Annotated in this window: 48 protein-coding genes, 2 tRNA genes and 1 other annotated feature (2 of these 51 only partly in view); of the genes, 5 read left to right on the top strand and 45 right to left on the bottom strand. The window is 61.5% G+C overall.

Annotated features, from left to right (window positions below; genetic code table 11):
- From addA to fusA, 3 genes are all read right to left on the bottom strand, one after another.
- Positions 1–2,905, bottom strand: partial view of a helicase-exonuclease AddAB subunit AddA gene (gene addA / locus TAMC210_RS09935; RefSeq protein WP_173298637.1) — the 5' portion only. The gene continues 803 nt to the left of window position 1, outside the view; 2,905 of the gene's 3,708 nt are visible here — the first part of the coding sequence; the start codon lies at positions 2,903–2,905; the stop codon falls past the left edge of the window.
- 352 nt (positions 2,906–3,257) lie between these two features.
- Positions 3,258–6,713 carry a helicase-exonuclease AddAB subunit AddB gene (addB, locus tag TAMC210_RS09930; RefSeq protein WP_173298636.1) on the bottom strand — a complete coding sequence of 1,152 codons (3,456 nt, stop codon included), beginning with the start codon at positions 6,711–6,713 and terminating at the stop codon, positions 3,258–3,260.
- A gap of 387 nt (positions 6,714–7,100) precedes the next feature.
- On the bottom strand, positions 7,101–9,149 hold the full coding sequence (fusA, locus tag TAMC210_RS09925; protein ID WP_173298635.1) for an elongation factor G: 2,049 nt from the start codon (positions 9,147–9,149) through the stop codon (positions 7,101–7,103).
- Positions 9,150–9,331: 182 nt separating this feature from the next.
- Here fusA and TAMC210_RS09920 point away from each other — a divergent pair, with 182 nt between their 5' ends.
- Positions 9,332–10,855 (top strand): putative polysaccharide biosynthesis protein, encoded by a 1,524-nt coding sequence (locus TAMC210_RS09920; RefSeq protein ID WP_173298634.1) that lies wholly within the window; start codon positions 9,332–9,334, stop codon positions 10,853–10,855.
- Here the strand turns inward: TAMC210_RS09920 and surE are convergent.
- From surE to TAMC210_RS09895, 5 genes are all read right to left on the bottom strand, one after another.
- Positions 10,828–11,619 carry a 5'/3'-nucleotidase SurE gene (surE, locus tag TAMC210_RS09915; protein ID WP_173298633.1) on the bottom strand — a complete coding sequence of 264 codons (792 nt, stop codon included), beginning with the start codon at positions 11,617–11,619 and terminating at the stop codon, positions 10,828–10,830. The two genes, TAMC210_RS09920 and surE, sit on opposite strands and share 28 nt — an antisense overlap.
- A 4-nt stretch (positions 11,620–11,623) precedes the next feature.
- Complete coding sequence (locus TAMC210_RS09910) at positions 11,624–11,782, bottom strand: YpmA family protein (protein WP_173298632.1); 159 nt, start codon at positions 11,780–11,782, stop codon at positions 11,624–11,626.
- 16 nt (positions 11,783–11,798) lie between these two features.
- A complete protein-coding gene (locus tag TAMC210_RS09905; RefSeq protein WP_173298631.1) occupies positions 11,799–12,680 on the bottom strand; it encodes a tetratricopeptide repeat protein in 882 nt (293 codons plus the stop codon).
- Between the two features lie 114 nt (positions 12,681–12,794).
- A complete protein-coding gene (locus TAMC210_RS09900) occupies positions 12,795–13,247 on the bottom strand; it encodes a Fur family transcriptional regulator (protein ID WP_173298630.1) in 453 nt (150 codons plus the stop codon).
- Between the two features lie 8 nt (positions 13,248–13,255).
- Complete coding sequence (locus tag TAMC210_RS09895; protein ID WP_173298629.1) at positions 13,256–14,233, bottom strand: hypothetical protein; 978 nt, start codon at positions 14,231–14,233, stop codon at positions 13,256–13,258.
- 153 nt (positions 14,234–14,386) lie between these two features.
- On the opposite strand from TAMC210_RS09895, the gene TAMC210_RS09890 reads away from it, so the two are divergent.
- Positions 14,387–14,734 carry a TIGR04086 family membrane protein gene (locus TAMC210_RS09890; protein WP_173298628.1) on the top strand — a complete coding sequence of 116 codons (348 nt, stop codon included), beginning with the start codon at positions 14,387–14,389 and terminating at the stop codon, positions 14,732–14,734.
- Between the two features lie 9 nt (positions 14,735–14,743).
- On the opposite strand, the gene TAMC210_RS09885 is transcribed toward TAMC210_RS09890, so the two are convergent.
- From TAMC210_RS09885 to TAMC210_RS13665, 7 genes are all read right to left on the bottom strand, one after another.
- The gene (locus TAMC210_RS09885) at positions 14,744–15,565 is read right to left on the bottom strand and encodes a hypothetical protein (protein WP_173298627.1); all 822 of its coding nucleotides are present in this window, start codon (positions 15,563–15,565) and stop codon (positions 14,744–14,746) included.
- Positions 15,566–15,791: 226 nt separating this feature from the next.
- Complete coding sequence (locus TAMC210_RS09880) at positions 15,792–18,560, bottom strand: helicase C-terminal domain-containing protein (protein ID WP_173298626.1); 2,769 nt, start codon at positions 18,558–18,560, stop codon at positions 15,792–15,794.
- An 88-nt stretch (positions 18,561–18,648) separates the two neighbouring features.
- Positions 18,649–19,725 carry a thiamine-phosphate kinase gene (gene thiL, locus TAMC210_RS09875; protein ID WP_173298625.1) on the bottom strand — a complete coding sequence of 359 codons (1,077 nt, stop codon included), beginning with the start codon at positions 19,723–19,725 and terminating at the stop codon, positions 18,649–18,651.
- A 19-nt stretch (positions 19,726–19,744) separates the two neighbouring features.
- Positions 19,745–20,020 (bottom strand): tetratricopeptide repeat protein, encoded by a 276-nt coding sequence (locus TAMC210_RS09870; protein WP_173298624.1) that lies wholly within the window; start codon positions 20,018–20,020, stop codon positions 19,745–19,747.
- A 60-nt stretch (positions 20,021–20,080) separates the two neighbouring features.
- Positions 20,081–20,962: a quinate 5-dehydrogenase gene (locus TAMC210_RS09865; protein WP_173298623.1), complete on the bottom strand. Its 882-nt coding sequence runs from the start codon at positions 20,960–20,962 to the stop codon at positions 20,081–20,083.
- Position 20,963: 1 nt separating this feature from the next.
- Positions 20,964–21,578, bottom strand: coding sequence for a DUF3786 domain-containing protein (locus TAMC210_RS09860; protein WP_173298622.1), 615 nt, complete (start codon positions 21,576–21,578; stop codon positions 20,964–20,966).
- 68 nt (positions 21,579–21,646) lie between these two features.
- Positions 21,647–21,772 (bottom strand): hypothetical protein, encoded by a 126-nt coding sequence (locus TAMC210_RS13665; RefSeq protein WP_256366487.1) that lies wholly within the window; start codon positions 21,770–21,772, stop codon positions 21,647–21,649.
- A 119-nt stretch (positions 21,773–21,891) separates the two neighbouring features.
- On the opposite strand from TAMC210_RS13665, the gene TAMC210_RS09855 reads away from it, so the two are divergent.
- Together TAMC210_RS09855 and TAMC210_RS09850 are read left to right on the top strand one after the other, a co-directional pair.
- Positions 21,892–21,968 (top strand) — tRNA-Arg (locus TAMC210_RS09855).
- Positions 21,969–21,977: 9 nt separating this feature from the next.
- Positions 21,978–22,053: transfer RNA gene (locus TAMC210_RS09850), tRNA-Lys, on the top strand.
- Positions 22,054–22,330: 277 nt separating this feature from the next.
- Here the strand turns inward: TAMC210_RS09850 and TAMC210_RS09845 are convergent.
- From TAMC210_RS09845 to TAMC210_RS09765, 17 genes are all read right to left on the bottom strand, one after another.
- Positions 22,331–22,540, bottom strand: a complete 210-nt coding sequence (locus TAMC210_RS09845) for a type II toxin-antitoxin system HicA family toxin (protein WP_173298621.1) — start codon at positions 22,538–22,540, stop codon at positions 22,331–22,333.
- A gap of 16 nt (positions 22,541–22,556) precedes the next feature.
- Positions 22,557–22,763, bottom strand: coding sequence for a type II toxin-antitoxin system HicB family antitoxin (locus TAMC210_RS09840; protein ID WP_173298620.1), 207 nt, complete (start codon positions 22,761–22,763; stop codon positions 22,557–22,559).
- Positions 22,764–23,062: 299 nt separating this feature from the next.
- Positions 23,063–24,304 (bottom strand): GTPase HflX, encoded by a 1,242-nt coding sequence (gene hflX, locus TAMC210_RS09835; protein WP_173298619.1) that lies wholly within the window; start codon positions 24,302–24,304, stop codon positions 23,063–23,065.
- Between the two features lie 268 nt (positions 24,305–24,572).
- A complete protein-coding gene (nrfD, locus tag TAMC210_RS09830) occupies positions 24,573–25,829 on the bottom strand; it encodes an NrfD/PsrC family molybdoenzyme membrane anchor subunit (protein WP_173298618.1) in 1,257 nt (418 codons plus the stop codon).
- Between the two features lie 12 nt (positions 25,830–25,841).
- Positions 25,842–26,528, bottom strand: coding sequence for a 4Fe-4S dicluster domain-containing protein (locus tag TAMC210_RS09825; protein WP_173298617.1), 687 nt, complete (start codon positions 26,526–26,528; stop codon positions 25,842–25,844).
- Positions 26,528–29,083 (bottom strand): molybdopterin-dependent oxidoreductase, encoded by a 2,556-nt coding sequence (locus TAMC210_RS09820; RefSeq protein WP_173298616.1) that lies wholly within the window; start codon positions 29,081–29,083, stop codon positions 26,528–26,530. Before TAMC210_RS09820 ends, TAMC210_RS09825 begins: the two co-directional genes overlap by 1 nt.
- A 212-nt stretch (positions 29,084–29,295) precedes the next feature.
- Entirely contained in the window at positions 29,296–31,491 is a 2,196-nt protein-coding gene (locus TAMC210_RS09815; protein ID WP_173298615.1) for a molybdopterin oxidoreductase family protein, read from the bottom strand.
- Between the two features lie 44 nt (positions 31,492–31,535).
- Positions 31,536–33,242, bottom strand: coding sequence for a sigma 54-interacting transcriptional regulator (locus TAMC210_RS09810; RefSeq protein WP_254388634.1), 1,707 nt, complete (start codon positions 33,240–33,242; stop codon positions 31,536–31,538).
- Positions 33,243–33,314: 72 nt separating this feature from the next.
- Positions 33,315–34,127, bottom strand: coding sequence for an IclR family transcriptional regulator (locus TAMC210_RS09805; RefSeq protein WP_254388617.1), 813 nt, complete (start codon positions 34,125–34,127; stop codon positions 33,315–33,317).
- 106 nt (positions 34,128–34,233) lie between these two features.
- Entirely contained in the window at positions 34,234–35,490 is a 1,257-nt protein-coding gene (locus TAMC210_RS09800; RefSeq protein ID WP_173298614.1) for a Glu/Leu/Phe/Val family dehydrogenase, read from the bottom strand.
- 299 nt (positions 35,491–35,789) lie between these two features.
- Positions 35,790–35,987: a hypothetical protein gene (locus TAMC210_RS09795; RefSeq protein ID WP_173298613.1), complete on the bottom strand. Its 198-nt coding sequence runs from the start codon at positions 35,985–35,987 to the stop codon at positions 35,790–35,792.
- 144 nt (positions 35,988–36,131) lie between these two features.
- Positions 36,132–36,764, bottom strand: a complete 633-nt coding sequence (locus tag TAMC210_RS09790; protein WP_173298612.1) for a phosphate propanoyltransferase — start codon at positions 36,762–36,764, stop codon at positions 36,132–36,134.
- A 164-nt stretch (positions 36,765–36,928) separates the two neighbouring features.
- Complete coding sequence (locus tag TAMC210_RS09785; RefSeq protein ID WP_173298611.1) at positions 36,929–37,078, bottom strand: hypothetical protein; 150 nt, start codon at positions 37,076–37,078, stop codon at positions 36,929–36,931.
- A 13-nt stretch (positions 37,079–37,091) separates the two neighbouring features.
- Positions 37,092–38,933, bottom strand: a complete 1,842-nt coding sequence (gene feoB, locus TAMC210_RS09780) for a ferrous iron transport protein B (RefSeq protein ID WP_173298610.1) — start codon at positions 38,931–38,933, stop codon at positions 37,092–37,094.
- A gap of 18 nt (positions 38,934–38,951) precedes the next feature.
- The gene (locus TAMC210_RS09775) at positions 38,952–39,191 is read right to left on the bottom strand and encodes a FeoA family protein (RefSeq protein ID WP_173298609.1); all 240 of its coding nucleotides are present in this window, start codon (positions 39,189–39,191) and stop codon (positions 38,952–38,954) included.
- Between the two features lie 110 nt (positions 39,192–39,301).
- Positions 39,302–40,123, bottom strand: coding sequence for an ATP-binding protein (locus TAMC210_RS09770; protein WP_254388616.1), 822 nt, complete (start codon positions 40,121–40,123; stop codon positions 39,302–39,304).
- A gap of 18 nt (positions 40,124–40,141) precedes the next feature.
- Positions 40,142–40,909, bottom strand: a complete 768-nt coding sequence (locus tag TAMC210_RS09765) for a DnaD domain-containing protein (protein ID WP_173298608.1) — start codon at positions 40,907–40,909, stop codon at positions 40,142–40,144.
- 309 nt (positions 40,910–41,218) lie between these two features.
- On the opposite strand from TAMC210_RS09765, the gene TAMC210_RS09760 reads away from it, so the two are divergent.
- The gene (locus tag TAMC210_RS09760) at positions 41,219–42,037 is read left to right on the top strand and encodes an Asp23/Gls24 family envelope stress response protein (protein ID WP_173298607.1); all 819 of its coding nucleotides are present in this window, start codon (positions 41,219–41,221) and stop codon (positions 42,035–42,037) included.
- Between the two features lie 6 nt (positions 42,038–42,043).
- On the opposite strand, the gene TAMC210_RS09755 is transcribed toward TAMC210_RS09760, so the two are convergent.
- The 13 genes from TAMC210_RS09755 to TAMC210_RS09695 form a co-directional block, all read right to left on the bottom strand.
- On the bottom strand, positions 42,044–43,255 hold the full coding sequence (locus tag TAMC210_RS09755; protein WP_173298606.1) for an aminotransferase class I/II-fold pyridoxal phosphate-dependent enzyme: 1,212 nt from the start codon (positions 43,253–43,255) through the stop codon (positions 42,044–42,046).
- On the bottom strand, positions 43,252–43,734 hold the full coding sequence (locus TAMC210_RS09750) for an Lrp/AsnC family transcriptional regulator (protein ID WP_173298605.1): 483 nt from the start codon (positions 43,732–43,734) through the stop codon (positions 43,252–43,254). The genes TAMC210_RS09755 and TAMC210_RS09750 overlap by 4 nt, the downstream gene beginning before the upstream one ends.
- A gap of 53 nt (positions 43,735–43,787) precedes the next feature.
- Positions 43,788–44,037, bottom strand: a binding site (T-box leader).
- A 709-nt stretch (positions 44,038–44,746) separates the two neighbouring features.
- The gene (locus TAMC210_RS09745; protein WP_173298604.1) at positions 44,747–45,568 is read right to left on the bottom strand and encodes a hypothetical protein; all 822 of its coding nucleotides are present in this window, start codon (positions 45,566–45,568) and stop codon (positions 44,747–44,749) included.
- A gap of 104 nt (positions 45,569–45,672) precedes the next feature.
- A complete protein-coding gene (locus TAMC210_RS09740) occupies positions 45,673–46,602 on the bottom strand; it encodes a methylenetetrahydrofolate reductase (protein WP_173298603.1) in 930 nt (309 codons plus the stop codon).
- Positions 46,602–47,270, bottom strand: a complete 669-nt coding sequence (locus tag TAMC210_RS09735) for a methylenetetrahydrofolate reductase C-terminal domain-containing protein (RefSeq protein ID WP_173298602.1) — start codon at positions 47,268–47,270, stop codon at positions 46,602–46,604. The genes TAMC210_RS09740 and TAMC210_RS09735 overlap by 1 nt, the downstream gene beginning before the upstream one ends.
- Positions 47,267–47,719, bottom strand: a complete 453-nt coding sequence (locus tag TAMC210_RS09730; RefSeq protein ID WP_173298601.1) for a hydrogenase iron-sulfur subunit — start codon at positions 47,717–47,719, stop codon at positions 47,267–47,269. Before TAMC210_RS09730 ends, TAMC210_RS09735 begins: the two co-directional genes overlap by 4 nt.
- 2 nt (positions 47,720–47,721) lie before the next feature.
- Positions 47,722–52,203, bottom strand: coding sequence for an FAD-dependent oxidoreductase (locus tag TAMC210_RS09725; RefSeq protein ID WP_254388615.1), 4,482 nt, complete (start codon positions 52,201–52,203; stop codon positions 47,722–47,724).
- Between the two features lie 22 nt (positions 52,204–52,225).
- On the bottom strand, positions 52,226–53,101 hold the full coding sequence (locus TAMC210_RS09720; RefSeq protein ID WP_173298600.1) for a CoB--CoM heterodisulfide reductase iron-sulfur subunit B family protein: 876 nt from the start codon (positions 53,099–53,101) through the stop codon (positions 52,226–52,228).
- Positions 53,098–53,643: a 4Fe-4S dicluster domain-containing protein gene (locus tag TAMC210_RS09715; RefSeq protein ID WP_217267341.1), complete on the bottom strand. Its 546-nt coding sequence runs from the start codon at positions 53,641–53,643 to the stop codon at positions 53,098–53,100. Before TAMC210_RS09715 ends, TAMC210_RS09720 begins: the two co-directional genes overlap by 4 nt.
- Positions 53,644–53,683: 40 nt before the next feature.
- Positions 53,684–54,472 (bottom strand): methyltetrahydrofolate cobalamin methyltransferase, encoded by a 789-nt coding sequence (locus TAMC210_RS09710; protein ID WP_173298599.1) that lies wholly within the window; start codon positions 54,470–54,472, stop codon positions 53,684–53,686.
- A gap of 13 nt (positions 54,473–54,485) precedes the next feature.
- On the bottom strand, positions 54,486–55,457 hold the full coding sequence (gene cdhD, locus TAMC210_RS09705; protein ID WP_173298598.1) for a CO dehydrogenase/acetyl-CoA synthase subunit delta: 972 nt from the start codon (positions 55,455–55,457) through the stop codon (positions 54,486–54,488).
- A gap of 53 nt (positions 55,458–55,510) precedes the next feature.
- Positions 55,511–56,260, bottom strand: a complete 750-nt coding sequence (locus TAMC210_RS09700) for an AAA family ATPase (protein WP_173298597.1) — start codon at positions 56,258–56,260, stop codon at positions 55,511–55,513.
- Positions 56,245–57,671 carry the 3' portion of an ASKHA domain-containing protein gene (locus TAMC210_RS09695; RefSeq protein WP_173298596.1) on the bottom strand. 508 nt of this gene lie beyond the right edge of the window, so 1,427 of the gene's 1,935 nt are visible here — the last part of the coding sequence; its start codon lies off the right edge, out of view — the gene reads right to left on this strand; the stop codon is at positions 56,245–56,247. The genes TAMC210_RS09700 and TAMC210_RS09695 overlap by 16 nt, the downstream gene beginning before the upstream one ends.

Raw genomic sequence — 57,671 nt, 5'->3', positions numbered from 1 at the left:
GGTCCCGCAGGGTGAAGAAGCGTATTTCCCAGGAGGAGGGGTCCTGGAGGAGCCGTGGCGGAGCCTGGGACGAGCCCGCCCGGCGGCGGATTTCCTCCCCGTCGGGGTGGCGGGCCAGGGCGGGCAGGAGCCAGTCGAGAAAGGAGCGGGCCCGGGCCAGGGAGGATGCCGGCAGCTTAGCACTGGCCGCAGCCGCCGCAGGGTTGAGGCCCGGCAGGCCCTTCTCCCCTCCCCTGAAGCTGCCCACCAGGATGAGCTTTTCCCGGGCGCGGGTGAGGGCCACGTAGAGGATGCGCATTTCCTCGGCCAGGGTCTCCTTTTTCAGGCGGTCCCGCACGGCGAGGTGCAGGAGGGTGGGATAGGCGAGCCTCCTTTCGGGGTCCACCCACTCCAGGCCGAGGCCGAGTTCCCGGTGGATGAGACTGTTCCGGTAGAGGTCCTGGAAGTTGAACCGGGTGCCCAGGCCGGCCACGATAACTACGGGGAACTCGAGGCCCTTGCTCTTGTGGACGCTTATGACCCTCACCACGTCTTCCTTCTCCCCCAGGGGCTGGGCCTCGGCCAGGTCTTCTCCCCTCTCCATGAGCCGGTCGATGAAGCGCAGGAAACCGAAAAGGCCGCGCAAGGAGGTTTGTTCGTACTGGCGGGCCCGGTCGATGAGGGCCCGCAGGTTGGCCTGGCGGTAGCGGCCGCCTGGCAGTCCCCCGGCCCAGTCGTAGTAGCCGGTTTCGCGGAAGATGGTCCAGATGAGGTCCGAGGGCTTACCCCGGCGGGCCAGGGTGCGCCAGGATTCGAGTTTTTGCCAGAAGGCGGCCAGCCGGGCGGCCAGGGGACCCCGCCCGGACCGGGCCTCCGCCAGGACGGCGGCGGCGAATTCCTCCCCGGGGTGGGCGGCGCGGATCCGGGCCAGGTCGGCGGCCTTGAGGCCCACCAGGGGCGAGCGGAGGACGGCGGCCAGGGGGATGTCCTGGTAGGGGTTGTCGATGACCTGGAGGAGGGACACCACCGTGGCCACCTCAGGGGAGGCGAAGTAGCCCTCCCCGGTGTCGGCGTAGGCCGGAATCCCCGCCCGGGCCAACTCTTCTAGGAAAATCCCGGCCCTTCCCCGGGTGGAGCGCAGGAGCACGGCTATGTCGCGGTAGGCCAGGGGCCGGCAGGAGCCGGTGGCCGGGTCCCATACGCGGGTGTCCTCCAGGAGCTCCCGGATGCGGCGGGCCACCAGGCGGGCCTCGGCCTGGACGGCCTCCGGCTCTTCTTCGTCAGGTTCCTCGCCTTCGGGCCCGGCGGGCGGGGCGGGCTCGTCCCGGCCGGCCAGCTCCAGGAGGTGCACCTCCACCTGGCCGCCCCCTTCCCCCGCCGGGTAGGAGGCGCCGGGGCGCAGCTCGGCGGCTTCGTCGTAGTCCAGTTCCCCCACCTCCGGGGTCATGATCTGGCGGAAGATGAAGTTCACGGCGTGGAGGATCTCGGGGCGGCTGCGGAAGTTGACGGTGAGGTCCACGCGGCGCCGCCGGCTGCCGGGACTCCGGCCGTAGGTGAGGTATTTTTCCAGGAAGAGGCCCGGCTCGGCCCAGCGGAAGCGGTAGATGCTCTGCTTCACGTCCCCTATGAGGACCAGGTTGGGCCCCTCCCCCTCCGGCCGGGAGACGAGGTGGAGGATGAGTTCCTGGAGGGCGTTTATGTCCTGGTATTCGTCCACCAGGACCTCTACAAAGTGTTCCCGGAGCTCCCGGGCGAGGTCTGACGGGCGGGGGTCCCCGGGGGTGGCCTCGGGGTCTAGGAGGAGGCGCAGGCAGTAGTGCTCGAGGTCGCTGAAGTCCACCAGGCCCTGCTGTTCCTTGGCCTCCTGGTAGGCCCGACCGAAGTCCAGCACTGCCTGGACCAGCTCTTCCACCAGGGGCGCCAGGTCCCGCAGGGCGGAGAGGACGGCGGCGGAGGTGTGGGTGAAGTAGGTCTGCTGCCAGGAGCGCAGGCGGTCTTTATAGTCCTGCCGCAGGGCCTGGACCCGGTCTTTGAGTTCGGGGTCCACCCCGGCGGGACAGCGCCTTAAGGCGGGGAACTCCATGTTCCGGGCGGCGCGGCAGAGGTCGTCCCAGGACCTGCGGGCCGCTTGGTAAAGGTCTTCCATCTGGGCCAGGTCGGCCCTGAGGGCGTCGGCATAGGGCGCCGGGCCTCCGGGGCTCTGGGCCAGGGCCAGGGCCTCCCTGGCCTTGGCCACGAGATCCTTTATTTCCCGGGCGAGGCCCTCCCTCAAGGCTCGCACCCAGGGGAGGTCGTCCGGGGAGGCCGCGGCATCGTTCCGGTAGGCCTCCGGGAGCCTTTCCAGCCACCAGCGGGGCCAGGGATGGGTGCGGGAGAAGGTGTAGAGGCGGAGGATGAGGTCCTGGAGGAGGCGGTCGTCCCTCTGGCCGCCGAAGGAGTCCACCAGGCGGCCGAAGGGGGACGCGGCCTCCAGGGCCCGGGCGTAGCGGTCCTCCAGCACTTCTTCCAGGATTTCCTGGCGGAGGAGGGAGGATTCTGTCTCCCCCATGACCCGGAAGGAGGGCGGGAGCTGGAGGAGGTAGAAGTACCGGCGCATGAGGTCCAGGCAGAAGGAGTGGAGGGTGGTGATGCTGGCCTGCTCCAGGAGGAGGAGCTGACGCCGAAGGTGGGCCGCATGGGGCTCCCGGGCCAGGGCCTGGGCCAGGGCCAGCCCGATGCGCTCGCGCATTTCGGCGGCCGCCGCCTGGGTGAAGGTGACCACCAGGAGGCGGTCGATGTCCGCGGGGCACCTGGGATCGGTGAGGCGCTCGATTACCCGCTGCACGAGGACGGCGGTCTTCCCCGCCCCGGCGGAGGCCGAGATGAGGAGGTGGGCGTCCCTCGTTTCGATGGCTTCCCTCTGTTCGGGCGTCCAGGTTGTCGGCATCCGGTTTCTCCCTCTCCCCTACTCTGCCTTATTCTACCTTAAAATATTCTCCTCCCGCGCCGGGCTTGGCCTTGCGTTATCCCCACTTTCGAGCCTAGGCCTGCCTGGCTTTCGCTCGCTCCGGAAACCCTCGCGGGCCAAACTAGCACAAAGGCCTCAAGCTTCGGCGGACTTCCCGGCAAATTCGACATCCTGTCTCAGTTGCCGGCCTCGGCCATCCATGGCCTCGGGTCCGCCTCCGGCCTCGATTTCGCTAAGTTTGGTGTTCCGCTCGGCTCAAGTCGCTCGCTTGCGAGCTAAATCACCCTCATCAAGACGGGCGGTACACGAGGGCCTGCCCGGGTGGCGCCGGTCACTCTTGTAGCAGCCGCTTCCAGATCTCCCGGGCGTCCGGGTCGGGCAGGAAGCGGTAGCCGCCGCCAGGCAGCAGCGGATCGAAGCCGCAGACGGGCCGGTAGGGGCAGTAACGGCACGGCGAGGTTCCCCGCCGGCGGTAGGGGGCGATGTCCACCTCGCCCCGGGCGATGCGCTCGCCTATTTCCTGCAGGAGGCGGCGGAGGTGCCGCCTGAGGGACTGGATCTGGTCCGCCGTGAGGGCGGCGGACCGGGCGTCCAGGGTGCCGTCCCTCCTGACGCTTACGGGCAGGAAGGGCGACGGCTCCGGCAGGTGGTCGTCCATGAGCTTCAGGGCCGGCAGGTGGGCCACCACGAAGCCCTTCATCCGGAATTTTTTCAGGAGCTCCTCTTCGGGCGCCCCGGCGGCCGGGCCCGGGGTCCTGACCAGGGGGTTGACGACCGGGAAGTACAGGACCCCTGCCGGGAGGCACGGCCGGCCGAAGAGGCCGGGACCGAAGGTGAGGAGCACTTCCAAGTAGGTGAAGAGCTGGAGCTTCAGGCCCCAGTAGAGATCCGGGAGCTTGAGGTCGGCGGGGCCGGATTTGTAGTCCACCACCCGCACCCAGAGCCCTTCGGGGCCGGGGGCCACGTCCACCCGGTCGATGCGTCCGGAGATCTCCAGCACCCTTCCCCCGGCCAGGGGGATTTCCAGGGGCGGCAGGCTTTCCCCCCGGCCGAAGGCCAGCTCCAACCCGGCGGGCCGGAAGGCGCTGTGCCGGGCCTGCTCGGTGAGGACGCCGGCGGCCTGCTCCACCGTCTGCCGGAGTTTGCGGGTGAGGTAGCGGTAGCGGGCCGTGCTGAGGAGGATCTCGTTTTGGAGCTGGGGGGCCAGTTCCTCGGCGATGCGGCGGCCGAGGTCCCGGCAGTAATCGGGGTCCAGAGTCCCCCAGTCCACCTCCCCTTCCATTACCGCGGCGGCCAGTTTTTTGAGGGCGGCGTGGAAAAACCGGCCCAGGTCCGGCGCCACGAGTTTATAGCGGCGCCGCTCCTTGAGCTTCAGACCGTGGCCCAGGAAGTGGGAAAAGGGACAGGCCTGGAAGCTCTCCAGGCGGGAGACGCTGCTCTTTACGGTGTCGCCGTACAGGGCCCGGCTTATCTCCGGGCTCAGGGGCTCTTCCCGGTTGGTGTAGAACAGGCCGTCAAGGATTTTGGCCAGCCGGGGGCGGTACTCCGGGTGCTCCCGGGCCCAATTATACACGTCAAACCACGCCGGGTCTATTTCTTCACCGTCCTTGAAGCGGCGGAGCTGGCCGGCGAGGAAGGACAGGACGGGGCCGGGGCGGGCTATGTAGGAGAGGGAATCCCCGGCCGGGGACGGCTCCGGGCCCAGGGTTGTCTCCTCCACGCCAGGCAGCAAGGCCTTTAGGCGGTTTATAACCTGGGAGGGCCGCAGAGCCCTGCCCTCTTCGTCGGCCTGGGCATAGCTCAGGGTGAGGAGTTCCCGGGAGCGCGTGAGGGCCAGGTAGATGAGGTGCTGCTCCTCCAGCAGCAGCCTTTCGCCGTAGGGGGCGAGGTCGATGCCCTTCTCTTTGAGGCGCTCCCTCTCGGCGTCCTTGAGGAAGCCGCCGGCGGGGGGCCGGGCGGGGAAGACGCCCTCGTTGACCCCTACGAGGAAGGCGGCCCGCACTTCCGGGTGGCGGGAGCGGTCCAGGGAGGCTATGAGGACCTGGTCCAGCCCCTGGGGCACCAGGCTCAGGCGCCAGCCCTCCAGGCCCGCGGCGAGGATCTGGGCGTACTCCCTCAAGGTGAGGGTTTCATCTCCCAGGATCTCCACCAGCTGCTCCAGGACCTCCACCACGGCCTCCCAGATCTGGGCGTGCTCCTGGGCCTCGTCCAGGCGGCCTTCTTCCATGGCCCGGGTGCGCCAGGCCTCGAGGCGGCCGGGGACGTCCAGCCGGAGGAGGAGGTTGTAGAGGGCCAGGGTGGTTTCCCGCACGTTCCGGGAGCTGCGGAGGGCCCGGTGGAAGGGGCCGAGGAAGGCCACCACCCGTTCCCTGAGATGGTTAATGCGCTCCAGGTCTTCTTCGTCGCCGGGGCCGGGCTCCCAGTCTTCGTCCAGGGTGTAGCGGAGGCGGTAGGTCCACGGACGGCCGTCGATCCAGCGCTCGCCGCGGATGCCGTGGGCCAGGACGTAGTTTTCCAGGACGTCCACTTCCTCCCGGCTTAAAGGCGCGAGGTCGGTTTTTAGGAGCCGGAAAAGGGGCTCGTAGGCCCAGTCCCGGTCCACGGTTTCCACCGCGGCCCGCAGGAGCTCTACCGCGGGATGATGCAAAAGGGGCCGCTTGGCGTCCAGGAAGAAGGGGATGCCGTAGTCGGTGAAGACATTGACCAGGAGGTCCCGGTAGAGGTCCAGGTCGCGCACCATTACGGCTACGTCCCGCCAGCGGTAGCCCCGGGTGCGGCAGAGGTGGACGATCTCCCGGGCCACTCCCTCCACCTCAGCCCTACGGTCGGAGGCGGCGAGGAGGCGGACGGAGGCCGTTTCCCCGGCGAAGGCCGGGGCGCCGGGCCGGAAGAAGTTGCGTTCTATGTAGGCCAGGGCCGGGGCCGCGGAGAAGCGAGGGGGAGGCTCCCCGTCCAGCACTGTGGGCGGCTCTACGGTCATACCCAACCGGCGGGCAAGGTCTTTAAGTTTGTCCCGGGTTTCCCGGGCGGGATAAAAGGGGTCGACTCCCGGGGAGGCGGGCGCCGGGCCCGGGCGGTCCAGGCACAGGGTGACGTGGACGCGGCGGCCGATCTTGAGGAGGCCCTCCAGCACGGCGTATTCCTGGGGGGTGAAGCCGGTGAAGCCGTCCACCCAGATCTCGGCTTCTCGGAGTTCCCTGCTCCGCAGGAGGTTGGCGGCCAGGTGCTCCAGGGTGTCCTCGGGGTCCTGGAATTTGGGGGCCAGGGCCTTCTCCATTTCCTCCCACAGGAGGGCCAGGTCCCGGAGCTTGGCCGCCAGGGTGCCGGAAGGATCGGAGGAGGCAACCTGGGCGGCGGCCTGGCGCACTAGTCCGGGGGTGAGGCGGTAGTGCTTGAACTCCCGCAGGGTGGAGGCCACTTCGGCCAGGAAGCCGGGCTGCCGCCAGGCGGCGCGGCCGAGGATCTGGAGTTGCCCGGCGTGGTGTTCCAGGAGGCGCCGCAGGAGCATGTGCCTGGCCAGGTCTCCGATGTAGGGGCGAACGGCACCTCCTACTTCCTGGGCAACCCGCCAGGCCAGCCGGCGGAAACTCAGGACCTGGGCGCGGATGGAGCCCTTGAGGCCCGGGGCGGTGACCAGGGCCTTTTCCATCTGGAAGGTGGCCTGTTCGGGAACCAACAGGATGAGGGCCGGGCCGTCTGGGGCGGCCAGGAGTTCCCGGCGGATGGCTTCGAGGCAGTAGCGGGTTTTTCCGGTGCCGGCGCGGCCGAGGATGAAGTGAAGGCTCATGCAGGTCTCTCCAAGGTGGGAGCGGCGGCCGGGCCCTCGCGTGGGGAGGCAGGAAGGGCCTAAGAAGGCGGGCCTGCCTTGGCTCCAAAGCGAGCGACTTGAACTGAGCGGCTAGCTAAACTTGCGCTCCGGCGGAGGGCGGAGGCCGGCCCGAGGCCATGGATGGCCGAGGCCGGCAACTGAGACAGGATGGCGAATTTGCCGGGAAGCCTGCCGGAGCCCTCAGCCGGGGGCTAGTTTGGCCCGCGAAGTTCACCGGAGCGAGCGTGAGCCAAGGCAGGCCCGCTAACATGCCGACACCCTGCTCCATAAGAAGCCTGCCATAGGTTGCCCGGCTCCCGGCCCGGGTGGCACGGGCCTTCGCCGCTCCCCTTAACAGGTCTTTCCTTATTCTTCCTTCTCCCGGGCCGCCCTGGCCGCCTGGATGACCTTGTCGGCAATGCCGGCCGGCACTTCCTCGTAGTGGTCGAACTCCATGTGGAAGCGGCCCCGGCCCTGGGTGAGGGACTTCAGGTCGATGGCGTAGCGGTACATCTCGGCCAGGGGCACCTGGGCGCGGATGACCTGGTACTTGCCTCGGGGCTCCATGCCGAAGACGCGGCCGCGGCGGCCGTTGAGGTCGCCGATGATGTCGCCCATGAACTGCTCGGGCACGGTGATCTCCACGTTCATGATGGGCTCCAGCAGGACCGGCTTGGCCTGCTCCATGGCTTTCTTGAAGGCCATGCTCGCCGCGATCTTGAAGGCCATCTCCGAAGAGTCCACGGGGTGGTAGGAACCGTCCGCCAGGTTTATCTTGATGTTGGTCACCGGGTAGCCTGCCAGGATGCCTTCCTGCATGGCCTCCCTCACGCCCTTTTCCACGGCGGGGATGTACTGGCGCGGCACCACCCCGCCGAAGATGGTTTCCGTAAACTCGAATTCCTGGTCCGGCAGGGGCGACATGTCGAGGAAGACGTGGCCGTACTGGCCGCGGCCGCCCGTCTGCTTCTTGTACTTACCCTCGATGCGGGTAACAGAGCCTTTGATGGTTTCGCGGTAGGGCACTTTGGGGGTGGACATTTCCACGGCCACGCCGAATTTGGACTGGAGGCGCTCCACGGTGATGTCCAGGTGGAGCTCGCCCATGCCGGTGAGGATAGTTTCGCGGGTTTCGTTGTTCTTCTCGATGCGCAGGGTGGGATCCTCTTCCAGGAGGCGGGCCAGGCCGTTGCTGAGCTTATCTTCATCTCCCTTGCTCTTGGGCCGGATGGCCACGGGGAGGGTGGGTTCGGGGAACTCTATGCCCTCCAGGCGCGCGGGATGGGCCTTAGTGGTCAAGGTGTCGCAGGTGGCCGAAACGGAGAGCTTCGTTACCGCTCCTATGTCTCCGGGTTTGAGCTCGGTTACGGCTACCTGGTTTTTGCCCTGGAGGGCGAAGACGGACCCGATTTTTTCTTCGGTTTCTTTGTTGGCGTTGTAGACGGTGGTATCGGGCCGGAAGGTGCCGCCGTAGACGCGGAACATGCTGAGCTTCCCGACGTAGGGGTCGGCCAGGGTTTTGAAGATGAGGGCCGCCAGGGGCTCCTTCTCCAGTTCTTCGCTCGATTTGCCCGCCCTGGCCGCCGGGGAAGGCAGGTAATCCACGATGAAGTCGAGGAGGGGTTCCACGGCTATATTCTTGACGGCCGAACCGCAGAGCACGGGGATGACCTTGCCGCCGGCCACCGCCTCTTTCAGGCCCCGGCGTATCTCTTCTTCCGTAAGCTCTTCCCCTTCCAGGTATTTCATCAAGAGCTCGTCGTCGCCTTCGGCCGCCGCTTCAATTAGGGATTCCCTTATGGTATTTACTTCGTCTTCGTACTCGGGCGGTATGGGGATTTCCTGGGCTTTTCCGTTCTGGTAGGAGTAGGCCTTTAAGTTCAGGATGTCGACGATGCCGGTGAAGGTTTCCGCCGCTCCTATGGGGAGCTGGACCGGAACTATATTGCCGCTCAGACGTTCTTTCATGCTTTCCAGGGCTTTGTGGAAGTTGGCATTCTCCCGGTCCATCTTGTTGATGTAGGCCAGCCGCGGTAGGCCGTGGGCGTCGGCATGCTCCCAGACGATCTCGGTCTGAACTTCCACGCCGGCCACGGCGCTTAAGACCACCACCAGGCCGTCTGCCACCCGGAGGGCGGCCAGGACGTCGCCGAAGAAATCGGCGTAACCCGGGGTGTCCAGGAGATTTATTTTGTTATCCTTCCACTCGCAAAAAGCCAGGGAAGTGTTGATGGTTACCTTGCGCTTGACCTCTTCAGGGTGGAAATCGGTCACCGTGTTGCCCTCTTCTACCCTGCCCAGGCGCTTGGTGGCGCCCGCGTTGTACAGGAGCGCCTCGGTAAGGCTGGTCTTCCCTGCCCCGCCGTGGGCCACAATGGCGACGTTGCGGATGCTTTCTGTGGGGTACACCTTCATTAAGATAAGACCTCCTCGCTTCTCTACTGGTTTATGAATATAATTGGCTCTTGCTTAAGAAAAATCCTTTTTTCCTGCAATATTTTTTCACCTGCCCTTTCCCCTTTTCTACTTTTCCCCAATTTCATTCTTCTAAACCCGCGGGGACGAGCATAAGGATTTTAGGCGAGGGGGGAAGGGCCGTGGCCGCAAGGGTCATCTGGCAGGGCGCTATCGTGCTGGTGATGGCCAACCTGTTTAACCGCCTGCTGAGTTTTGCCTACCGCATTCTGGTGATCCGGCTCATCGGTGCGGAGAGTATGGGCCTTTATGAAATGGTGTTTCCCTTTTATACCCTGGTCCTGTTGGTGGCCACGGCGGGGGTTCCGGTGGCCCTGGCCAAGATGGTGGCCGAGAGGGCGGCCCGGGGGGAATGGAGCCGGGTGCGGGGGGTCTTCCGCCTGTCTTTCTGGTTTCTGACCTTAAGCGGGCTCCTCTTCACCGCGATCCTCTATGGGGGGGCCCCCTACCTTTCCCAGCGGGTTTTTGCCGACCACCGGGTGTTTCACGCCTTTACGGCCATGCTGTTTGCCCTGCCCCTGGTGTGCACCGCCTCGGCCTTCCGGGGATATTTTCAAGGCCTGCAGTTTATGCAGCCCCTGGCCCTGGCCCAGGTGGCGGAACAGGTGGTGCGGGTGACGAGCGGGCTGTGGCTGGCCCTGCTCCTGCTGCCCCGGGGGATTGAGTGGGCGGCGGCCGGGCTGGCTTGGGGCATGGTCCTGGGCGAGGCGGTGGGCCTCCTCACCAACCTCCTCATTTTCCGGCTCGCCCGGCCCTATTATGAACTGGACGGCGGCCGGGCCCCGGTAGGGGGGGATCTCCTACCCCTCCTCAGGTTGGCTGTGCCCGTGACCCTGGCCCGGGGGGCCGGCGGGATTATGCTCACCCTGGAGGCCTTGCTGATACCCCGCCAGCTCCAGGCCTGGGGGGCTTCCATGCGGGAGGCCACTACCCTGTACGGGGAGTATTCGGGCATTGCCATGACCCTGGTTTACCTGCCCATGATCGTCACGGTGGCCGTGGCCATGGTGATGGTGCCGGCCATGTCCGAAGCCCAGGCCCTGAAGAATTACACCCTCCTCCACCGGCGCTGCGACCAGGCCCTGCGCATCACCATACTGACGGGCCTGCCCTTCGCCGTTGTGTTTTATTTCCTGGGGGCGGAAATCTCCAAGGCCGTGTTCAATACCCCGGCGGCCGCCATGCCCTTGAGGGCCCTGGCCTGGGGCTGCGTTTTCCTCTACCTGCAGCAGACCACCAACGGGATTCTAAACGGGCTGGGCGCCGTGAAGACGGCCCTCTTCACTACCCTCGTTGACGGGGTGGTGGATATCCTGGCTGTGTATTTCCTGGTTCCCCTGTGGGGCATCGCCGGTGCGGCCTGGGGGGTGAACCTGGGCTGCGGGGTGAGCACCCTGCTGAACCTGGCGGCCATAGCCCGGCTCACCGGCTGGCGCCCGGACCTCGGTTCTGTAGTCTGGCGTCCCCTCCTGGCAACGGGCGTGCTGGGGCTGGGATTGAAGACCGCCTGGGACGTCCTGGGCCTGTGGCCCGGCCCCTGGCGGCTGTCGGGGGCGCTGATGGGGGGCGGGGTGATTTATCTGGCGGCCCTCCTCCTCACCCGGGCGGTGTCCGGCCGTTACTTATCGTTCTGGAAATGGATCTGAGGGAAGGCGAAGGAAAACCCCCGGCGGCGAAGCTGCTCCAGGAACGTGTGGTCGGTTAGGTCGAGGTGTATGGGGGTGATGGAGATGTAGCCGGCCTGGACGGCTCCGATGTCGGTTTCCGGCTCGGGATCCAGGTCCTGGGCTTCTCCGCCGAGCCAGAAGTATACCCGGCCGCGGGGATCGTAACGCCTTTCCACGCTGTTGACGTACCGCCGCCGGCCGAGGCGGGTGAAGGCCACGCCGGCAATCCTTTCCGGGGGCAGGTTGGGGATGTTGATGTTTAAGAGGGTGCCGGGGGGCAGGCCCAGGTTGGGGAGCTCCCGGCACAGGGAAACGACGAAGGAAGCGGCCGGGCGGAAGTCCGGCTCGTCCTCCCCGGCGAGGGACACGGCCAGGGAGGGGATGCCGTTGATGCACCCTTCAATGGCGCCCGAAACGGTGCCGGAATAAAGGACGTCGGTGCCCACGTTTTCCCCCCGGTTGATGCCGGAAATAACGATGTCGGGCGGACGGGGTACCAGGGCGTCCAGGGCTAGTTTGACACAGTCGGCGGGCGTCCCGTTGACCGCCAAACCGGTCAGGTTCTCCCCCACTGCGGTTTCGGTGACCCGCAGGGGCTTATGCATGGTGATGCCGTGGCCGATGGCGCTCCTTTCCTTCTCCGGGGCCACGATGAACACGGTGGCCACGGCCGAGAGGTGCTGGGCCAGAACTTTGAGTCCTTCTGCGGCAATGCCGTCGTCGTTGGTGAGAAGGATGAACAAAGACTTACACCTCGTAGACGGAGATGATCATGACCTCGCCGTTCTCCCTGTCCTTGGCGAGGCCGAACATCAGGCGGTATTCCTTGAGGTTCTTGTTGAGAAAATCGACGATCTGGTAAAGGCTTTCGTGAGAGGGAACGGCCTTGGAGGCCAGGAGCCGCATATTCTCGATCCCCCCGCTAGACGGCCTCGGTTTCACGGATTAAACCCAAGGCCTTATTATAGCAATATACCGCCTCTTCTTCCAGGTCTAGTTGAGTGTAAAGGCGGCCCTTTAACTCCCAGGCCGGGATGCTCCGGGGAAACTGCTTAAGGAGCTCGTCCAGGAAATCCAGGGCTTCCCGGCAATGGCCCAGCCGGTCCAAAGTCTCGGCGTAGCCGAGGCCGGCCCTTTCGCTGCCGGGGTCCAGGGTTAGGGCCCGGCGGTAGTAAGTCAGGGCCAGGGCTTCCTTTCCCAGGCGGACCAGCAGATCTCCGATTTCCACGTATACGCTGGCGTCGGACGGGCAGACCTTTAGGGCCTGCTCGCAGCAGTCCACGGCCTCGGTCCACCGGCCCAGAGCCGCCAGGGCCTGGCCCAGGTTCAGCCAGAACTCCCCGGCTGAGGGGTCCAGGGCCAGAGCCCGCCGGTAGCAGGCCAGGGCTTCTTCCGGCCTGCCCAGGTGGAAGAGGCATACCCCTGCATTGTTCCAGGCCGCAGGATCCTCTTTGTTGTACCGGAGAGCCCGGGTGAAGAAGCGGTGGGCCTCGGGCCACTTCCCGAGGCGCTGGGCGGCGATGCCGGCGTTGAAGGCCGCCGCTGGGTCCCGTGGGGCCAGTTGGGCCGCCTGCTGGCAGGCCTCCAGCGCGAGGTCGTTGCGGCCCATCTGCAGGTAGCAGTAGCCGAGGTTGTGCCAGGCGGAGGCGTCCCGCGGCCGCCGCTCCAGATAGCGGCGGTAGGCCTCGGCCGCCTGCCGGTAGAGGCCTTTCTCCAGCAGGCCCTCGGCCCCCTCTTTAAGGGAACGGAGGGCTCCCTTGCGGGGATACTTGGAGGCAAAAGGATGCAAGGCAGGAACGGGCAACCTTCATCTCTCCCTTTTTTCTTGTTCCTGCCTCTACTTTTTCGCCCCCAGGTATGCTAATTCCTACCAGAAATACCATAAAATTTATAGCAAAAAACCGCGGTCTTCCCCGAATTACTTGCCCTTATCCGCCTCTCCTCGACATTCCCGGCAGTAGCCGTAGAACTTTAGCTGGTGGTCGGTGATCCGAAAGCCGGTCTTCTCGGTGACAAGGGCTTCCAGGAATTCCAGAAGGTCGTGATCGAATTCTTCCACCCGGCCGCAGTTGACGCAGATCAAATGGTGGTGATGGTGTTCGTCCCGGTGGCTGAATTCATACCGCGCCCGGCCGTCGCCGAAGTTTATGCGCTGCAGGATGTCCAGGTCCACCAGGAGATCCAGAGTGCGGTATACGGTGGCCAGGCCTATGTCGGGATACTGTCCCTTGACAATGTTGTAGACCTCTTCGGCGCTCAGGTGCTCCCGGGCGTTGTTTAAGAAGGCCTTGAGGATCACGCGCCTCTGGGGGGTTATTTTGTAATCCTTGTCGTGGAGCTTTTTGTAGATCTCCTGGAGATGTTCTTCCACGGTTCCCTTCACCCTGTCACCGTTAAGTTTTCAACCCGTCCCCAGACCCTTACCTCCCTCTCCGGATCGGTAGCCAGGCGGAGCCGGCCGGAGGCGAGCCACATCCTTAAGGAGCCGGCGGCCAGTCCCCCCTTTAACTCCTCCTGCCATAAGTTCAGGGGTGGGTCGAGGACGAGGTACACCGGCGGGTGGGCGGCGGCCCGGACCTCCTTGGGGGGCGAGGAGCTCTGGCCGGCCGGGTTTGTTTCTACATGGGGGGTGCTGATAAGGGTGCCGTTCTCCCCCACCAGGTACAGGGCGGCGACGTGTTTGCCGCTGTATAGTAGGTTTCCCCCAAAATCGGCAAATAAAAGGGTGTATTGGTCGTGGTAGAAGCGGCCCAGGCAGATCCCGGCCAGGGCCTGGCCCAGGGGGAAATTGTACCGGCGGTAGTCGTGGTATCCCAGGCCCTCCAGGGCGTAGTCCTTCCCGTCGATGGTTATGCGGCCCCTGACCGCCGCCCGCGGAACCGGCACCCGCCAGAAGAGCTGCAGGCGGCCCTGGTCGCCGAAGGCCAGGCGCCCGGCGCCCGGCTGCCACCCGGGAACCAGGGGCTCCCATTCCAGTTCCCCGGCTATGTTATCGGTTTCCAGACGGAGGAGGTATTTCCCGGACTCGAAGCGGACCCTGTTGGGACCGGCGGAAAGTCCGCCGTTCCCGGCTCCCGCCGACGGCGCGGCCTCTGGTCCGGGCCAGGTTTCGTGCACCGTGCCCCCGTCGCCGTACCAGCAGATCCGGAGGAGGGACGCGGTTCCGGCGGCGGAGGTGCTCAGGGTGAAGGAAACCCGCAGGTGGTAGGGACGGGCGGTAAAGGCTTCGAAGACCCAGCTCTCCTCCCCCGCCCTCCCGGGATCCGGACGGAGGCCGTCTTCGCCCGCGGCCGGGGGCTTATCCGCCAGGGCGTTGAAGTCCGGATCCTGCCAGAAGGAAAAGATGCTTTCCCGCAAAAGAGGCTCACTCCCTTATTTTTGATGGGACCCCTTGCCTACTCCCTAAATTCGACGCGAGTGGGAAAAAACCTCCCCGCGGAACGCCGGTTATTTTCCGGGAAGGAGCCGCATAAGGTTTAAGTGGAAGAGCTGTCAAGGGAGGCGAGGGCATTGCGTCACCTCATGGTCGGCCTGTTGCACGCTTTAGGGGCGGCTCTGGGGATAGCACTGGTCCTGGGAGTTGTCCTTTACGCTACTCCCCTTTCCGAGGTCAGGCTGCCGCTGCTGGCGGCGGTGGGCGGGGCCCTGGCCGTGTTTTGGGGAGCTCTTAAGGCTTCGCACATGGTCGGCAGCGCCGGTCTCTGGCATGGATTGGGGGTGGGAATGCTTTTTTCCCTGGTGGTGCTCCTTTTGAGCTGGACAGGCGCTCCCCCCGGGTTGGCGGCCTGGGGCGAGAAGCTGGGCCTCTCCCTCCTGGCCGGCGCCCTGGGGGGCATTGCCGGGGTAGCGGGACGGTAGAGGAGTAGGTTATTTAGTGATTTCCCAGTGGCCCTGGATGGAGGTTATCAGCCACCGACGACCCACCTTCTGGAGGGATAGGGTTACCGGGGTTTCGTAGGTTCCTGGGCTTAAGGGATGCCAGATGGCGTCACCCTTTACCCACGCCTTGTTCCCGGAGACGGCATAATCGTTAATATAAAAGATGACGTAGACGCCGGAGGTGGAACTCCGGCGGTCTTTTTTTAGGGCGGAAATGATGCCAGCGGCGTTGAGCTTTCTCCAGTAGCTGGGTTCCAGGACGGCCCGCAGGCGGCTCCAGTCGGCCTGTTCTATGGCATGGTACATTTCGTTGGCGGCCTGGAGGGGAGAGTTTCTTTCGATGGACTCTATTAGCCAGGTCTCGCCCCTGCGCACCAGGTGGACGGTTTCTTCGGTGCTTATGAGGCCCCGCCGCGGCGATTCCCATTCGGCCCGGCCCCGGGCCCAGGCCCGGCCGCTATCCTCGTCGACGCTCTGATCGGACACCAGGAACAGGACAAAGCGGAGTTCTGGCTCCAGGTTTTTCCGCGCCCGCCATTCCTCCAGGAATCCTTCCTGCTGCAGTTTGGTCCATAATTCGGGCGTTACCAGCTCGCGCACTTTCTCCCCGTTTCCTTCTTCTACGGCTTTGTAGAAGAGGTAGATTACGTCAAAGGGAGAAGGAGAGGAGGCCGTGATGGAGGACATGACCGGCCGGTCCGGTGTCGCTTCCTCCTCCCTCCCCCCGTTTCCCCATCCCCATAATGTATAGCCGAAGAGCAGCCCCAGTATAAAGCCCAACCCCACGAATTTGACGACGGCAGCCCGCACCGACCCTTCCCCCCTTCTATTTAATTCTAGGAGTCGAGGGAAGGGTTTATGCTAAAAAAGAGGGGTTTTCACCTCATTCCTGGTGGAGCAGTTTCTTCAAAAGCCGTTTCAGGAAGCCCGGCAGGGGTATGAAGTAAACGCGCATGGCTCCTTTCACCTCCCGGAGGGTTAATGGCCGTCCCGGCTTCCTCCCTTATATACTATTAACCCCGGCGGGGGAAAGTGATTAAAAGTTGAAGAAGGCGGAGAGATATCGGAGGAGGTGGGCCATGGGCCCCTGCTGGACCCGGACCGGAGGCAGGGACTTGAGGAAAGAGGCGCCGTACGGTTGGCCCGCCAACCGGGGATCGAGGACGACGACGGCTCCCCGGTCAGAAGATCTGCGTATGAGGCGGCCAAAACCCTGGCGGAAGCGGATGACGGCCAGGGGGAGGCTCAGGGCGGTGAAGGGATTGAGACCTTCGGCCGCCAGGTTTTCCAGGCGGGCGGCCAGCACGGGCACGTTGGGCGCCGGGAAGGGCAGGCGGGGGATGACGACGCAGCGGAGTAGCTCGCCCGGCAGGTCGATCCCTTCCCAGAAGCTACTGGCCCCCAGGAGTACGACCTGGGGGTAGCGGGCGAATTCCTCCAGGAGCTGGAAGCGGTTGCCGTCCAGGCCCTGGCCCAGGATGACAAAGGGAGTGCCGGCGAGGGCCCGGCCCACGGCTTCATAGGCCGCCCTCAGGAAGCGGTGGGAGCTGCAGAGGATGAGGGTGCGGCCCCCGGCCGCCAGGGAGACTTCGGCTATGGCCTGGGCCGTGGCTTCGGCGTATTCCTCGTCGGTGAGTTTACCGGGATTGGGCAGGTCGGTGGCGGCGCAGATTAAAGCCTGGTTCCTGTAGTTGAAGGGAGATTCGAAGGCCGAGGTGCAGAGTTTTTCCGGCGGCAGGAGGTCCAGGCCGGTGCGCCGGCAGTAGAAGTCGAAGCTGCCGTCCACCCGGAGGGTGGCCGAAGTCAGGATGACGCTCTTTAAGGGCTTAAACAGAATTTCCTGGAGGATGGGCCCCACTTCCACGGGTGCGCTGTACAGGGTCAGGGAGCCGCCGGTGCTTTTTTCGATCCAGGCTACGCTGCCCCGGCCCTCTTCGTCGAGGATGAGGCTTAAGGCCTGCCACTGTTTTTTGAGGGCGGCGGCCAGTTTTTCGGCCTCCCGGGCCTTTTCCGCGGCCCCGATCCCGTCCAGGAGGGGAGCCAGCTTTTCCAGGCTCTGCCCCAGACGGGCCCAGGTTTCGTCCACCACATCCGCCGCGGCCAGCACGTTTTCCCACAGGGGGTGTTCCTTTACCCTGGCGGTAAGGCGTAGCTGGGGTTCCTGGGCGGGAATTCTAAGTCCCTCCCACCAGGAGCGGAGGGCGTCGAAAAACGCCCCGACGGCCTCCCGGGCCGCGGAGGCGGCGGACAGGGCCCGTTCCACCCGGCGGCCCAGGTCGTCCCGCCTTTCGGGCGGGAGCTTTGCGGCCAGCAGGGCAAGCTGGTGGAGGAAGCCTGGAAAGCGATCGCTCCCCTCCAGGCGGCGGAAAAAGGAAAGGAGGCCGGCCTGGCTGCAGCTGGTGGCCAGGTGGTCGGTGGCGGTTTCTTCCAGGTGGTGGGCCTCGTCGATGATAACGTGGGCGAAGGAGGGCAGCACCTGGTTGTCCATGCAAAGGTCGCTCAGTAGCAGGGAGTGGTTGAGGATGAGGATATCGGCCTCTTCGGCCCGGCGCCGGGCTGCGGTGACGAAGCAGGCGCCGGAGGCAAAGGGGCATGAGGAGCCCAGGCAGGTTTCGTTGTCCGAGGATAGCATGTTCCTCCAGGCTTCTTCTTCGGGCGTTATTTTCAATTCGCCCCAGTCCCCGGTGGAGGTAAGGTGCAGCCACCGCAGGAGGCGCATGAGGAAGAGCCTTTCGGCAGGGCCCCCGGTGGCCAGGTTTTCTTCCAGCTCGCGCAGGCGCCGCCGGCAGAGGTAGTTGTTGCGGCCCTTGAGGAGAGCCGCCCTGAATGGCACGGGTAGGACTTCCTGCAGGAGGGGTATGTCCTTGTGCCATAGTTGTTCCTGCAGGCTGATGGTGTGGGTGGCTACGGCCACGCGGCATTGGTTGTGGCGGGCCCAGTAGACGGCCGGGATTAGGTAGGCCAGGGATTTGCCGGTGCCGGTACCCGCTTCCACTACGGCATGCCGGCTTTCGGCCAGGGCCGAGGCAACCGTACGCAGTACTTTTTCCTGCTCCGGCCTGTACTCGTACCCGGGCAGGCGGGACGACAAGGTGCCGCCGGGAGCCAGGTGCTCCGCCAGGAGGTCCGGGGAAAAGGGTACGGGAGCACTGGCCCCTCCGGGCGGGGCGAAAAGACCCTGGTGGGCCGCGGCGGCCTCTTCCGCCGGGGCGCGGTGGGCCTGCCGCTCGCCGGCCGCCTTGAACCAAAGGCTGAGGGGCGGCGGGGCCAGGAACTGCAGGCGGTGCAGAAGGTGCGGGGGCAGCCGCAGGGTTTCCTCCCACAGGATCTCCAGGAGTCCGGCCGCCGCACGGGCGTCGGCCAGGGCCCGGTGGCAGGGCTCCACGTGGAGGCCGAAATGGCCGGCCAGGAAGCCCAGCTTGTGGGAGGGCAGGCAGGGAAATAGGATGCGGCTGAGCTCCAGGGTGTCCAGGGCGGGCTCCGGCCAGGGAAGGCCCACGGCCCGCTCCAGGAAGGCCAGGTCAAAGGAGCTGTTGTGGGCGAAGACGGCGGCGCCCCGGAGGAGGGAGAGCAAACCGGGCAGGACCTCGTCTAAGGAGGGGGCGGCGGTAACCATGTCGTCGTCGATGCCGGTCAGACGCCGGATGGGGGGCGGAACGGGGATGCCGGGGTTGACCAGGGTGCTGAATTCCTCCACCAGCACCCCTCCTTCAAAGCGCAGGGCGGCGATCTCCAGTATGCGGTCCCGGTCGGGATCCAGACCGGTGGTCTCCAAGTCCAACACTACGTAGCTGGGGGCTATCATTTAAGGCCTCCACCTCTGCAGTTCATCCCGTCCGCACCGACCCCTTCCGGGTCGAGGCAAAGGGGTCATCCGTTCCCGGCCCGGCCTTTTAAGGCTGGGCGAAGTGGGTGTAGCCCCCCTTCAGAAGAGGACGGCGGCAGCCCTGATACCGGAGGTTTACACCCTCCGCCGCCGGGACGATTTCTCCTATTACGGTGACCGGAGTGCCGCAGCGGGCGGCTACGGCCCGGCGGATTTCCTCCACGGCTTCCGGCCGGCAGGTCCAGAGTAGCTCGAAATCCTCGCCGCCGAAGAGGGCGTAGTCCAATGGGTCCTTCCCGTAGGCGGCCGCCGCTTCCCGCACGTCCGGGGATATGGGGATCTGTTCGCCGTACAGGAGGGCGCCCACGCCGGAGGCCGAGGCGATCTCCTTTATTTCCCTGGCCAGGCCGTCGCTGATGTCGTCGGCGGCCGTCAGTCCCCCGGCCTCCACCGCGGCCCGGGTTTCTTCCACGCGGGGGGTGGGCCGGAAATGGCGCTTCCGCAGGCGGGCGGCCACTTCCGCGTCCACGGGTTTGGGGTTCAGGAGGATGTCGAGGCCCGCGGCCGAGGCTCCCAGGTCGCCGGTAACCAGGATCACGTCTCCGGGACGGGCGGTGGACCGGTACAGGACGGCCCCGGCTTCCACCCGGCCTAGAATGGCTACGTTGACGATTACGGCGCGGGGAGAGGCAACGGTGTCCCCGCCGATGATGTTGACGCCGTAGAGGCGGCAGCAAGTCTTCATACCCCGGTACAGTTCGTCGACGAATTCCACTTCCTGGTCGGGGTACAATCCCACCGATATTAAGATTTCCAGGGGAATGCCCCCCATGGCGGCGATGTCGCTGATGTTCACCGCCACCGCTTTATAGCCGATTTCGAAGGGGGTGGCGGTTTCCAGGGTGAAGTGGATGCCCTCTACCAGCATATCGGTGGAGGCCAGGAGGAGATGGTCTCCCCCGGCGTGGAGAACGGCGGCGTCGTCGCCGATGCCCTGCAGGACGCGCTCCGGCTTTACGAGGCAGCCTTCTTGGATGCGTTGGATGAGGCCGAATTCGCCCAGGTCTTTGAGGCGCAACGATAACGCCCTTTCCTTTTGGCAGACTTCCCCTCCTATATTGCCATAAGAAAAGGGCCGGCGCAAGGTGTTCTCTTCCGACCAGTCACCGGACTGCCATACTGATCAGGTTTTGGAGGTGGGCCAGCAGGTCTTTGAGGCGCTCCCGGGCAAAGGGGTCGGTGGGATCCAGCTGGAGGGCGGACCAATAGTGGCCTATCGCCTGGGCAGGCCGGCCGTGATAATCGTGGATCACTCCCAAAGCCAGGTGGGCTTCGAGGTCCCGCGGGTTTTTCCGCACCCGTCCTAAGTATTCCAGAAAGCGGGAGCCGTCTTCCAAGTAGCTCCGCTCGAAGAAGAAGTCCCCGATCTTTACCCTCACCCAATCTCCCTCCCCCGCTCTTCCTATATATTTACGGCCGCGGCGGGAGGAAAATGATGCTCAATTCAACTTGAGGACCCGGGGCCTCCAGCCCAGCTCGCGTGCCAGGGCGGCGTAGGCGTCCTTCCTCGTCGCCCCCAGGGCCACCAGCACGGCTTCCAGCATGTTGGCTGAGGGGGCCGTCTCCCCCCACAGGGGTGAGGTGGTTACCAGGTAGCGGGCTCCCAGCTGCTGCAGGAGCCGGCGGTCTTCGGCGGTGGTGCCGGCGGCGATGACGATTTTCCCCTTTAAAGTGGGAGGCAGGTGGCTGCGGATGAAATGCCAGTTGCCGGCAATGATGTCCGCCTCCCGGTAAAGGAAGGCCCGGCCCCGACCGGGGGCCTCCTGACGGGAGCCCAGGGGATAGAGGTATTTAAGGGGGATGCGGGCCAGCAGGGGTAGAGTGCAGCGGGCTATGGCCGCAAAGGAAGGCAGGGACAGGCTTACGGGCAGCTTTAAGGCGAAGGCCGGGTCGCCGGCCAGCACGCGGCACCCGGCCTCGGCCAGGGCATAGGCGAGCCAGCTGCGGTCTAAAACCGAAACCACCAGGGCCGTCCGGCCGGCCAGCTTTATTCCTTCTTCCTGCAGGGCCGCTACGCTCCAGGGATCCACGGCTTCCTTCCAGCCGGAACCGTCCACCAGGGGCGTGCCTTTAACCCGCTGCTTTAAGTACTGGCCCGCCGGGCACGGCACGCGGTATTCTCTCACCTGGTAGAAGAAGTTGGCGCCCCCCAGCCCCAGGGCGGCCGCCTTCCCTTCCAGGGATTCCAGGAGCCGGCCGGCTTCGTTGAGGTCGCCTCCGCAGCCCAGGCGCTCCACCAGAACGGGAGTGCCCCGGAGGTCCAGCCGGTAGCGGTAATTTCGCCGGGGAGTGCCCAGGCTGACGCTTACCACCCGGAGCATGTTATCCCGCCGCCGCAGCTTTCAAGCGGCGCACCAGGAGCTCGGCGAGGACGGCGTAATCTTCGGTGGCCAGGTGCTCGGCCGCCGAACCGTCGAAAAGGATGGTCCCGTTGGGAGGCACTTCTTCGTCGCCGGCCCACAGGGAGATACATACCGGTACCAGGGGAAAGGGGTAAAGAATCATCCCCGCGTGCCCTACGGTAGCTCTTTCTCCCCCCAGGGCCCGGCCGGCGGCGAGGAACTTCTCTAGGTCGAAGCCGAAGGTTTTCACCAAGGGCAGTACGGACCGGGAATAGAAGGGCTGCTGGTACAGGGAGCCGCCGGGAAGCTCCTTGAAGGAAATCCACCGGCCCTGGAGGGAGGTTCCGCTGCTGGCAAGATAGTGGAGGATCAGAACCTGGCAGCGGGTGTCTACCTCCCCGCCTCCCTCTCCGTAGACCTGCCCGCCGGGGTACCGGACGCGGTAGACGGATTCCAGGGAGGGACAGTGTATTTCGCCGGTGTCCTCCTGCCAGCGTACGTTTTTTCTGGCCGCTATTTCTTCGGGCGAAAGGTCCCGGAGCCGCTCCCGGGCCAGTTCCAGGGTGACGTTTAAATTGTAGGGCATTCTGTCCATGACCCTTTGTTTCCCCCTAAAGACAAGGATAAATAAAAAAGCCAGCCCGTCAGGCCGGCCCGTTAGTCTTAAGCTAAAGGAGCGGTGATGCAGTTTTTCTCCTTTTCTTCCTCGAGAAAGGCCTGCAGCTCTTCCTCGGTCAGGATGCGGTAGTCCACTTCCTCCCCCTCAATCCACGTCAGGAGATACTCCACGGCCTCGCCCCCTGTACCTTGTATACATTATTCTTATCTATAGCATAGCATTCCAGGCGCCCTATTTCAAGCTTGACTTTGAGAATTTCTTTGGCTATAATGTTTATTGCATTGAGGGAGCGCCCGTAGCTCAGGTGGACAGAGTAACGGAATCCGAGTCCGGAGGTCGCAGGTTCGAATCCTGCCGGGCGCGCCAACAATCCATGCGCCAGTAGCTCAGCTGGTAGAGCAGCTGACTCTTAATCAGCGGGTCGTGGGTTCAAATCCTACCTGGCGCACCAACAAAATCAAGGCCTCCAAGCCTCGCACCTTATAGAATTTACTGCAGGAGTGCGGGCTGTCGGAGGTTTTTTTGTTTATCTCTCCACGCGTCAGGTTTTTGTTCCTGGCTACGGCTTCCTCTGTGAGACAGGGGAGGACGTGGCTGTGAGTATCCATAACCACGCTTATTTGGCTGTCCCCAGACGTTCCTAAACCACCCCGGGGTGCTCCCTCATCTCCAAAAGCCACGCGGCAAAGGTGTGGTCTAGCCAGGGATTTGTGCCGCTTTTTTCCTGGCTACCCCAGGAGCGCAGTAAATTCCTCTACAGTGAGGCCGGCTTTGCGTATCAGCGCCCGCAAGAGGCCCCGGTCCAACTCCCTATGGAGGGGTATGGTCAATATTACGGGCGTGCCCCGCTGGACCATGCTCACGTGGCTTCCCTTTTGCCTTGCTACACGCCATCCGGCCTTCTCAAAGGCCCTGACGGCCTCTTCCCCCCCGAGCACACCGGGAGCTTAGGCCTTATATAGCGACCTCCACTTCGGCAACCTCAAAGGCTGGGGGAAGCTGTGGTGCCTCTCCGGTTTCAAGATACAGCTCAATCGCCTCCCGAATGTTTGCCAGGGCCTCTTCTCGCGTCTTCCCCTGGGATAAACACCCAGGCAGTACCGGGCATTCGGCTATGATAAAGCCGTCCTCGCCCTTGGTTAAGATTACGGGTAGTTTCATCCTGTGGCCCCTCCCTTCCGGGTTATACTACCTGCAAGCGCCCAGTGGCTTTCTCCGCCACGTGCTTAGAAAGGTTCACGACCAATATATCATACACCGGAGAGGCTCTCAATTAAACCTCCTCCTAGCGCGCCCCCACTTTCGAGCCAAGGCAGGCCTTCCCCGCAAAAAGTGCGGATAACTCGAACCTCCGCCAGTTTATTTTCAGTTCCGCCGAAAGGTGTTGTGTTTGCGGTTATCGAACCCACTTCGAACCTCCTGCGCCCGACTTTGATGCGGTCGCTAAAGGGCGGCATTTCTTAGCTATTGCGTTTTTCTCCCTCACCCTTAACACGGGCCTGTAAAACTTCTAGGTCTTGCGGGCGGCCCCGCAAGAGGACCTCTACTCCTTGGGGCATATATCTTTCCTTCACCACTTCTACCCTATCCCTGGCCCTGGCCAGTTCCGCGAGGTGGGTAAAGGGTACCCAGAGGGTGGCTTCCTTTAGAGGGAAGAGTTCTTCTTCCAGGCGCCTCAAAAGGACCGGAAGGTTGGTGCCGTGGAGGGCCGAGATGGCCAGGCCATCCAGGGGGAGCATACCCGTGAACTTATCTGCTTTGTTGTAAACTTTAAGGAGGGGACGATGGGCCAGGTCCAGTTCCTGTAATATGCCCTCTACCGCCGCCACCTGGCGTTCCATGTAAGGGCTGGTCAGATCAATAACATGGAGCAGGAGATCGGCAGAGGCTAGTTCTTCTAAGGTGGCTTTAAAAGCTTCTTTTAGCCTGGCCGGCATGTGCTGGATGAAACCAACGGTATCGGTAAGTAATACCTGGCGTCCGGAAGGTAGCCGGATGCGCCTGCTAACGGGGTCGAGGGTGGCGAAGAGGCGGTCTTCGGCCAGGACCTTATTTCCGCTTAAAGAGAGGGCGTTGAGGAGGGTGGACTTCCCCGCATTGGTATAACCTACTAGAGCCACTACGGGGACGGCGTTTTTAACCCGGCGCCGGCGCAAGGCCTCGCGGTTGCGGCGTATTTCTTCCAGTTCCCGGCTTAGGTGATATATACGCCGGCGGACGGAACGGCGGAGCACTTCAAGTTTAGTTTCTCCGGGGCCCCGGGTTCCGATGCCTCCTCCCAGGCGGGAAAGGACTTCTCCCAGGCCCAGCATACGTGGATAAAGATAAGTAAGGCGGGCAAGCTCTACTTGGATCTTCCCCTCCCGGGAATGGGCCCGCCGGCGGAAGATTTCCAGGATTACCTGGGTACGGTCCCATATCTCTGCTTTGTCTAGCTTCTCTTCAAGCCTTAAGATCTGGCGGGGAGAAAGTTCCAGGTTGAAAATGACAGCTTCTATGTTTTCTTCTTCCACCCTTTCCTTCAGTTCCTGAACTTTGCCCTCTCCCAAAAGGTAATTGGGGTCCGGGCGTCGGTGTTGAAGCAAACAGCCTCTAATTTCTATATCTATGTTTCGGGCAAGTTCCGTCAGCTCCGCCAGGTTGTAAGAAATCTCCTCATCCTTTTCTTCCTGGGCCAGGTAGCAAAGAATGCCCCTTTTCACGCCGGCTCCTCCTCGGGGTTTAGGTCCAAAAAGAATCGGTACATCTATATTATAAATGCAGGTTAGACAAATCTTGGGCGTTTCCTTCCAGGACCCCCGTATTGTTGTTTTATAAACGACAAAAGGGGGTTTTACCCCCCCTAGAACAAAAGCAAATTGGAAGAAAAGCTTATTAGCGGATCTGGTGGGCGGCGAATTCGCATTCTTACAAAAGGCCGGGCGGCCCGAAGAAGGCGCAGCCCGGCCGGAGCTTAAGGTCGACAGGCGGTTAGGTTGAGGCTTTGCCTTCGGGCCAGAAGTTGCCCCACCGCAGCATGAGGGAGATGGTCAGCAGGACCAGGCCGAAGGGTAAAAGGGTAACGGCCACTTCCACGGCAGAAGGGACGTACGACCAGAAGTCGACAAATATGGTCCCGTCCGGCCTGAATTCTCCCAGGGCGATGGGGTAGTTCCACCCTTCCACCTCCACTCCCGGCAGGGATAGGTGCAGGGGGAAGAGGTTGTAGGCGGCGGGCATTAACAGAAGGCGGTTGGCTAAGATGCCGGGGAAGACCACGAGGCTCCCCAGGAGAAGGGAGGTCCGGGTTGCCTTCCCGCGGGCCGTGAGGAAATATACCATGGTGAAGGCCGGAAGGGCCAGTTCCAGGAAATACAGCCACCCGTACCGGCCGAAAAGGAGGTGAAGGGGACTTAGCTCCTCGGGTGAACCCCACCACCAGCGCACCAGCAGTTCGTTGGCCGTAAAGAAGAAATGGACCATCAGGGCGCCGGCCGTGATGTGGGCCAGGCTGTGAAAGGCTGCCCGGTGCCGGTCGAAGCCCTCCCTCCCTACCACCAGGAGGGAAACCACCAGCACCAGGCCTGTTCCCGAGGCCACGGCCTTGGCTATGAAATCCGGCGCCAGCAGGGCCGAGTTCCACCAGTTGCGGGAGGCCTGGGTGGCAAAAATCCAGGCGGTCACCGTATGAATGAGGACGGCCACCGGAAGACCCACCAGGGATATCCTCCGAGACCATTTCCGGGAAATCTCTTCTACTTGATCAAGGGATAACCTCTGGGTCCAGGCGACTAGAAGGCCGTGTCCTTCTTTTTTCCAATCGGGCAGGAGCTGGAAATAGATGCTCAGGAAGGTCAGCAGTAAATAAGTGCCGACTACTATTAAGTCCCATATCAACGGAGAGCGGAAGTTGGGGTGCAGGAGCAGGTTATAGATCCGCTCCACCCGTCCCAGGTCGGGGAGGATGATGGCTCCGGCGGCCAGAATACTGGCAAAGGCGCATAAAGAGGATATGCGGCAAAAGGGCTTTAGGTGCCGGACATTGAAGAGGTAGACCGAGGAGGAAATGATCATGCCGCCGGCGGCAATGCCTACGAAGAAGGCAAAGGTGGCTATATAGAGGCCCCAGCTAAAGGGATTGCGCATATGGGTAACGATTAACCCCCGGGCAAGCTGATAACCCCAGGCTCCCAGGCTAACTACCAAAAGGAAGATGGCCGCGATAAGGACGCTGTTTTCCCTTCTCATATTTCTCCCCTCCTATTGCCGCGACCCGGCGGGCAGCAGGTAGTAGACCTTGGGCGAAGTGCCCAGTTCTTCCCGGAGCCGCAACGCGGGTCGCTCCCTTACCAGGCGGCTTATTTCCGAGTTGGGGTCCTCCAGGTCTCCGAAGGTACGGGCCCTTGCCGGGCAGGCCTGGACGCAGATGGGGTTCTCCCCCTGATCCACGTACTGGATACAAAAGGTACATTTTTCTGTGATGCCCCTGGGGCGGTCGGGGGTGTAAACCAGGCGTCCGGTTTTGTCGTAGTGGTCAAAGGGGTAGCCGTAACTGTAGCCGGGACTGTATCCTGCCCTGGTCTTCGCTTCTCGGGGGTCTTCCCAGTTAAACTGCCGGACACCGTAGGGGCAGGCGGCCATACAGTACCGGCAGCCTATACAACGCCGATAGTCTACGAGTACCAGTCCCCGCTCGTCGGTGTAGGTGGCCCCTACCGGGCACACCTTTTCGCAGGGAGGGTTTTCGCAGTGCTGGCAGGAGACGGGCAAGAAGTACATCTGAATTCGCCCGTTTTTCCCGGCCGCAACCTGGTGCTCGGGACTGCCGGGGGTGAAGACCCGGTTCCACCAGGTGCCCGGCGGCTGGGCATTATGTTCTTTGCAGACCACCATACAGGTACGGCAGCCGATGCAGCGGTCGAGGTCCACCACCATTCCCAGTTTCATTAGGATTCACCCACCTTTCGGACATCGCAAAGGGCTTCGTTCCAGGCGGTGTTGGGGGCCCAGATTCCCGGTACGAAGTAGACCTCGTGGGTGGGCTTAATGAAGGGATAGGTCAGGGAGTTATAGGAGTCCCCGGCCAGATAACGGCTCCACCAGCCCTGCTCGAAGATTACTATATTGCGGGCCATACCGGGGTCCAGAACGGCGTATCCTCTCACCCTGCCCCGGTCGTTGTAGGCTTCCACGAGATCCCCTTGTTCGATCCCCTTGGCCGCGGCGTCTTCGGGGTTCAGGAAGATCTTGGGCCGGTTGTCCTGGAGTTCGTTCAGCCACACGTTGTTGGAAAAATTGGCGTGAACGCGGTAGAGGGAGTTGCGGGTAAGGAAAACAAAGGTGTATTTATCCTTAACCGCCGGATTCAGGGCGTACTCGCTCTCTTCAAAGGGCGGTTTGTGAACCGGCAGGGTTTCGCCCAGGGTTTTAAAGGTGTCCTCTTCTTTGTAAAACTCTATCCTGCCGCTTTTAACAAACTGGGCCGTGGCTTCCAGGGCCGCTGGACGGCTCCGGGGCGGGAAAGGCCTCTTAAAGTGGACCTGTTCATAGAAAGGTATCTGCCGGTCCCCCGGGACTTCGGATTTAAGGCGGACGGGACCCTGCTTCAGTTGTTCCAGGGTTATGCCGGCCACCGGCGGACCGCCCGTTTCCAGGAGCAGCTCAATGGCCTTTTCGGCTGCGGCGTTTTCGTCCAAGCCGGGGAAGAAGTGCTTTTCGAATTCGGGATTGAGCCTCCGGGCTATCTCCCGGGCGATCCAGAGCTCCGACCTGGACTCGTAGAGGGGCGCAATGGCCGGCTGCTGGAGCTGCATATAGGGATGGAGGGGGGTGGTGGTGAGCTCGACCTTTTCATACCAGCTAGCCACCGGCAGGACCACGTCGCTGTATAGACAGCTGGTGGTCATCTGGTTGTCCATCCCCATGATAAACTCCAGTTCGCCCTTCTCGGCCATCTGGCGCAGGCGGCCGGCCATGTTGTGCTGGTCGAAGGGATTTCCCCAGCCGAAGATGAGGGCCTTGACGCCCTGGGACGGCCACGGCGCCTTCATGCCGGGCGTGGGGCCGTGGAGGATGTAAAGCCAGGGGAGCCACCGGGGCGGCCGGGGGAACCACCAGGCCTTGACGTCAAAGCGGATCTTGTACTGGCCAGCGTAGGTGGAAATCCCTGCGCCGGGACGGCCGATGTTGCCGGTGAGTACGGGCAAGAGAGCCAGGGCCCTGCCCTTTAAGTCCCCGTGGTACCACTGGTAGTTGCTGGCTCCATAGATCACGTGCAGGGGCCGCGTGGTGGCCATTTCCCGGGCCAGGCGGACGACGGTGTCGCCGTTAACGCCGGTTTCTTGTTCCACATAGTCCGGGGTGTAAGCTTGCAGGTGTTCCTTTAGCAGCTGGAAGACCGGCTTGGCCTTCACCCTTTCCCCGCTCTTCAATTCCACTTCGATTTCCCCCTCCAGGAGGACATCGGGAGGCATTTCCATTTTTTCGGGATGTACTACCAACGGCCGTCCGTTGTAGGCTACGAAGGCCTCCCGGTAGGCGGGGACGTCCGCCGGTCTGTCCAGTCCCCTGACCTCGGCGGCCCGGAGGCGGTTCATGTTATCCAGGCGTACCAGGAGGGGCAGGTCGGTGAAGGTCTTGATGAAGGCTTCGTCATACAGCTTCTCCTCTTGGAGCACCCGGGCCATGCCGAGGGCCAGGGCAGCGTCGCTGCTGGCCTTCAACTGGATCCATTCGTCGGCCTTGGCCGCCGTGGGAGAATAATTGGGGTCGAAAACGACCAGCTTGGCGCCCCTGTTGCGGGCTTCGATTAATAGATCGGAATCCATAAGGCGGGTAACCATGAGGTTGGACCCGAAGACGGCTATATACCTTGAGTTAAGCCACTCCAGGGGTTCGAGTTCCTCCGACTGCACGCCGAAGGTTTGGGGCCAGAACATGGGCAGGTCCCCGTTTTTGTCGTAGGGGTGGATGAGATTCCAGCCGGCCAGGGTGGAGAGGGCGATCCAGGCTCCCTTTTGGACGTGGCCGGTGCCCCCCACCTGGAAGCTGAAGCAGACGGATTCGGGACCGTACTTGGCCGCAATCTCTTTGAGACGGCCCGCGGCGAAGTCCAGGGCTTCCTCCCAGGTGACTTCTTTGAACTCTCCCTTGCCCCGCTCGCCCGTCCTGATCAAGGGTTTTTTCAGGCGTTCCGGACCGTAGATCATATTGATGTAGCTGAGGCCCCTCAAGCAGCCGCGGGGGCCATATTCGGGTTCGGGATAGTCATCGGTGGGAAACAGGGCCTTTATCTGGCCATCCACCACCATGGCCTTAATCCCGCAGGAAGCGGTGCAGTTGGGGGAGCATACGGAACGCACGTATTTAACGGTCCTTTGCCCCCCATTCTCCCCCCGCACCTGGGGTATAAAGTATTGACCTGTAGATCCTACGAGGGCCGCCGCGGCGGCCGAAGCCTTTAAGAACTGCCTCCGGTTGAGCTTAAACTTCCCTCTTTCCATAAATTCACCTCCGCCGAAGACTGATAAAGTCTTAGTGCCTCCCCGGGGTGGTGTTTACCCTTTGTTGCACGCGTCGGCGACCGGTCCCTTGTGCAAGTACTAGCAATATTTATGCCTGAAACACCAAGAGCCCTGGAACTAAGGATTCCAGGGCTCCGGGCGCCGATTTATCCTGCCGGGGTATCGAAAATCGTAGAAACCTTTCTAGATTATTAGAGAGGGATCTTTTCCAGGCGGCAGGCCCCTACTTTAGTGAGGGGCTGGCGTGAGCAGGGATCGGTCAGCCGGCTTGTAAGGTGGTTGGCCGCCTGGGGGTGAGCTTCCTCTCCCGGGTCTAAATCCCCGAAGTGAAAGGGCAAAAAGACCTCTCCCCGGGCCACCACATCGGTAATACGGGCGCGCACCTTAACCCACCCGTGGGGGGAAACGACTTTGACCCAGTCTCCCTCGCCGAGGCGTAAAGCCCGGGCATCCTCCGGGTTGATTTCCACAAAGGCATAGGGCACGAGGGCGTTCAACTCCGGAATGCGTTTGGTCTTGGTGCGGGTATGATAATGTTCGATAACCCTGCCGGTGTTGAGCCAGAAGGGATAATCCTCATCCGGCAAGGGGGCCGGCGGCCGGTAGGTCACGGCCCAGAGGCGGGCGCGACCGGGGCTTTCGTTGAAAGGTCCATAGTCCTGGGAATCTTCGGCCGCGGTGGGGAAAACCCCATTGGTATAAAGGCGCGGGCTGCCCTGGGGGCTGCCTTCGGGACAAGGCCACTGGATGCCGCCGCGGGCCTCGAGGAGGTCATAGGTAATGCCGGTCATGTCGTTGGGCCGGCCTCTGGTTAACTCCCGCAGTTCGGCGAAAGCCTCTTCCGGGTGCTGCCAGGGGAATAGTTCTCCCGCCCCCATCCGCCGGGCGATCTGGCATATAATGGTTAGGTCGTCCTGGGCCTGCCCCGGAGGGTTTACCGCCTTGCGGACCAGGTTTACCCTGCGTTCGGAGTTGGTGATGGTGCCCGTTTTCTCCCCCCACTGGGCGGCCGGGAAGAAGATATCGGCCAAGGAGGCTGTTTCCATGGGATAAAAGATGTCCTGGACCACCAAGAAGACGCGCTCCAGCTGCTTGCGGACGTATGCCTGGTGGGACAGGGAGACGGCGGGATTAGTGCCGATGACCCATAAGAACTGCAGCCGGCCGGAATCAATGAGTTCCAGCATGGTATTAATGTCGCGGGTGACCGCGGGCAAGATCCCTTCGTCCACACCCCAGTGGCGGGCCACTTCCTGCCGGTGCCGGGGATTGCGGGGGTTGCGCAGGCCCGGCAGGCAGCCGGCTCCACCTATTTCCCGCATACTGAGGGCGGAGGCCTGGCCGGTGAGGGAGAAGGGGGCACACCCCGGCCGGCCGATCTTGCCGGTAAGGAGGTGGAGGGAGTTGATGAGGGTAACGGTATCCACCGGCTGCACGCTCTGGTTTACACCCTGGCAGAAGACGGTAACCGCCGTGTCCGCCCGGCCGAAGAGGCGGGCTGCGGTTACGATGTCCACGGCCGGGACGCCCGTCAGCTCCCCAGCTACCTCCGGGGGATAATGACGGGCGGCTTCCGCCAGCTCGTCGAATCCGGCGGTGGACCGGGCGATGAAGGCTTTGTCGATTAAGTCTTCTTTTATTAAAACATGTATGATTCCGTACAGCAGGGGGATGTTGGTGCCGCAGCGCAGCCGAAGGTGCAGGTCGGCCGCGGACGCCGGCAGCGTCCGTCGCGGGTCCGCTACCACGATTTTGGCGCCTCTATGCTGGCGGTTGCGCAGGATCCGCTGCCACAGCATGGGGTGCATTTCGGCCGGGTTGGCGCCGAAGATGAAAATAACCCGGGCTACGTCGAGGTCTTCATAACAGCCCGGCGGAGCATCGACGCCGAAGGATCGGATGTAGCCGGATACGGTAGAAGCCATGCAGAGGCGGGTGTTGGCATCGATGTTGGGAGTACCCCAGAAACCCTTGGCTAGTTTGTGGAGGGCATAATATTCCTCCATAGTCAGCTGGCCGCCGTGGTAGATACCCACGGCTTCCGGCCCGTACTGCTGCAGGGCATCTCGCACCCGGGCCACAAAGACCTGCTGGGTCTCCTCCCAGGTGGCGGGCCTCAGCTGGCCGCCTTCCCTCAGGAGGGGCACCACGGCTCGTTCGGGATGTTCCAGGGTTTTCCACTCATAGGTGCCCTTCAGGCACAGGCGGCCCCGGTTTACCGGGGATGAGGGGTTGGGCCTAACGGCCACGGCCCGGCCCCCTCTTGCCCCGAGGTAGAGGCCGCAACCGGTTCCGCAGTACCCGCAGGTGGTGTAAACCCATCGGTCGGCCGGTTCCTGATGGGGGTCCAACAAGTTCTCCAGAGTACGGCGCAGTTCCACGGACATGGTTTCTCTTCCCTTTGCTCTGCTGGAATGGTAAGGGGAGTTTATCATTCCAGGTTATATTTTTTTAGTTTCTGGTATAGGCCGGAAGGGTGTATGCCCAGCAGGCGTGCCGCTTCCTGCTTATTGCCCCCTGCTGCCCGCAGGGCCTTCTTAATGGCCGCCTGCTCGGCCCGGGCCACCGCTTCCTTAAGCTGCAGGCCGTGGGGACCGCCTTCCCCTCCGAAGCCGGGGGGTAGGTGGTGCAGCCGAATGACTTCTTCCTCCGGCTCCAGGAAGTTAAAGGCGTATTCCAGGACGTTCTCCAGTTCCCGCACGTTCCCCGGCCAGGAGTACTTTTTAAAGAACTCCTTTACCTCCGGGCTTAAGGAACGGACCGCTAGCCCGTAGCGGCGGTTAAACCTCTCTATAAGCATTTCGCATAGAGGCTCGATATCGGCGGGTCGCTCCCGCAGGGGCGGGATGTGAAGGGTTATGACTGCCAGGCGGTAATAGAGGTCCAGGCGGAATTTGCCCTCTTTGACCTGGGCCTGCAGGTCCTTATTGGTGGCGGCAATTACCCGGACGCTTACCCTGATGGTCTTCCTGCCGCCCACCCGCTCAAAGGCGCGTTCCTGGAGCACGCGCAGCAGCTTGGGCTGCATAGTCAGGGGGAGGTCGCCGATCTCATCCAGGAAGATGGTACCTCCATCCGCCAGCTCGAACTTACCGGGTTTACCTCCCCGGACGGCCCCGGTGAAGGCTCCCTCCTCATATCCGAAAAGCTCGGCCTCCAGCAGGTTTTCCGGAATGGCCGCACAGTTGATCTTGACCAGGGGTTCCCGACCCCGGGGGCTCGCCAGGTGAATGGCCCGCGCAAAGAGCTCTTTACCGGTGCCGCTCTCACCCAGGAGCAAGACGTTGGCCTCCCCACGGGCTATGCGGGCGGCCTGGCTTTTTAGACGCTGCATCTCCGGGCTGACACCGATGATCTCGGCAAAGGGTGACCGGTTCTGTTGCAGCGTCTCCAGCTCGTGCTTGTATAAAAGGAGTTTATTTTCCAGGATCTCAAAGCGGCGGCGAAAGTCCCTTATACTTTCTAAAGCTACGGTGTCCTGGGATACGACCCGGCCCACGCCCCCCAGGATTTCGCCGCTTTTTTTCAGGGGAACCTCGGCCACGAGGAGCTTTTGACCCTCGAACTCCAGGCCGGGATCGAGGTAGGGCCGACCCGTAGAGAGGACTTCGGGCAACCGCGTAAAGGGGATGATCTCCCTTACCGGGCGGTTCTCGACCCGCCGGTCATCCAACTTCAGGAGGGCCCGGTAGTTATCGTTGCAGTAGACCACCCGGGCCTCCTTGTCCACTACTACCAGGCACAGGGGCAGTTCGGCCAGAAGGGCCTCATAGAGGTCGATAAGGTTTTGCCGGGACGGCAGTTCCTCTTCATAGGGTGAAGGTGAACCAACCGGTTCTAAAACGACGACGGCTCCCCCGTCACTCACCCCCAGGGGAAAATAGCTGATGCGCAGGGTATGGTTTAATCCGCGGTAGGTGGTACCCACCAGGGGGCGTCCGGTGGTGAAAACCTCGGCCAGGCGCGTGGAGGGGAATATTTCCGTTAACCTTCTTCCCCTCACCTCCTGTTCCGGAAGACCCAGGAAGGATAAAGCTTGGGGATTTATCCGGGTAACCCGGCCCGCGCCGTCTACCATTATAAAACCGTGGCGCAAGGAGGCCAGGACCTCGGCCAGTAAGTCTACCCGACCCGACACCAAAGGCACATCACCGCCTCAAGACCTCCAGAGTCCCTGCCGCCACTTATTATAATATAAAAGGCCCGGCCGTTACAGCCGGGCCTCGCCGGACCCCAGGATCTGGGAAATATTAACCGCGGCGGTTTTAACCCTTTCCGCCAGTTTACCGTGTAACAGCTCATCTGTTATACGGCTGCTGGGGCCGGAAACGCTCAGGGCAGCCACTACCCTTTGTTCGTGGTTTTTGATGGGGGCGGCGACACATCGCACTCCTTCCTCGAGCTCGCCCTTGTCTACGGCGAAACCCTGTTCTCTGATTTTTTCCAGCTCCTGCTCCAGCTCTTCAGGATCGGTAATGGTGGCCCGGGTGAAGGCCCTTAAAGGGGTAGTGGCCAGAAATCTTTCCCATTGGAAAGGACTGAGGAATGCCAGCAGTGCCTTGCCTGTGCCTGTGCAGTAGGCAGGCGTGCGGGTGCCCGGGCGGGCCAGCATTTTAATGATGTTTCTGGATTCTACTTGATCGATATACACCACTTCAAAACCGTCCAGCACGGCCAGGTTGGCCGTTTCGTTGAATTCCTCCACCAGCTCCCGCAGGTAAGGACGGGCCACGGCGCGTATGTCCAGGGAATACAGGGCTCGATTTCCGATTTCAAAGACCTTAAGGCCCAGGCGGTACCTGCCCTGGTAGGGTTCCTGTTCCACAAACCCCCTGCGGGCCAGGGTATTAAGGAGCCGGTGCACGGTGCTGATATGCAGCCCCATCTCGGAGCTTAAAGCCGAGAGCATGACCGGGCCCTCGGCGCGGGCCAAGGCCTCCAGGATGGACAAGGCCCGGTCCACGGCCTGAACGCCCTGGACTTTAGAATTCTTCCCTTCCCGTCCCTTCTGCTCCTGCGGCACCCTCTTTTCTCTCCTTTACGATATTTGAGGCGGCCTTCGGCGGCCGTCGGGTCTTGACCGCACCGACGGCCGCCCGGTGGGCCGGCGTTATCCTGGCCTCGCCTCACTACACCCATCCACGTACTTTCATGGCCCCGGCAATCCTGTTTACCGCCACCATATAGGCCGCATCCCGCATGGAGACTTTCTTGTCCAAATGCATCTGGTAAACGTCTTGGAAGGCGCGGACCATCATTTCTTCAAGGCGGCGGTTTACCTCTTCTTCCGTCCAGTAGTAATTAGTCAAGTTTTGTACCCATTCGAAGTAAGATACCGTTACCCCGCCGGCATTGGCCAGGATGTCCGGTATTACAAGGACGCCCTTGTCCTCCAGTATTTTATCGGCTTCCGGGGTCGTCGGGCCGTTGGCGGCTTCGGCAATTATCCGGGCTCTTATGTCCTCGGCTACGGCGGCCGTAATTGCGTTTTCCAGGGCGGCCGGGATAATTATGTCACATTCTAGGGCAAACAATTGTTCGTTGCTCAAAGGGGTCGTTCCCGGCGCTCCCTTGACGCTGCCGGTTTGTTGCTTAAATTCCAGCAAACTTATGGGATCTATGCCTTCGGAACGGTAGGCACCGCCGGTAGAGTCGGTCACGGCGATAATTCTGGCCCCCATTTCGTGGAGGAGCCTGGCTACCACGGAACCGGCGTTACCGAAGCCCTGGACGGCGACGGTAGCATTCTGCAGGGGAATACTTAACCGGGCGCAGGCCTCACGAATGGCAAAAACACAACCGCGGCCGGTGGCCTCGCTGCGTCCGGCCGAGCCCCCGATTTCCAGGGGCTTCCCGGTAATTACCCCGAAGGTGTTGTAGCCGTTGAGGCTACTGAACTCATCGGCCATCCAGGCCATCACCTGGGGGTTGGTGTAGACATCCGGGGCCGGAACGTCCTTCTCCGGCCCGATTACCTGGGCTATGCTTCGTACATAGGCACGGCTCAGTTCCTCGAGCTCCCGGCGGGACAGCTCTTTGGGATTGCATTTCACGCCCCCTTTGCCCCCACCCAGGGGGAGGCCGAGAACAGCACATTTTAAGCTCATCCAGATAGACAGGGCCTTTACTTCATCGGCATTCACTTCAGGATGAAACCTGATGCCACCTTTGAAGGGCCCCAGGGCGTTGTTATGCTGCGAGCGATAACCTTTAAAAACCCTGGTGCTCCCGTCATCCATTTTCACGGGAAAAGAAACCTCCACAAATCTCTGGGGCTCACTCAAAAGGTCGGCGACGATAGGATCGAGGTTCAAGGCCTGCACTGCTTTACGTATTTCCTGTTGAGCAGCCCGAAGAGGATTAGGTGAGGTTTCCTCTAATGCCATAAGATCTCCTCCCGCAGTAGTTTGATCTTGCGTGTCTTAAATACCTTTTTGCTCCTGGTGGTCACTGGCACCGTCTGAAAGCATGGACTATCCTTCAGCGGAAAGGTCGTTCCCGGCATTTTATGTAGATTTGCGCATCCTTCTGTTCCCCCTCTTAAGAATTTTGGGTTCTCCTTGCAGGAGAACCCTGCCTTAACCCCCGCAATTATTCTAAAAAAATCGTCAAACCGGTGTCAATGAAAGGTTATTTCGCTATATGAAAACATGAGCGTCCCAAAAAGCCCGCCGTTGGCGGGCCTTCAGGACTTCTTTTTTAAGTCGCACTGCACAAGGCCTTCATAGCATTCGTCGCATAGGAACTGGCCGCAAACAGGACAGATGCGCATGTCGCCTGGATTTACGTCCAGGCAGTCATAGCAATAGGCCGTATCGCAGTGACGGCATATAACGCCCTCTACCTTCTGGGCTTTACAGCGGTCGCAGACGGGTATCTTCACGGTTTTGCCCTCCTCTATATCTAGAGGTTTCATTAAATATACATTCGCTCAAAACCAGTAAAGTTCCTCTTGCCGCCGCCACAAGAAAAAAACTCCCTTCCGGGAGTCCTATAAGGGGGTATTCCTACTTGCCGACAGACCGCGTCATCCGGTAAGCTCCAGGGCTACGGCCCGGGCGGTTCTCCTGGCCACGTCCGGCATCACTGCTTTTACCTTGTTGCCGTTGGCCAAGAGACAGGCATTGGCTTCGTCGGTATCTATATGGAATTCCAGCCGGAAATTGGGGTGGACTCGCACCAGCACGTTTTTAAAGATCAGGCCCCTCTCCCCTTCTACGACAACGTCCACGGTGTCCTTGTCCTTCAGGCCGCACCTCTTGGCTTCCTCGGGGGGCATATGGATGTGGCGCAGGGCTATGATAACTCCCCGTTCGAGGGTGACCACTCCAGCCGGCCCTACCAGGACGCACCCCGGGCTGTCCTCCAGATGGCCCGAATCCCTAACCGGGGGATTGACTCCCAGCCTGAAACAGTCGGTGCGAGACACCTCTACTTGGGAGTACGGGCGGAGGGGGCCGATGATGCGCACGTTCTCCAGGACACCCTTGGGCCCCACTACGGTTACGGTTTCGCGGGCGGCAAATTCTCCCGGCTGGACCAGATCCTTAATTTTAGTCACGGTTGCCTCGGGTCCGAAGAGGATGCGGAAATGTTCTGGTGTAAGATGCACGTGGCGGCCGGAAACGCCTACGGGCACTTCTAACAGGGTTTTATCCATTCAGGGCCTCCTCCCCCTTGTCTGCCGTTCGTCATTTTAAATCAACCATTCGGCTCTCATTTTCTACCGTTCACCCCCATTATATTACCATTCGGGCTGCAAGGCAAGGGGGAGGAGTTAAATTCTCTAACAAAATTACCAATATTTAATCTGTACTGGATAGGTTAGGGTTTCTTTAACTTAGACTTAAGGCATTCCCCGCAGTTCCCGCCGCATGTAGGGTAAAGGGTGCTGCGGCAGCGGGGGCACCGCCCGAGCCCCGGCGTGGCCACGGGGTATCCGCAGCGGGGGCACTTGATATAACAGACGGACATTTACCCTCGCCTCCTATATGAGGATATGGGATATTATACCTCCCAGGAGGAAGGCCAGGACCAGAACACTGCTCCAGATGGTGACGGCCTGGCGCAGGCCCCTCTCCTTTAAGATGACCAGGGCCGAGGCAATACAGGGAACAAAGAGGGTGATGGTCACCAGGGCCACCAGCGTCTGCGGGGGTGTAAGGGGCAAAGAGTAAAGGCCTGCGGCGCCGAAGTCGCGGCGGATAAATCCCATTATAAAGGCCGTGGCCGCTTCCCGGGGCAGCTGCAGCCAGTTCACCGTCAGGGGAGCGAGGAAAGTCTGGATGAGAGATAAGAGCCCGCTCACCTGAAGTATCCCTATGAGAAGGGCGCCGGCGGCAAAGAGGGGAGTAGCCTCCCGGAGAAACACGTAAGTCTTGGTATAGGTCTTTTTCAAGACGTTTTCCGGCTGCGGCCAGCGCAGCGGGGGAAGGTCGATGAAGAGATCGCTGGGCTGCCCCGGCAGGACGCGGTTAAGGACGGTACCGGCAACCCCCAGCACGCTAAAAAGGACGAGCACATAGGCCAGGACGTATTTGGACCCCAGGGGGACCAGCATACTGGTAATTACCGCCAACTGGGCCGAACAGGGTATGGTTAGAGCCAGAAGAAAGGTGGCGATTAGTTTTTCCCGGGGATTCCCCAGGAGGCGGGTGGTAATGGTAGCCGCGGTTACGCAGCCCGCTCCCAGGATAAGGGGAATGATCCCCCGGCCGTTCATGCCCAGGTGCATCAGTACGCGATCGACCAGGACGGCAATGCGGGGCAGATAGCCCGAATCCTCCAGAAGGGAAAGGCATAGGTAGAAACCCACTACCAGGGGGAGCAGAAGGCCCAGGATGTAGGTGACCGTCATGGTGAGAAGGCCGAACTCCCCTATTAAGATGGTACCCAGGGCACTGTCTCCCAGGATGGGTGCGAGCAGCCCCCGTATGAAGGGTTCGTAATAACCCTGCATGATCTCCTCTTCCGTGATGGCTACCACGGTCTGGGCGATAAACACGCCGATGAACTGATAGAGGAGGTAAAGGGTGAGCAGTAACAGGGGAACGCCCGTGAGGGGACGGAGCATCCATTGCCCCAGGTGGGTCTTAAAGGAGGCCCGGGACATGTCTTCCCGGACTACGGCCGCCACTATCTCGTCTACCCGCTGCCGCCTCAGGAGGTACACTTCCTCCCGTTTGTCCATGGGCTTTACCCGGTGGCGGGCGGCCACCCAGGGATCGCCTTCTAGGATCAACAAGGCTTCCGCCCTGTTATGGACTTTGGGCAAAATAGGCCGGAGCATTTCCTCCAGGCCGGGCAAGGCCCGACCCAGTTGGGCGCGAGCCACCGCCTTTTTCAGTTCCTCTAAACCCTGCCTTTTAGTGGCCACGGTGGGAACCACAGGTACCCCCAACATTTCGGATAATTTAGCATGGTCGACCTTGAGGCCTTCCCTGGCGGCTTCATCGACCATATTGAGGGCTACTACCACTGGAAAGCCCATATCGATCAACTGCTGGGTAAGAAACAGGTCCCGGTCCAGGTGGACGGCATCCACCACGTTAATGACCACGTCCGCCTCGAAAATAATATCCCGGGCGACTCTTTCTTCGTCATTGAAGGAAGAAACCCCGTAAATGCCGGGGGTATCGATGATCACGTCGTTGCCTACCCGGCCGTGATGGATCTCAAGGGTGGTGCCGGGAAAGTTGGAAACATCGGCGTACAGGCCGGTCAAGGCATTAAAGAAAACGGATTTGCCCACGTTGGGATTGCCCACTAAAACTATCCGACGGCCTGCAGACGGCAAATTGAGGGGCGGCTTAAGGCTATGGCAGCTCACGAGTTTTCCCTCCTTTCCTTAAGACACCTTCTGGTATGCCACTACGGGCTCTATATGGATCCGCCGGGCCAGCCCCCGGCCGATGGCAATCTCCTGGTGATTGCGCCCCACGATAACCGGCCCGCGGGGAATAACCTCTTTGCAGGTGACCACCGCACCTTCCCAGAGACCGAACCGTATGGCCTGGCTGCGTATTTCCTTGCCGGGCAGCTGGGTAACGCGATAGAGATGTCCCTTTTTTGCCTGGTCCAGAGTCACGGTTTTCCCTCCTTGCGCCGCCTAAATGAGAAATATTTTCATCGACCTGTTCCTATTATAGAGTAATTGAAAACCATTGTCAATAAGTTGACGCAAAAATTGGGCGCCCTTTAGCGGCGCCCTTCTCTGCTTAGGATGTAGCGTATGTCCTGCTCCACCGGCAGGTGATAGGACCGGCAGAGCTGGAGCAAGCGTGACGTGGTACGCTCGCCCAGATATTCTTCCAGCTGCTTCAAATCCAGGTTGCTGGTGATGATGGCAGGCAGGTCGTGGATTAAACGGTAGTTGATTAGGGAGAATATTTTGTTGCGCGTCCACTCGGTATAGTTATGGGCTCCCAGGTCGTCCAGGATTAAGACCGGCGCGTCCCGGGCCGTGGTGAGGAGCTCCTGTTCGGTGGGGCTTTCTACTTCCGGGCGCCGGTCGTAGGTGGCGCGGATCTCATCCAGGAGGTCGGGCACGACCACAAAGAGCACTTCCTGGTGCATGGCCGTAAGGGCGTTGGCCACGGCTGCAGCCAGAAAGGTCTTGCCGCTGCCCACCGGCCCGAAGATGAAGAGTCCCCGCGGCGCCTCTCCCTGGACGTATTGGTTGACGAACTGCTTGCAGGCCTCCAAGCAGCGGCGGGCCGCTTCGTAGTAGGTGGTCCCTGTCAGCTCGTCGTAACGGTGCCGGGAATAATAACGCAGGTCGAAGCTGGCGAAAGTGTGGCGGCTGAGGTGAGGAGTGAGGTGAGCGGAACGAAGCCGGTTATGCCAGGCCTTGATCTGCATACACTTGCAGCGGTAGGCGCGGCCGTCGCGAAGGACTATTCCCCTGTCACCGCACTCCGAACAGGAAGGAGGGGGGGATCCATGGGAAGCCGAAGGTCCGGCTTCGGCGGCGGTAGACGGTCGTTGTAACAATTCGGCAGGTATTCGCAGTTTCTGCACAGGGCCAGTCCCTCCCCTTTATTTTCCCGGTTCCAGGCGGTAGAGTTCGCGGTATTTATCCTCGGTGGGAAGTTCCGCGCGTCTTTTCTTACCCGGCCTCTGCCTCAGCAGGCGTTCGTCATAGGCGACGGCCTCCTGGACCGTGCGGATGTTGTGGCGCAGCCAATCCTTCAAGATGGAATCGATGTAGCGAAAATTAAGGGCCCCGCGCAAAACGGCCCTTTTTAAAGCCTCGATGATCAATTCGGGTTTGAGATCAGGATTTTGATACCAGTCGGCAATCTGGCTGCTCTCGAAGGGCGACAGGGGACGCCCGAACTCCTTTTCAAAGGTCCGGTAAATCTCGCCAAGGCCCGTTTCGGAGATGGCGGTGCGGTCCTCGGGGGGTAAGGAATTCGGTTCCCTGGGGGTAAGGCCCCCGCCCTCGACAGCCATGACCTCCACCAGGCGGTGCCACAGGTTGCGTAAGGAGAAGGCATTGAACCAGCGGCCGGTGTCCGGGTTATAGTAGGGCTCCACGGTAATGAGCTGTTTCTCCATGAGTCCGGCGAGGACGTTTTTGGCTTCTTCACTATCTATAGATAGGTACTGGCTGAGCTTCTCCGGAGATGGAAAGCGGTCGTGCTCGATTTGCCGGCACCGCAACAGGTGGATAATGACCATAACCTCTATCTCTAAGAGGCCGAGGCGGGTATAATATTGAAGTAAAGGGCTGGGAATGGTCACAAGGCCGTCTTCAAACAAGGTGGCCAGAAGGTCGGCCGGCCACCGGCGGGATGCAGGCATCCTGGTTCCCTCCTACCCTGCACAGGGTTCCTCTGGGATTTATTATAGCACGGCCAGGGGGGGCAGGTCCAAGGGGGACCATCAGCTGAGCAATCCCCACCTCTTGGCCGGGGGTGATTTAGCTTTCGCTCGGCTCAAGTTGCTCGTTCATGGGCTAAATCACCGTCTTAAAACCGGGGATACGTCGGGTACCATCACCCGGTGGATCCCGCCGCATATTTCTCACCTACCCGGCCGGAAGAGGCCCGTGGCCGTCCGCCCTTTTTAGGGGTCCGTTATGGGTCCCGGGTGCGAGGAGGCTCTTTTTATATGGAAGTTATCGCCTTTATCGGTCCCAGCGGCACCGGCAAAAGTCACCGGGCGCTGGCCGTGGCCCATGATTACCAGACCGACCTCATTATCGACGACGGGCTCTTAATACGGGGAAGCCGTATCCTCGCCGGGGTGTCGGCCAAGGAACAACCCACCCGCGTTGGAGCCATCAAGACGGCCTTGTTCCTCGACCCCCAGCATGCGGCCGAAGTTAAGAAGCAAATCGCCGCCCTGGCGCCCTCCCGGATTCTCCTCATCAGCACCTCCCGGGAGATGGCCCGCCGCATTGCCGAGAATCTCGAATTGCCCGAGCCCGGCCTGTTTATCGATATCACCGAGGTGGCTACCCCGCGGGAGATTGCCCGGGCCCAGCAAATCCGCAAGCGCATGGGCAAGCACGTAATCCCGGTCCCGACGGTAGAAGTCAAGCCCAGGTTCAAAGGGCCCTTCATCGAGCCCCTCCGTACCTTTCTGCGGCGGCGCCACGCCCAGCCGGGCAAGAGCAAGAATCTCTGGGTAGAGCAAACTATAGTGCGACCCACTTTTAATATCTGGGGACATTTCTACGTGGCCAACAGCGTAATCGAACAGCTGGCCGCCCACCTGGTGAAGAACGAAGCCCTGTCGGACCCCCGGGTCCATGTAGAAAATACTCCCGCCGGTCTCATTCTCCACATTGAAGTGACGGGACGTTACGGTATGGACTGGAGGCCCTTCCTGCTGGCGGCCCAAAAAAAAGTGAAGGCAGGGATCGAGGAGATGACTTCCCTGCCGGTGAAGGCCGTAAATATTACGGTTAAACACCTGGTCCGCTAGGCGGTTTTAGCCGGTGGCCGCCGCCTTGGGGTATTTCATTTGGCGGGCTACGAAGCGCTCCATCCTGTTGAGGGCCTCGGTAAGTTCCTGCAAGGAGGCCGCGTAGGAACAGCGGATGAAGCCTTCCCCGCTGGGGCCGAAGGCGCCGCCCGGCACCACAGCTACCCGCTCCTCCTGTAAAAGCCGGGAGGCAAATTCTTCCGACGTCAGGCCGGTTACGGTAATGGAGGGGAAGACGTAGAAGGCGCCGCGGGGCTCAAAGCAGTCCAGCCCCATTTCCCTAAGGCGGCTTACCACCAATCGCCGCCGCTGGTCGTACTGCTCCACCATCCGGTCCACATCGGACCGCCCGTTGCGCAGGGCCTCCAGGGCCGCCATCTGGCTCATAATAGGGGCGCAGAGAATAGTGTACTGGTGAATCTTCACCATGGCGGCCAGGAATTCGGGATGGGCCGCTACGTATCCTATGCGCCAGCCGGTCATGGCAAAGGCTTTGGAAAAGCCGCTGATCAGAAGGGTGCGCTCCTGCATGCCCGGCAGAGAAGCAAAGGATACGGGCGGGCCGTCGTAGCGCAGTTCGGCGTAAATTTCGTCCGCCACCACCACAAGGTTGTACTGTTCTACCAGGCGGGCAATGGCGAGCATATCCTCCCGCCCCAGTACCGCACCCGTCGGATTGTTGGGGTAGCAGAGGACCAGGGCCTTGGTCCTGGGAGTAATGTACTTTTCCAATTCCCCAGCGCTGATGATGAAGTCCCTGGTGCGGCTCGTCGGCACCATCACGGGTACGCCCCCACACAACTGGGTGACGGGCTGATAAGAAACGTAACACGGTTCGGGGATGAGCACCTCGTCGCCGGGGCAGAGGATGGTACGGAGGGCCAGGTCCACCGCTTCGCTCGCCCCTATGGTCACCAGGATCTCCTTTTCCGGGTGATAGGAGAGGCCGAAGCGCTCTTCCAGATACTCTGCAATGGCCCGCCGGAGTTCGGGGGTGCCGTAATTGGAGCTGTACATGGTGTAACCTCTCTCCAGGGACTCTACGCAGGCCGCTCGGATATGCCAGGGGGTGACGAAATCCGGCTCACCCACTCCCAAGGAGATGACCCCTTGAGTATTGGCCACCAGCTCGAAAAAGCGCCGAATCCCGGAGGGCTGAAGGCCTTTGACTACGGGCGAGATAAATTTTTCAGGATCAAAACGGCCGGTTACGGTCACGGCTGCACCACCTGCCTGCGATCGGCTTCCGGGTCGTCGAAGATGATGCCGTCCTGTTTATAGCGCTTTAAAATAAAATGGGTGACGGTACTCTGCACATGCTCCAGGGTAGCCAGCTTCCGGGCCACGAAGTCGGCCACCTCCTTTAAACTCTTGCCCTGAACCAGGACGGACAGGTCATACCCGCCCGACATTAGAAAAACGGACTTTACTTCCGGATAGCGGTAGATGCGGGCTGCTACTTCGTCGAAGCCGACGTCCTGTTGGGGGGCTACTTTTACATCAATGAGGGCCGCTACCTGTTCCTCCCCCGCCTTCTCCCAGTTGATAAGGGTAGAATAGCCCAAGATAATCCTTTCCTCTTCCATACGGGAAATCTCCTGGGCCACCTGGTCGGGGGGCAGCCCCAACATGACGGCTATTTCCTTGGCCGAAAGACGGCTGTTGCCCTCTAAAAGGCGGAGTATTTTCGACCGCATGTTTCCCCTCCCTCCCTGTTACGGGGCGTAAGAAATATTAAAGCCTCCAGTCCCCAAGGGACGGGAGGCTTTCCCGCGGTACCACCCTTTTTGGCCTGGACGGCCCACCTCGGCGCGCCTCAAAAAGGCGCCTGGCCTTTAACGGGGCTCCTCCGTCCTGGCCTACTGGGCTTCTGGGTGTGAGAAGCCGTTCGGCAGGAAGCTCCGGGGTGGCTTTCGGTCGGCTCGCGGTTGCCGGGCTCTCACCGTCCCCGGCTCGCTGAAAACCGCCAGGCCGCCTACTTTCCCCTTCACGGCCTTTGAGGGTACTTAAAGGCTTGTAGCGCTATTTTAGCATCACGAAAGCAGACGTGTCAATACCTTCCGGGGCTGAGGTATAATCTTACAGAAGCAAACCTGTAATTGATAGGGCAGAACCCATCAGGAACACGAAAAAATACAAGATCGTAACAATAGCTGGGCAAAATGGCCCCCGAAAGGTGTACTACTCCCTCTATTGCCGTTCGTGGTAGTATCTACCACGCGCTTCTGCGGTTCCAGGCGAATTACGGCCCAGCGTGGTACTTTCGGGCAGGGGGTTTCACGCCCTTGCTTTCATGCCCTCCACCGCCCCGGGAAGGGGCAGACCGCGCCGCATCATTTTCTTACCAGGGTCGCCGCCCGGCGGTAAAACCCGAACCGCGCCGCCACCAGGAGAAGCAGGGCCAGCCGGTACTTCTCGTACCGCGCGAATTCCTGCTACTCCCGCCAGATCCAGTCCGCCGGCCGGTGGACATAGTCCGGGTCCTTATGCTGTCCGGCGTACCGGTCGGTAGGCAAAGAATACTGGGGCGAGGTGATGGGCGGAGAAAGCTTTTGGGAGCGGGGAGCGCGACTTTTTTATAGCCGGGCTTTAAGCCATGCCTCAGGCTTTGCACCAAGTCTACGCTAGCAGGCGCTGGCTGCCTCCCCTTAAGGAAGGGAGACGTCTGGCTCCGGGGACGCCCGTGATGCCCCGGAGCCAGACGAGCCTTTAGCGGTTGCGGGCCAGGAACGGTCTCATGCGCCGCAGTTTATGGGCCAGGGTAAAGGGATTCCGCAGCTCCTCGGCGGCCACCTTTACTACCTCGATCCCGGCCTGGCGGAAAAAGAAGTCCTTCCGCCAGTCGGGGGGCCAGGTGCCTATTTCAAATCCCAGTCCCAGGCGGGGCAGAAAGTAGGCCAGCTTGCCCCCCCTTACCGCCACATTTTCTTTTATTTCTTCGCCGGGATAGGCCCTTTCCAGGGCTAGGCGCAGGTTGCGCCAGGATCCGGGCTCCGGAGGAGATGAAGGCTCCGCATCCGCGGAGGGCAAGGGGGCTGAAGGCCCTGCCTCTTCGGCCGCAGGCGCCTTCTCGACCTCCTCTTGGGCGGATTCAAGGAGATCGTACGTTTCATCTTCGCCGTCCTCGCCTTCACCCGTTACGGCCTCACCCTCTTCTGCCGGACCGCTCTCTCCAGCCCCCGCCGGCTCTTCCCGGGGGCTTGCCTGTGGCGGGGCCGTTAGGCCGGCCCTGTAGGCGGCAATGCCCCGGTCGATGATCTCCTCCAGGTCACGGGAAAAGGTGCCGAAGCTCTGCAGGATCTTGCGGTCGGGCAGCCGCTGGGCCACCAGTTGTTCCAGTAAAGCCCGCATATGTTGGGTGCGACCTTCCAGGGCTTCCACCAGGAGATCGCCCATCTGCCGGACCAATTCCACTCCCCGGGCTATAGCTTCTTCCCTTTCCTCGCCCTCTTTGAGGCCCACGGCAATTGCGCACTGGACCAGCTCGTCAACGGAGGCCAAAATATGGGATTCCAGCCTGGAATTGCGCACAAAAACCCCTCCCCGGTGGAGGTACTCCTCCCTATCAGTATATGCCCGGACGGGTAAAAGAGTACACCTTCCACATGGCGGGCGGGAAGAGGTGGGGCAAAGGTTTAATGGGCTGAAGGCCGTGGATACAAACCGGCCTCTTTCACAATGATGGGAATGATGTCTTCCCACATGACGGCCATGATGTGGACCCCGGCCACTCCTTCGATAGTTCGCAGGTGCTTGATCTGTTCAACGCATATGGCCACTCCCTCGGTCCGGGGGTCGGAGGCCTTTTCCATGCGGGCCACGATCTCGTCGGGGACGACCATGCCCGCCACGGATTTTTGCATGTACCGGGCGGCCTTGGCCGACTTGAGGGGCATGACGCCGGCCAGGATATAAGCTTTCTTGTGGAGGCCGCGCTCCCTGACCAGGGCCATAAAGCGTTCAAAGCGCTCCATATCGAAAATACATTGGGTCTGGATAAAGTCGGCTCCGGCCTTGATCTTTTTCTCCAGGCGGAGGACCCGGAATTCAAAGGGGTCGGCAAAGGGATTGGCTGCGGCCCCGATGAAAAAGCGTGGCTCATGCTCCTTGATTTCTTCCCCGCAGGCAAATTTTCGGTCGTCCCGCATATCCTTGACGATCTTCAGGAGCTGGATGGAGTCGACATCATGGACGTTCTTCGCCGTAGGGTGGTTGCCGAAGGACTGGTGGTCCCCTGTGAGGCAGAGGACGTTACGGATGCCCAGGCTGTAGGCCCCTAGGAGATCGCTCTGCAGGGCGATCCGGTTGCGGTCCCGTACGGTCATCTGCATGATGGGCTCTACTCCGGCCCGCAGCACGTGTACGGCGGCAGCCATACTGGACATGCGTACAATGGCCGTCTGGTTGTCGGTCAGGTTGGCCGCATCCACATAGTCTTTGAGGAGCTCGGCATGGTGCAGGATGCCTTCGGGCGAGGCGTGTTTGGGCGGTCCGATCTCGCCGCTTACCACGAAATGGCCCTGGGAAAGGAGGCGCTCCAGTCTGCTCTCCGTTTTCAAGCCCATTACATCCTCACATCCTCTCGTACCACTTTGCGCGGGCCGCCGTCGCGGGCTTTAGACCAGTCCTTGGGCGGCTGAATCTCCAGGAGGAGGTCAAGCTTGCCCAAGGCGCTCAGGCGCTCGTAGATAAGTTGCCAGGCACAGGGAATGTCAGGATTTACTTCACATTTGCCTCCCTGGGAACCGCCGCAGGGGCCGTTCAGCAGGCTTTTGGAGCAGCGGATTATGGGGCAGATACCGCCTGTCTTATGGAGGATGCATTCGCCGCATAGCCCGCAGCGCTCCTCCCACACCCCGTGTTCTACGGCGCCCCCGGCGAACTTGGTATTGAGGGCCGGCACCACCCATTTGTTAAAGCGCTCGGCCAGGAACTGGACGCCCACCCCGCAGGCCAGGGAAACGATACATTCCACATCTTCCGTTACGTATTTATCCAGGAGTTGCACGTATTCGGGGTCGCACTGGCGAGTGAGGGTTACTTCTACGGTTTCCAGGCTCTTCCCTTCTTTCTTGCGCAGCATGCGCAGGCTGGCGGCCAGGATTCCGGTCTCTTTTTCCCCCCCGGCCAGGCAAACCGTGACACAGCCCCCACAGCCCACTACCAGAATCTTGCGGGCCTCCCCGATCAGGTCTGCTACCTCCGCTAGAGGCTTGGGTTCCGCTACAATCACGTTTGCTCACCCGCCTTTTCTTCCTTTGTGGGGAAATAACCCCGGTTCAGGGGACTGGGCCCCAGGCTTTTAATTCTTTCGGTGAATTCCCGGGCGATTTCGGCAAAGCGCGGCCCCATGGAGCTGGATAAGTTGTACATTTCCAGGCGCTCGCCCCCGATGCCGATTTCGTCAAGGAGTTTTTTGGTGTATTCCACCCGCTTTCTGGCCCGGATGTTGCCCTTGAGGAAGTGACAGTCCCCCTCGAGGCAGCCGGCCACATATACACCGTCGGCTCCTTCTTCGAAGGCCCCCAGGAGGACTCTTACGTCTACCTTTCCGGTGCAGGGGAACTCGATCAGGCGCACGTTGGCCGGGTACTGGAGGCGCAGGGAACCGGCAAGGTCGGCCGCCGAATAGGCGCAGTAGTAACAGCAAAAGGCTACTATTTTGGGCTCGAATTCCGCCAAAGCTAGGACACCTCCTCAAAGAGGCCTGCTACCTTGGCCAGGAGCTGGTGGTCCTTATAGTGCTGAAGCTGGATGGCCTTGGCCGGGCATTCGGCGGCGCAGGTCCCGCACCCCTGGCACTGGACGGCGCTGATCTCGGCCACGTTGCGCTCGTTTATCCGGGGTACTCCGTAGGGGCATACCCGGACGCAGGTAAGGCAGGCGGCGCATTTGCCCTCCTCTACTACGGCCACTACTCCGCCGACCATCAGGTTCTCTTTGGATAGTATGGTGCAGGCCCGGGCTACAGCGCCTTTGGCCTGGGCTACGGCCTCGGCCAGGAATTTGGGAGAATGGGCGGCACCGCACAGGAATATGCCCGCCGAGGGGAAGTCGATGGGCGACAGTTTAGCATGGGTTTCCACTAGGAAATTATCCTCGTTAAGGGGCACCTTGAGGAGGGTAGCCAGCTCTTCGATGCCCTCCGGCGCCGCTGCCCCCGTAGCCAGTACCAACTGATCCGGCCACAGCAGGACGGTTTTCCCCGAAGAGGGGTCGGTTACCTCAACTTCCAGCAGGCCTATATCCCTCCGGCGCACCACGGGTTTCCGCTCCGGTTCAAAGGGGATGAAGAGAATCCCCTTCTCCCGGGCCAGGCGGTAGTAATCCTCCATAAAACCGTAAGTGCGGATATCCCGGTAGAGGATATAAACCTTGGCCTCGGGGTTGAGCTCCTTGATGCGCAGGGCATTTTTCAGGGACTGGGCACAGCAGGTCCGGCTGCAGTAGAGGCGCCCGGGCTCCCGGGAACCCACACACTGGATGAAGACTACTTCTTTGTTGGCCCGAGGGTTCCAGCTGCCGGAGGCGAGGGCCTGCTCCAGTTCAGTATTGGTAAGCACGCGTTCGTCCTGGCCCCGGAGATATTCGTCGGTGGCGATCTCTCGGACGCCGGTGGCCACGATGACCACGCCGTGCTCCAGTTTTACGGTAGTACGGAGGGGGCCTTTGCCGGGCTGGGCCAAGGAAATGGTGGTGATGAAGTGGCCCTGGTGACCGCCGAAATCTTCCAGCCGCGCACCGGTGAAGACCTGTATGCGCAGGTGGGACCGGACCTTTTGTATGAGGTCCCGAAGGTAGGCCTGGACGTCGCTCCCCTCTAGGCTGAACCGCAAGTTCCGGGCAAAACCTCCCAGCTCCGGCTCCCGTTCCACCAGGTAGGCTTCGTAACCCTGCTCGGCTATATCGAGGGCGGCCGTCAGCCCGGCCACGCCGCCGCCGATGACCAGGGCCCGGGGCACCACCGGCACGGGATTGAGGTGGAGGGCCTCATGGGTCTTGACCTTAGCCACCGCCATGCGGACGAGATCCTTGGCTTTCTCGGTTGCATTGGCCGGTTCGCCGCGGTGAACCCAGGAGCACTGGTCGCGGATGTTGGCCATCTCGAAGTAGAAGGGATTAAGTCCCGCCTCCCTTAAGGTTTCGCGGAAGAGGGGTTGGTGGGTGCGAATGGTGCAGGAGGCCACCACTACGCGGTTCAGGCGGTGTTCCTGGATAACCTCTTGCATCTTCTTCAGGGTGTCCTGGGAGCAGGTGTAGAGGTTGTCCTCCACGTGGACCACCCCGGGGAGGCGGCGGGCAAACTCCACCACGTCCCTGACATCCACCACGCCGGCAATGTTAATGCCGCAGTGGCAGATGAAGACCCCTACCCGCGGCTCCTCCCGGCCCACATCACGTTCCGGCGGGTATTCCTTCGGCTTAACAAGGGTGTTGCGGGCCGGGGCCAGATAGGCGCCGGCGCAGGCCGCCGCCGCGCTGGCATTTATCACCGTTTCGGGAATATCCCGAGGCCCCTGGAACATGCCGGCTACGTAAATTCCGTCACGGCTGGTGGCTACGGGATTCCATTCCGGGGTGAAGGCAAAACCGTAACGGTTAAGCTCGATGCCGCATACCCGCGCCAGCCTGGCCGCTTCTTGCGGGGGCCGGACGCCCACCGCCAGAACCACTAGATGGAATTCCTCCCGCACCAGTTTATTGCCGTCCACATACTGGATAAATAGATTATGGGTGACGGGGTCCTCTTCCACCCGCGAAACCATGGCCCGCACGTAGCGAACCCCGGCCTTTTTGGCTCCTTCCACGTACTTATCGAAGTTCTTCCCGTAGGACCGCATGTCCAGGTAGAAGATGGTGGGCTCGATGTTGGCATCATGTTCCCGGGCAATAATGGCTTCTTTGGTGGAGTACATGCAGCAGACCGCCGAGCAGTAGGGACTGCCCTCGCCCTCACAGTTCCGGGAGCCGACGCACTGGATAAAGGCCACCTTCCGCGGGGCCTCGCCGTCCGAAGGCCGCACCACATGGCCCTGGGTGGGGCCGGTGGAGCTCAAAAGCCGCTCAAATTCCATACTGGTGATAACATTAGGATAATAGCCGTAGCCATACTCCCCGGCCAGTTCGGCATCGAAGAGCTCATATCCCGGGGCCAGGATTATGCTGCCTACCTGCAGTTCCTGCCACTCCTCTTGTTGCCAGTGTTCGACCGCCTTTTTCTTACATACCGCCTCGCACTGCAGGCACTCGGAACAGATACCGCAGTTTAAGCAGCGTTTGGCCTCGGCCATGGCCTCTTCCCTGGTGTATCCCCGGCCCACTTCCCGGAAGTCCTTAATCCTTTCAGACGGGGAAGCCATATCCTGAGGGACTCTCCGGCCCGGGAAGGGGACGATTTTTTCCGGTGGGCCCAGTTTCTCCGCCTTGGCCTGGCTCCGCCCCCGGGCCAAGTCTTCACTGTTGAGGTAGCGTCTAACGCTTTCGGCGGCCTCATGCCCCGAGGCCACCGCTTCCACCACGGAACCGGCTCCCCTCACTGCATCCCCGCAGGCAAAGACGCCCGGCCGGGAGGTGGCGAGGGTTAGGGGGTCGACCGCAATAAGGCCGCGGTCCACCCGGACCCCGCTGTCCTCTCCCAGGAAGGAGAGGTCGGCCGCCTGGCCTATGGCTACGATGACCGTATCGGCCGGCAGGACTTCGGTTGCCGCCGGGTTGTACTGGGGGTTAAAGCGTCCTTCTTCGTCAAAGACCCGGGTGCACTCCATGAGCTCTACGCCGCTCACCCGGCCGTCCTCTCCCCGGAAGCCCTTGGGCCCCCGGGAGGTGTGCAGCAAAATGCCTTCTTCCAGGGCGTCTTCGATTTCCCAGGGGTGGGCCGGCATTTCCTCGCGGGATTCTAGGCAGGCCACGTGGACTTCATCCGCTCCCAGGCGCCGGGCCGTACGGGCCACGTCCATGGCCACATTGCCGCCGCCGATAACCACTACCCGCCGGCCTACTTTGACCTCGTGGCCCAGGGCTACTTGACGGAGGAAGTCCAAGCCGGGCAGGACGCCGTCCAGGTCAGCACCCGGTACCTCTAGGGGCCGGCTCTGCTGCAGCCCTACGGCAAGGATTACGGCGTCGTAGCGGCTGAGGAGCTCTTCAAAGGGAAGGTCCTTCCCCACCCGGGTGTTGGGGATAAATTCGATTCCAAGGTCCAGGATGCGCCTGGTCTCCCGGTCAACCACTTCCCGGGGCAGGCGGTAGTGCGGGATGGCGCTCCTCATCATGCCGCCCGGATCGGCCAACGCGTCGTATAACGTGACCTGGTATCCCTCCAAGGCCAGGTCCTGGGCCGCCGTAAGGCCTGCCGGACCGGCCCCCACTACGGCCACCTTTTCCGACCGCACGGCCCGGGGACGGTAGGTTTCTCTTTCCTTTGCGGCGGCCTCTTCCCAGCCGAAGTCGTAGGCCGCACGTTTCAGAAGGGCGATGGCCACGGGATCGTCATACTGGCCACGGTTGCATTCGACCTCACACGGGTGATGGCAGATGCGGCCGCAGATCCCGGCAAAGGGCATGCGCCGCCGGACGACCTCCAGGGCTTCGGCGAATTTGCCCTGGGAAATGAGGGCCACATACCCCTGGGCGTTGGTGCCTGCCGGGCAGGTGCTGCGGCAGGGAGGTATGCCCCGCTTCTCTATCAAATACTTGTTGGGTACGGCCTGGGGGAAGAGCTTGTATATGGCCTTGCGTTCCCCCAGGCCCTCGTTGAACTCGTTGGGCAGCTGTACAGGGCATACCTGTTCGCAGTCGCCGCAGGCCGTGCATTCTTCGATGTTAACATACCGCGGGCGCTGGCGGATGCGAACTTTAAAGTTGCCGCGACTGCCCTCGACGCCCTCCAGGGAAGAACAGGTGTAGAGGCGAATATTGGGGTGATTTAATGTGTCGGTCATGCGGGGACCCAGCAGGCACATGGCGCATTCGTTGGTGGGAAAAGTCTTGTCCAGCTGGGTCATTTTCCCCCCAATGGAGGGCGATTCGGTTACCAGGTGAACGAGATAACCGGCATTGGCCAGGTCCAGGGCGGCCTGCATACCGGCAATACCGCCGCCGGCCACCAAAACTGAACCCACCACTTCCGGGTTTTCTTTTTCCTTCTTCAGCCCGTTATTCGGCAAGGTAACCTCACCACCTTCCTTCTTAGGCCTGGGCCGCAGTTAAGAGATTACGGGCCTTGAGCAGAGGACGGGCGTCGACGAGGTGTTTGCGCAGCCAGGCATGGGGGGTCAACCCCAGGGCCACTCCCACTAATTCGGTGAGGAAAAATACCGGGATCTTCTCCCCCTCCGGCTGGCGGCCGTCCAGGTTGGTCTGGCATAGGGGGCAGGCCGTCACGATGGCGTCGGCCCCGGCCCTGCGGGCCGCCTGGATGATTTTCCCCACCAGGTTGTAAACGATCTCCGGTGCGGGTATGGAAAGGCTGGCGCCGCAACATTCCGTCTTGTGACTCCACGAAACCGGTTGGCTCCCCAGCCGGGCCAACAGGGTGTCCATGAGGCGCGGCTGTTCGGGATTGGTTTCGAAGCTCACCGTCCTGGGCGGCCGGGTAAGGAGGCAACCGTAATAAGCTGCTAGTTTCAATCCGGAAAGGGGTATGCGCATGCGTGCGGATATAAGTTCCCCCACTTCTTCTCGGGCCAAAAACTCAAGGATATGAAGCACCCGCACCTTGCCCTGGTACTGGCGGCCTAGGAGGTCCTCCATCTCCTCTTTCAGCCTCCGGGCTTCCGGGCCCCCACCGGCCAGCGCTTCCTGGGTGGAGCGGAGGGCGTTGTAGCAGGCGGCGCAGGGCACCACGAGGTCAAGGCCCTCGCCTTCGGCTATCACCAAATTGCGGAAGGAAAGGGCTTGGTGAAGATCGGGGTATACTGCGTGGCCGGAAGTGGCTCCGCAGCAGTTCCAGTCGGGGAGCTCTTTGACGGTAATACCCAGGGCCTCAAGAACGGCCTCGGTGGACGCCCCGTACTCCGATGCGGTGGATTGGAGGGAGCAGCCGGGATAATAACTGACCTTCATCGCTGTTCACCTCGGGCTTTTGTAAAGAGAGTGCGGATTTCCTTTTGGCCGCGGATGCGCTCGGGCAGCAGTCTAAACTTGCCGCGGGCCAGCATCTTTATCCCCAAGGGAACGTCCTGGAGGTAATTCCGGATTTTTAATTTGTAGGCCACCATCATGCCGAGTTCATGGACGCGCCCGTTCTTTTCTACCGAAGCAAGGAATTGACGATGAAAATCGGCCACAGCCGGGAGGGCCGGCCGCAGGCCCCGGGCTAAGACTCTCGCCCTGAGGGCGTCGTTTACGGCAGCTATATCAATCCCGTTGGGGCATCTGGCTTTACATGTACGGCAGGAAGTACAGAGCCAGATGGCCCTACTGCCGAGGAGTTCTTCCTCCAGCCCCAGGTGAAGGCAGCGTATAATCTGGTGGGGCAGGATATCCATGGTCCCTGCTACCGGGCACCCACCGCTGCATTTATGACATTGGAAGCATCGTTCGACCGGCTGGCCGGAGTACTCTCCTACCCACCGGAGCGGTTGCGGGTCCCTGATTTCTCCCAAGCTGCTTCCCCCTTTCCCCTAGCGTCCGGCGTCCGCAGCCCTAACGGGCCTTAAACATCTTTACGAAGGAATCACAGTAGACGGTCTGGTTCAGCAGCACTTCTCCGGCCGCCGCGGTGGCCATCAGCTCCTCGTCGCAGGCATCGGCAATGGCGGCGTCCAGTCCGCAGGCCATGGCCATGGCCAGAAAGGTGCGGTTAAGGAGGGGACGGTCCTGGCAGTTCTGCGACACATTGCTCAGCCCGATGACGGTCCGGGGAGCGGGATTGGCCAGCAATTTAATCTGGTACAGGGTCTTGAGGACCTCCGGTGCATGGTCCTGGCCCACGTTAGCCGGTAGAATGAGGGGATCGATGTATAAGTCTTCCATGGGTAATCCGAATTCGTCCGCTGCCGCCACCAGCTCCATAGCAAAGGCCAGGCGGGTATCCGCATCCTTGGGCACGCCGTTCTTGTTCATGGTCAAGCCTATGAGGGCGGCTCCATGCTCCACTGCCAGGGGGAACAGGCGTTCAATTTTTTCCCGGTCGGCATTGGTGGAATTGATGATGGCCGGTTTCTTGCAGAGTTTGAGACCCTCTTCGATGGCCTCGATGTTGGTGGAATCGAGGCAGAGGGTGAGGTCGCTCACCTCCTGGACCACCTCCACCAGCCACTTCATGGCCCCCACTTTATCGGCTACGGCCGGCCCAACGTTAAGATCCAGGGCCCGGGCCCCGCCCTGTTCCTGCCGCCGCGCCCATTCCTGCACCGGGACCGGGTCGCGTTCCTGGATGGCCCGCTTGATATCATTGAACATGCCGTTAATGCGCTCGCCGATTATTAACATCTCTCTGACCCCCCTAATAAGCATTGTTGACCATCAGGCGGTCGATATTTTCCTTTACCAGGGCCACCGCTTGGGGATGGCGCATGAGGAGTATGTGGGCCCCGGCCTGCAGTACGGCCGCGGCCGTCACGGCCTCCCACAGGATGCCCCGTTCCTCCACATCGCCCCAGCCGGGAAAGCTCGATACGGGGGCGGAGGCCTCCTTGGCGCGCCAGGCCTCATAGCCTACAGTGCAGAGAACAGGCATGGAAAGCATCTTGTCTCCCTGCAGGGCCCCCAGCCGGGTGCGCTCCATGATGGAATAGGCGTACTCAATACCGTAACCCAAGCTCCCGATGGAGGGGTCGATGACAATGCGGTTTAAGGGCAGGTTCATCTCGCTGATCAAAATGTTGAGCTGCTTGCAAATGTTGATGTCCAGGGGCGAACGGGCTATGATGTTGTGTTTGTGTACCATGCAGGCGGCCGTCAGGGACTGGTAGTTGTTCTGTTCGGCATTCCCCAGGAGGAGGTTTTCTCCGGCCGCTGCCTCCGCCACCGCCTCCAGCACTTCTTTGTCTTTCTCCGCATCGCCGCACCCTACAACTATCAGGGGCACTCCTACGGCCTGGAGCACTTCCTTTACGGTATTGACGCACTGTTCTGCGGTGCGGTTGGCGCCCTCCGGGTCGGCACCATCCAGCTTCACGTAGATGAGGTCCGCCCCGTACTCCCGTACGCATTTTTCGGCCCACCGGCCGGGTTCCTTCATTACCCCCGCGAAACACCTCTTAAGGGGTTCGGGCCACTCCGGTTCGATGTCCTGGACTTCCATGGCTACCACCGGACGGTGGGGAATTTCCCCTTCAAAATGGTGGAAGGGCAGGGCCGCATCCCCGCCGATGGTAACGGTGTGACTCCGCGTACCACCCTGTTCCGGGGTCGCGCCCAGGGTCACTGTCTGGACGGCAGCCCTGCTTTTTTCTTTGAGGATTTGAACGGGCATGAAAGGTCACTCCTTTCCTGGATTCACCACGGTCAGATTCACCACGGCCAAAACTACAGACCTACCTTGTCGAGGATTTCCCAAGCCTTCCGCACCGCCGCCGCGTCGGGAGGGAGCCGGAAAAGGGGCGTACCCATGGCGTCGTATTCCACCACCAGGGGATCGTAGGGCAGGGTTCCCGCCAGGGTCAATCCCGTGCGCTCCACCTCTCTCTGTAAGGAACCCAAACCGTTGGCCGTTTTAGTTACCACCAGGAAAAGCCTTTTAATGGGCAAGGCCATCTCTTCGACCAGTTGGCGTATGCGGGATGCCGAGCGAAGGCCGCGGACGGAGGCATCGCTCATAATAAAGAGGTCATCCACGTTTTGGATAATCCGGCGGCTGATGTGCTCCAGGCCGGCCTCGCTGTCGATGATCATATACCCGTAGTTGTGGGCCAGGGTCTCCAGGTGTTTGCGCAGTAAGTCATTGGGATAGCAGTAGCACCCGGGTCCCTCGGGGCGGCCCATGACCAATAGATCCAGTTTTTCCGCTTCGACCAGGGCCTGGGCCAGCTTGTATTCCACGAACATGTCTTTGCTCATTCCCGGCGGTACGGCCTTTGGATTCTTGGTGTCCTCCAGGATATCGGCAATGTAGGTGTTTACCTCCAGGCCCAGGGCTTCGTTGAGATTGGCGTTGGGGTCGGCATCAACGGCCAAAATATTTCCTTTGTTGTGCTCCACCAGGTAGCGGATGGTCAGAGCTGCAAAGGTGGTCTTGCCGGTACCCCCTTTGCCGGCTACGGCTATGCTCCGGGCCAATGATTACTCCCCCCTTCCCTTTCCCCTGCAAGGGAGGGGAACAGCTCCAGATTGGTGTGGGGCAGGAACAGGGCTGATACGAATTCTTCCATAAAGAGGTTGCCGGCTGAAAGCTCCAGATAGCTCATTTTGCGGCCGATCTCCAGAGCCTCTTCCCACGCCTGCCGGCAAAGGAGCACCTGGATGGCCCCTTTGAGGGAGGTGTTGCCGGCAAACTGGTATTTTTCGGGCGGCAGGTCGGGTAAGAGGCCGATCTCGATGGCGTTGGGGATGTTGAGATAATTACCAAAACCCCCGGCGATAATGATCTTGTCTATGGCTTCCAGTTGCAACTCCAGGGTCTTTAAAAGGCTCTGAATGCCGGCAAAGACCGCCCCCTTGGAGCGGATAAGATTCTTGACATCCCCCTCCGTCAGGGTGATGTCTTTCCCGGTTCCGCTTTCCTCCTTCCAGGCAAGGACGAATTCATATCCGTCTTCTCCCCGCCGCAGCCGCCTGCCGGCCCTTTCGGGGACAAAATTCCCCATGCGGTCGAGGATTCCTGCCCGGCGCAGCTTGGCCAGGGCATCGATCAACCCCGAGCCGCAGATGCCCACGGGTTTGGTGTTGCCGATAACCTTTACCCTTACTTCTGATGTGGCCGGGTCGACCTCTACCCTTTCGATGGCGCCCTGCATGGCCCTCATGCCGCAAGTGATGCCGCCGCCCTCAAAGGCAGGCCCGGCAGAGCAGGCACAGGCCATCAGCCATTCTCTATTACCCAGCACCATTTCCCCATTGGTGCCGATATCCACGAAAAGCACCAGCTCGTCGCTTTCGCTAAGACGCGTAAAGAGGGTTCCGGAAACGATGTCGCCCCCCACATAACTGGCCACCGACGGGAATACCAGGACCGGAGCCGCGGGGTGAATATTTAACCCCGCTTCCCAGGCCCGCACAATGGGATATTCCGCCGTAGTGGGGATATAAGGCTGCAGTCGGATGTATTTAGGGGTAAGGCCCAGAAAGAGATGGCTCATGGTGGTGTTGCCCGCCAGGGTCGCCACCACCACCTCCTCCGGCGCAATCCCGCACTTCTCTACAAGCTCGGCCGCCACTTCGTTGATGCTGGCCAGGGCCGCCTCCCGGAGCTCCTCTAGTCCCCCCTCTTCGCCGGTCGCATGGATAACGCGGGAGATGATATCATCACCAAAGCGGGCCTGCCGGTTGTAGGTCCCCGCCTGGCCTAGCACCTCTCCTGCTGCAAGATCTACCAGGGCGGCAGCCACGGTGGTAGTACCAAGGTCTACGGCCAGGCCGTAGACCCCCCCGCTGTCGGCCGGGGCTACCCTGATTACTTCACTGGCTCCTTTTAATTGCGCCAGGACTACCTTCACCTGCCAGTCCGCCCGGCGCAGGCTTTCGGCCAGCT

Source organism: Thermanaeromonas sp. C210 (assembly GCF_013167955.1).
In the GTDB taxonomy this organism is placed as follows: domain Bacteria; phylum Bacillota; class DSM-521; order Neomoorellales; family Neomoorellaceae; genus UBA12545.
The sequence above is the reverse complement of the archived record's forward strand: the minus strand, read 5'-3'. Positions and strand labels throughout refer to the sequence as shown.

Excerpts from the sequence above, each read along its gene's own strand:
- TAMC210_RS09860 (WP_173298622.1), bottom strand. The coding sequence starts at position 21,578 with ATGGACAGAATGCCCTACAATTTAAACGTCACCCTGGAACTGGCCCGG.
- fusA (WP_173298635.1), bottom strand. The coding sequence starts at position 9,149 with ATGAAGGTGTACCCCACAGAAAGCATCCGCAACGTCGCCATTGTGGCC.
- TAMC210_RS09825 (WP_173298617.1), bottom strand. The coding sequence starts at position 26,528 with ATGAAACTGGGAATGGTGGTGGACCTCGACCGCTGCATCGGCTGCCGT.
- cdhD (WP_173298598.1), bottom strand. The coding sequence starts at position 55,457 with ATGCCCGTTCAAATCCTCAAAGAAAAAAGCAGGGCTGCCGTCCAGACA.
- TAMC210_RS09800 (WP_173298614.1), bottom strand. The coding sequence starts at position 35,490 with ATGGCATTAGAGGAAACCTCACCTAATCCTCTTCGGGCTGCTCAACAG.
- TAMC210_RS09765 (WP_173298608.1), bottom strand. The coding sequence starts at position 40,909 with ATGCCTGCATCCCGCCGGTGGCCGGCCGACCTTCTGGCCACCTTGTTT.
- TAMC210_RS09815 (WP_173298615.1), bottom strand. The coding sequence starts at position 31,491 with ATGTCCGTGGAACTGCGCCGTACTCTGGAGAACTTGTTGGACCCCCAT.
- TAMC210_RS09820 (WP_173298616.1), bottom strand. The coding sequence starts at position 29,083 with ATGGAAAGAGGGAAGTTTAAGCTCAACCGGAGGCAGTTCTTAAAGGCT.
- TAMC210_RS09865 (WP_173298623.1), bottom strand. The coding sequence starts at position 20,962 with ATGCTCCGGGTGGTAAGCGTCAGCCTGGGCACTCCCCGGCGAAATTAC.
- TAMC210_RS09785 (WP_173298611.1), bottom strand. The coding sequence starts at position 37,078 with ATGTCCGTCTGTTATATCAAGTGCCCCCGCTGCGGATACCCCGTGGCC.
- TAMC210_RS09910 (WP_173298632.1), bottom strand. The coding sequence starts at position 11,782 with ATGCGGCTCCTGGCCTCCAAGGCCGTTCCCTCTCACGAAAGCCTTTAC.
- TAMC210_RS09710 (WP_173298599.1), bottom strand. The coding sequence starts at position 54,472 with ATGTTAATAATCGGCGAGCGCATTAACGGCATGTTCAATGATATCAAG.
- nrfD (WP_173298618.1), bottom strand. The coding sequence starts at position 25,829 with ATGAGAAGGGAAAACAGCGTCCTTATCGCGGCCATCTTCCTTTTGGTA.
- TAMC210_RS09840 (WP_173298620.1), bottom strand. The coding sequence starts at position 22,763 with ATGAAACTACCCGTAATCTTAACCAAGGGCGAGGACGGCTTTATCATA.
- TAMC210_RS09740 (WP_173298603.1), bottom strand. The coding sequence starts at position 46,602 with ATGGGCTTGAAAACGGAGAGCAGACTGGAGCGCCTCCTTTCCCAGGGC.
- TAMC210_RS09790 (WP_173298612.1), bottom strand. The coding sequence starts at position 36,764 with ATGGATAAAACCCTGTTAGAAGTGCCCGTAGGCGTTTCCGGCCGCCAC.
- TAMC210_RS09760 (WP_173298607.1), top strand. The coding sequence starts at position 41,219 with ATGGAAGTTATCGCCTTTATCGGTCCCAGCGGCACCGGCAAAAGTCAC.
- TAMC210_RS09720 (WP_173298600.1), bottom strand. The coding sequence starts at position 53,101 with ATGAAGGTCAGTTATTATCCCGGCTGCTCCCTCCAATCCACCGCATCG.
- TAMC210_RS09880 (WP_173298626.1), bottom strand. The coding sequence starts at position 18,560 with ATGATAGCCCCCAGCTACGTAGTGTTGGACTTGGAGACCACCGGTCTG.
- TAMC210_RS09750 (WP_173298605.1), bottom strand. The coding sequence starts at position 43,734 with ATGCGGTCGAAAATACTCCGCCTTTTAGAGGGCAACAGCCGTCTTTCG.
- addB (WP_173298636.1), bottom strand. The coding sequence starts at position 6,713 with ATGAGCCTTCACTTCATCCTCGGCCGCGCCGGCACCGGAAAAACCCGC.